Origin of the sequence: Streptomyces sp. NPDC007189 (assembly GCF_040703635.1) — a bacterium.
Lineage (GTDB): Bacteria > Actinomycetota > Actinomycetes > Streptomycetales > Streptomycetaceae > Streptomyces.
The window spans coordinates 1-57671 of the sequence record NZ_JBEYEY010000024.1 but is presented as its reverse complement, the minus strand read 5'-3'; the positions used below and the strand labels follow the sequence as shown (position 1 = coordinate 57671).

47 protein-coding genes and 9 pseudogenes are annotated in these 57671 nt (G+C 69.3%); 26 read left to right on the top strand and 30 right to left on the bottom strand.

Going from position 1 to position 57671, the window contains the following annotated elements; genetic code table 11:
- Positions 1-873: 873 nt before the first annotated feature.
- Both AB0950_RS35590 and AB0950_RS35585 read right to left on the bottom strand, forming a co-directional pair.
- A complete protein-coding gene (locus tag AB0950_RS35590; RefSeq protein ID WP_366780282.1) occupies positions 874-1173 on the bottom strand; it encodes a hypothetical protein in 300 nt (99 codons plus the stop codon).
- A gap of 186 nt (positions 1174-1359) precedes the next feature.
- On the bottom strand, positions 1360-1737 hold the full coding sequence (locus AB0950_RS35585) for a hypothetical protein (protein WP_366780281.1): 378 nt from the start codon (positions 1735-1737) through the stop codon (positions 1360-1362).
- Here AB0950_RS35585 and AB0950_RS35580 point away from each other — a divergent pair.
- Complete coding sequence (locus AB0950_RS35580) at positions 1718-1930, top strand: DUF3761 domain-containing protein (RefSeq protein ID WP_366780280.1); 213 nt, start codon at positions 1718-1720, stop codon at positions 1928-1930. The genes AB0950_RS35585 and AB0950_RS35580 overlap by 20 nt on opposite strands.
- A gap of 100 nt (positions 1931-2030) precedes the next feature.
- Here AB0950_RS35580 and AB0950_RS35575 read toward each other — a convergent pair whose 3' ends face one another.
- Positions 2031-2483, bottom strand: coding sequence for a lamin tail domain-containing protein (locus tag AB0950_RS35575; RefSeq protein ID WP_366780279.1), 453 nt, complete (start codon positions 2481-2483; stop codon positions 2031-2033).
- Positions 2484-3045: 562 nt separating this feature from the next.
- On the opposite strand from AB0950_RS35575, the gene AB0950_RS35570 reads away from it, so the two are divergent.
- Positions 3046-3645, top strand: coding sequence for a hypothetical protein (locus tag AB0950_RS35570; protein ID WP_366780278.1), 600 nt, complete (start codon positions 3046-3048; stop codon positions 3643-3645).
- 235 nt (positions 3646-3880) lie between these two features.
- On the opposite strand, the gene AB0950_RS35565 is transcribed toward AB0950_RS35570, so the two are convergent.
- A complete protein-coding gene (locus AB0950_RS35565) occupies positions 3881-4816 on the bottom strand; it encodes a hypothetical protein (RefSeq protein WP_366780277.1) in 936 nt (311 codons plus the stop codon).
- Positions 4817-5203: 387 nt separating this feature from the next.
- A pseudogene (locus AB0950_RS35560) lies at positions 5204-5921 on the bottom strand (transposase family protein); the annotation flags it as partial.
- A gap of 167 nt (positions 5922-6088) precedes the next feature.
- On the opposite strand from AB0950_RS35560, the gene AB0950_RS35555 reads away from it, so the two are divergent.
- A complete protein-coding gene (locus AB0950_RS35555; protein WP_366780276.1) occupies positions 6089-7108 on the top strand; it encodes an alpha/beta hydrolase in 1020 nt (339 codons plus the stop codon).
- 167 nt (positions 7109-7275) lie between these two features.
- On the opposite strand, the gene AB0950_RS35550 is transcribed toward AB0950_RS35555, so the two are convergent.
- Positions 7276-7866, bottom strand: a complete 591-nt coding sequence (locus AB0950_RS35550) for an SDR family oxidoreductase (RefSeq protein WP_360576517.1) — start codon at positions 7864-7866, stop codon at positions 7276-7278.
- Between AB0950_RS35550 and AB0950_RS35545 the strand changes: the two genes are divergently transcribed.
- Positions 7768-8223 carry a peptide-methionine (R)-S-oxide reductase gene (locus tag AB0950_RS35545; protein WP_360161498.1) on the top strand — a complete coding sequence of 152 codons (456 nt, stop codon included), beginning with the start codon at positions 7768-7770 and terminating at the stop codon, positions 8221-8223. The two genes, AB0950_RS35550 and AB0950_RS35545, sit on opposite strands and share 99 nt — an antisense overlap.
- Before the next feature lie 237 nt (positions 8224-8460).
- A complete protein-coding gene (locus tag AB0950_RS35540; protein WP_366780275.1) occupies positions 8461-8604 on the top strand; it encodes a hypothetical protein in 144 nt (47 codons plus the stop codon).
- A gap of 416 nt (positions 8605-9020) precedes the next feature.
- Here AB0950_RS35540 and AB0950_RS35535 read toward each other — a convergent pair whose 3' ends face one another.
- The 3 genes from AB0950_RS35535 to AB0950_RS35525 are packed head-to-tail and all read right to left on the bottom strand — an operon-like array spanning position 9021 to position 10658.
- Positions 9021-9332, bottom strand: coding sequence for a DUF6510 family protein (locus AB0950_RS35535; protein ID WP_360161494.1), 312 nt, complete (start codon positions 9330-9332; stop codon positions 9021-9023).
- Position 9333: 1 nt separating this feature from the next.
- Entirely contained in the window at positions 9334-10089 is a 756-nt protein-coding gene (locus AB0950_RS35530; RefSeq protein WP_360161492.1) for a ferredoxin reductase, read from the bottom strand.
- Positions 10059-10658 carry a sulfite oxidase-like oxidoreductase gene (locus AB0950_RS35525; protein ID WP_360161490.1) on the bottom strand — a complete coding sequence of 200 codons (600 nt, stop codon included), beginning with the start codon at positions 10656-10658 and terminating at the stop codon, positions 10059-10061. Before AB0950_RS35525 ends, AB0950_RS35530 begins: the two co-directional genes overlap by 31 nt.
- A gap of 776 nt (positions 10659-11434) precedes the next feature.
- Here AB0950_RS35525 and AB0950_RS35520 point away from each other — a divergent pair.
- Positions 11435-11566 (top strand): hypothetical protein, encoded by a 132-nt coding sequence (locus tag AB0950_RS35520; protein ID WP_366780274.1) that lies wholly within the window; start codon positions 11435-11437, stop codon positions 11564-11566.
- A 278-nt stretch (positions 11567-11844) separates the two neighbouring features.
- On the opposite strand, the gene AB0950_RS35515 is transcribed toward AB0950_RS35520, so the two are convergent.
- Entirely contained in the window at positions 11845-13308 is a 1464-nt protein-coding gene (locus AB0950_RS35515) for an NAD(P)/FAD-dependent oxidoreductase (protein WP_366780273.1), read from the bottom strand.
- A gap of 426 nt (positions 13309-13734) precedes the next feature.
- Positions 13735-14649 carry an NADP-dependent oxidoreductase gene (locus tag AB0950_RS35510; RefSeq protein ID WP_366780272.1) on the bottom strand — a complete coding sequence of 305 codons (915 nt, stop codon included), beginning with the start codon at positions 14647-14649 and terminating at the stop codon, positions 13735-13737.
- A 430-nt stretch (positions 14650-15079) separates the two neighbouring features.
- Between AB0950_RS35510 and AB0950_RS35505 the strand changes: the two genes are divergently transcribed.
- A complete protein-coding gene (locus AB0950_RS35505; protein ID WP_366780271.1) occupies positions 15080-15703 on the top strand; it encodes a site-specific integrase in 624 nt (207 codons plus the stop codon).
- 269 nt (positions 15704-15972) lie between these two features.
- Here AB0950_RS35505 and AB0950_RS35500 read toward each other — a convergent pair whose 3' ends face one another.
- Positions 15973-16266: a DUF1330 domain-containing protein gene (locus tag AB0950_RS35500; RefSeq protein ID WP_366780270.1), complete on the bottom strand. Its 294-nt coding sequence runs from the start codon at positions 16264-16266 to the stop codon at positions 15973-15975.
- Positions 16267-16454: 188 nt separating this feature from the next.
- Here AB0950_RS35500 and AB0950_RS35495 point away from each other — a divergent pair, with 188 nt between their 5' ends.
- The 5 genes and pseudogenes from AB0950_RS35495 to AB0950_RS35475 all read left to right on the top strand — a co-directional run bounded on the left by AB0950_RS35495 (position 16455) and on the right by AB0950_RS35475 (position 23590).
- A complete protein-coding gene (locus AB0950_RS35495; RefSeq protein ID WP_366780269.1) occupies positions 16455-17357 on the top strand; it encodes a LysR family transcriptional regulator in 903 nt (300 codons plus the stop codon).
- Between the two features lie 317 nt (positions 17358-17674).
- Positions 17675-19322, top strand: a pseudogene (locus tag AB0950_RS35490) (SpoIIE family protein phosphatase); the annotation flags it as partial.
- 417 nt (positions 19323-19739) lie between these two features.
- Positions 19740-20927 (top strand): DUF418 domain-containing protein, encoded by a 1188-nt coding sequence (locus AB0950_RS35485; RefSeq protein WP_366780268.1) that lies wholly within the window; start codon positions 19740-19742, stop codon positions 20925-20927.
- 1631 nt (positions 20928-22558) lie between these two features.
- Entirely contained in the window at positions 22559-22876 is a 318-nt protein-coding gene (locus AB0950_RS35480) for an STAS domain-containing protein (protein ID WP_360575669.1), read from the top strand.
- 234 nt (positions 22877-23110) lie between these two features.
- Positions 23111-23590 (top strand): hypothetical protein, encoded by a 480-nt coding sequence (locus AB0950_RS35475; protein ID WP_366780267.1) that lies wholly within the window; start codon positions 23111-23113, stop codon positions 23588-23590.
- A 1508-nt stretch (positions 23591-25098) separates the two neighbouring features.
- On the opposite strand, the gene AB0950_RS35470 is transcribed toward AB0950_RS35475, so the two are convergent.
- Positions 25099-26049, bottom strand: a complete 951-nt coding sequence (locus AB0950_RS35470) for a CorA family divalent cation transporter (RefSeq protein ID WP_366780266.1) — start codon at positions 26047-26049, stop codon at positions 25099-25101.
- 159 nt (positions 26050-26208) lie between these two features.
- Between AB0950_RS35470 and AB0950_RS35465 the strand changes: the two are divergent.
- Together AB0950_RS35465 and AB0950_RS35460 are read left to right on the top strand one after the other, a co-directional pair.
- Positions 26209-26544 (top strand): annotated as a pseudogene (locus AB0950_RS35465) (pyridoxamine 5'-phosphate oxidase family protein); the annotation flags it as partial.
- A gap of 451 nt (positions 26545-26995) precedes the next feature.
- On the top strand, positions 26996-27259 hold the full coding sequence (locus AB0950_RS35460; RefSeq protein WP_366780265.1) for a DUF6228 family protein: 264 nt from the start codon (positions 26996-26998) through the stop codon (positions 27257-27259).
- Here AB0950_RS35460 and AB0950_RS35455 read toward each other — a convergent pair.
- Positions 27244-27872, bottom strand: a pseudogene (locus AB0950_RS35455) (Ku protein); the annotation flags it as partial. The gene AB0950_RS35460 and the pseudogene AB0950_RS35455 sit on opposite strands and share 16 nt — an antisense overlap.
- A gap of 170 nt (positions 27873-28042) precedes the next feature.
- A pseudogene (locus tag AB0950_RS35450) lies at positions 28043-28384 on the bottom strand (SMI1/KNR4 family protein); the annotation flags it as partial.
- A gap of 98 nt (positions 28385-28482) precedes the next feature.
- On the opposite strand from AB0950_RS35450, the gene AB0950_RS35445 reads away from it, so the two are divergent.
- Positions 28483-28890, top strand: a complete 408-nt coding sequence (locus AB0950_RS35445; RefSeq protein WP_366780264.1) for a hypothetical protein — start codon at positions 28483-28485, stop codon at positions 28888-28890.
- A gap of 379 nt (positions 28891-29269) precedes the next feature.
- Here the strand turns inward: AB0950_RS35445 and AB0950_RS35440 are convergent, their stop codons facing one another.
- The 5 genes from AB0950_RS35440 to AB0950_RS35420 are packed head-to-tail and all read right to left on the bottom strand — an operon-like array spanning position 29270 to position 38247.
- Positions 29270-32248, bottom strand: coding sequence for a glycoside hydrolase family 2 TIM barrel-domain containing protein (locus AB0950_RS35440; RefSeq protein ID WP_360160755.1), 2979 nt, complete (start codon positions 32246-32248; stop codon positions 29270-29272).
- Between the two features lie 57 nt (positions 32249-32305).
- Complete coding sequence (locus AB0950_RS35435; protein WP_366780263.1) at positions 32306-35035, bottom strand: alpha-mannosidase; 2730 nt, start codon at positions 35033-35035, stop codon at positions 32306-32308.
- A gap of 60 nt (positions 35036-35095) precedes the next feature.
- The gene (locus AB0950_RS35430) at positions 35096-35953 is read right to left on the bottom strand and encodes a carbohydrate ABC transporter permease (protein ID WP_360160759.1); all 858 of its coding nucleotides are present in this window, start codon (positions 35951-35953) and stop codon (positions 35096-35098) included.
- Entirely contained in the window at positions 35950-36894 is a 945-nt protein-coding gene (locus AB0950_RS35425) for a sugar ABC transporter permease (protein WP_366780262.1), read from the bottom strand. Before AB0950_RS35425 ends, AB0950_RS35430 begins: the two co-directional genes overlap by 4 nt.
- Before the next feature lie 6 nt (positions 36895-36900).
- Positions 36901-38247, bottom strand: coding sequence for an ABC transporter substrate-binding protein (locus AB0950_RS35420; RefSeq protein WP_366780261.1), 1347 nt, complete (start codon positions 38245-38247; stop codon positions 36901-36903).
- Between the two features lie 297 nt (positions 38248-38544).
- Here AB0950_RS35420 and AB0950_RS35415 point away from each other — a divergent pair, with 297 nt between their 5' ends.
- Entirely contained in the window at positions 38545-39543 is a 999-nt protein-coding gene (locus tag AB0950_RS35415) for a LacI family DNA-binding transcriptional regulator (protein WP_360160765.1), read from the top strand.
- Positions 39544-40151: 608 nt separating this feature from the next.
- On the opposite strand, the pseudogene AB0950_RS35410 reads toward AB0950_RS35415, so the two are convergent.
- The 4 genes and pseudogenes from AB0950_RS35410 to AB0950_RS35395 form a co-directional block, all read right to left on the bottom strand.
- Positions 40152-40316, bottom strand: a pseudogene (locus AB0950_RS35410) (transposase); the annotation flags it as partial.
- 105 nt (positions 40317-40421) lie between these two features.
- Complete coding sequence (locus tag AB0950_RS35405; RefSeq protein ID WP_366780260.1) at positions 40422-41162, bottom strand: class I SAM-dependent methyltransferase; 741 nt, start codon at positions 41160-41162, stop codon at positions 40422-40424.
- Between the two features lie 569 nt (positions 41163-41731).
- Positions 41732-42250, bottom strand: a complete 519-nt coding sequence (locus tag AB0950_RS35400) for a hypothetical protein (RefSeq protein WP_366780259.1) — start codon at positions 42248-42250, stop codon at positions 41732-41734.
- A gap of 195 nt (positions 42251-42445) precedes the next feature.
- Positions 42446-43486, bottom strand: coding sequence for a LacI family DNA-binding transcriptional regulator (locus tag AB0950_RS35395; protein WP_360160771.1), 1041 nt, complete (start codon positions 43484-43486; stop codon positions 42446-42448).
- 113 nt (positions 43487-43599) lie between these two features.
- Between AB0950_RS35395 and AB0950_RS35390 the strand changes: the two genes are divergently transcribed.
- On the top strand, positions 43600-44451 hold the full coding sequence (locus AB0950_RS35390; protein WP_360160773.1) for a phytanoyl-CoA dioxygenase family protein: 852 nt from the start codon (positions 43600-43602) through the stop codon (positions 44449-44451).
- Positions 44452-44544: 93 nt separating this feature from the next.
- Positions 44545-44928, top strand: a pseudogene (locus tag AB0950_RS35385) (MFS transporter); the annotation flags it as partial.
- Between the two features lie 136 nt (positions 44929-45064).
- On the opposite strand, the gene AB0950_RS35380 reads toward AB0950_RS35385, so the two are convergent.
- On the bottom strand, positions 45065-45529 hold the full coding sequence (locus tag AB0950_RS35380) for a carboxymuconolactone decarboxylase family protein (protein WP_366780258.1): 465 nt from the start codon (positions 45527-45529) through the stop codon (positions 45065-45067).
- A 387-nt stretch (positions 45530-45916) separates the two neighbouring features.
- Positions 45917-46555: an HD domain-containing protein gene (locus AB0950_RS35375; RefSeq protein WP_360160779.1), complete on the bottom strand. Its 639-nt coding sequence runs from the start codon at positions 46553-46555 to the stop codon at positions 45917-45919.
- 307 nt (positions 46556-46862) lie between these two features.
- On the opposite strand from AB0950_RS35375, the gene AB0950_RS35370 reads away from it, so the two are divergent.
- The 6 genes and pseudogenes from AB0950_RS35370 to AB0950_RS35345 all read left to right on the top strand — a co-directional run bounded on the left by AB0950_RS35370 (position 46863) and on the right by AB0950_RS35345 (position 51405).
- The gene (locus tag AB0950_RS35370; protein WP_360160781.1) at positions 46863-47492 is read left to right on the top strand and encodes an isochorismatase family cysteine hydrolase; all 630 of its coding nucleotides are present in this window, start codon (positions 46863-46865) and stop codon (positions 47490-47492) included.
- Between the two features lie 37 nt (positions 47493-47529).
- Positions 47530-49878 (top strand): FUSC family protein, encoded by a 2349-nt coding sequence (locus tag AB0950_RS35365; protein ID WP_366780257.1) that lies wholly within the window; start codon positions 47530-47532, stop codon positions 49876-49878.
- A 216-nt stretch (positions 49879-50094) separates the two neighbouring features.
- Positions 50095-50346 (top strand): annotated as a pseudogene (locus tag AB0950_RS35360) (alpha/beta hydrolase); the annotation flags it as partial.
- Between the two features lie 65 nt (positions 50347-50411).
- Positions 50412-50663: a hypothetical protein gene (locus tag AB0950_RS35355; RefSeq protein WP_360575681.1), complete on the top strand. Its 252-nt coding sequence runs from the start codon at positions 50412-50414 to the stop codon at positions 50661-50663.
- Positions 50660-51255: pseudogene (locus tag AB0950_RS35350) on the top strand (alpha/beta hydrolase); the annotation flags it as partial. The gene AB0950_RS35355 and the pseudogene AB0950_RS35350, both read left to right, overlap by 4 nt.
- 12 nt (positions 51256-51267) lie before the next feature.
- The gene (locus AB0950_RS35345; protein ID WP_360160899.1) at positions 51268-51405 is read left to right on the top strand and encodes a hypothetical protein; all 138 of its coding nucleotides are present in this window, start codon (positions 51268-51270) and stop codon (positions 51403-51405) included.
- A gap of 328 nt (positions 51406-51733) precedes the next feature.
- Here AB0950_RS35345 and AB0950_RS35340 read toward each other — a convergent pair whose 3' ends face one another.
- Positions 51734-52267 carry a DUF4863 family protein gene (locus AB0950_RS35340; RefSeq protein WP_360160787.1) on the bottom strand — a complete coding sequence of 178 codons (534 nt, stop codon included), beginning with the start codon at positions 52265-52267 and terminating at the stop codon, positions 51734-51736.
- 127 nt (positions 52268-52394) lie between these two features.
- Positions 52395-53078, bottom strand: coding sequence for a TetR/AcrR family transcriptional regulator (locus AB0950_RS35335; RefSeq protein ID WP_360160789.1), 684 nt, complete (start codon positions 53076-53078; stop codon positions 52395-52397).
- Between the two features lie 383 nt (positions 53079-53461).
- On the opposite strand from AB0950_RS35335, the gene AB0950_RS35330 reads away from it, so the two are divergent.
- A complete protein-coding gene (locus AB0950_RS35330) occupies positions 53462-54271 on the top strand; it encodes a nitroreductase (protein WP_360575683.1) in 810 nt (269 codons plus the stop codon).
- Between the two features lie 532 nt (positions 54272-54803).
- On the opposite strand, the gene wrbA is transcribed toward AB0950_RS35330, so the two are convergent.
- A complete protein-coding gene (wrbA, locus tag AB0950_RS35325) occupies positions 54804-55421 on the bottom strand; it encodes an NAD(P)H:quinone oxidoreductase (RefSeq protein WP_360575684.1) in 618 nt (205 codons plus the stop codon).
- 239 nt (positions 55422-55660) lie between these two features.
- On the opposite strand from wrbA, the gene AB0950_RS35320 reads away from it, so the two are divergent.
- On the top strand, positions 55661-56530 hold the full coding sequence (locus AB0950_RS35320) for an AraC family transcriptional regulator (protein WP_366780256.1): 870 nt from the start codon (positions 55661-55663) through the stop codon (positions 56528-56530).
- Positions 56531-57142: 612 nt separating this feature from the next.
- Here the strand turns inward: AB0950_RS35320 and AB0950_RS35315 are convergent.
- Positions 57143-57658, bottom strand: a complete 516-nt coding sequence (locus AB0950_RS35315) for a transposase (protein ID WP_366780255.1) — start codon at positions 57656-57658, stop codon at positions 57143-57145.
- Positions 57659-57671: the final 13 nt, after the last annotated feature.

The following is a 57671-nucleotide window of genomic DNA, read 5'->3' as shown; positions in this document are numbered from 1 at the left end:
TCATCGTCTCCCTGGTGCGCTCATCGAGGTCCGGATGCTCACCGGCGAGCTGCTGCCTGTCTTGGACCTCCAGCCGCTATACCACCCAGTCGAAGTCCTCCCACACCTCCGTCCGCTTCACACCCTGCACCACTGCCCGCCCCTCCGCCTGCTCGTTGCTGGTCGAAGGCCAGTACGTCAGCGCAGAGAGCGGGCCGGGCCGTGTTCGCGCGCACCGGCCACGGATGAGCGAATCGTCCGGGAGCACCTTCTGCCCCCCTTCGTGCCGCGCCCGTGTCGCGGGGTCTGTGGCCCCGTCGTACACACGAAGCATCAGCGACGAGAACGAGTAGCTGGAGTGCGTGGTCCGCTCATGACCGGTAGTGGTAGGTGGCGGCGGTGACGTTCGTCCAGCCGGCCTGGCGGATGAGGCCGATGACGAGGTTACGGAGGGCCGCCATCGCTCGGGGTGCGGTGCCTGTACGGACACGAGAGGCGTCCCCGGCGAGGGTCACGTCTCTCACGTGATGCAGGTCCTCGACCTGCCAATGCCCGCGGATCAGTTGTGCGAGTTGGGTTGGGGTAATACGCCTCCGCGACGCGATGTCGGGTTACGTTGAGTGGTCATCTTTGCTTCGAACCAGAGGCTTTCGCCTTCTCGCAGCCCTAAGCCGAGCCCATACGGGAATCCGATCGCACGATCAACGAGGCGGCCCACTCCGCGTCCTCGCCAACCAGTTCAGCCGTGGGGCCAGCTGTACTCACCCATGATCTCGTTGAGACGGTCTGCGTGCTGTGCTTCTGATGACTCGCCGCCTGACCCCCACACCGACGGCCCAAAGGGCCGCAGGGCGGCGTTCGGGCACGATGGGTCAAGGCTGACAGGATGCCCCCTCACCTCCTACGACGCGACGGCCGCATCTGACCGACTCCGATGAGGACCAGCCCGGAGAAGAGGAGAGCGTTCGCGCCGAAGAAGCGCAGCTCCCACGACGGGATTGGCACGATTGCGAAGTAGAACAAGCCCTGCACTACACAGGATGCGCCCAGGAGCAGCGCCCCAAGTCCGTAGACCGAGGGCCGGGTGACGCGGCGGACCATAAAAGGCGGCGTCCATCCCGTGCGTATCGACGCCGCGCCCAGGGCGATCAGCAGCAGTCCGCCGAGCATGCCCATGCCCACGAGCCATTCCACAAACCCTCCCGCTGTCTCTCGGGCCATCCGTGTGCCGTACACGGGCAGGCCACACGGCTGATCATCCAAGCAAACCGAGACTATGACCAGTCCTTCAAAAACAAGCTGCTGGATTCCTCATTGGATGTACACGTATCGGCGTCGTAGTTGGCGGGTGGGTGGGGCTGGCCGGCCCCAGACCCACCCTCAGGCACGGGCGTTGAGCTGCTGGGTGGCCACGGCTGTCGCCTGGGTGATGTCGTCGGGGTTGGCGAAGGACCGCCCTGCCAGGGCGGTCTCGCGGAAGATCCGCCACCAGCCTTCCTGCAGGTTCAGCCAGCACGCGCCGACTGGGATGAACGCGTGGCGGATCCGGGGGACCGCACGGCCGGTGCCGTCCGGGCCGGCTGGGCTGAGCGTGGCCTGCCGGGCCATCGCGTATTCCAGGCGGCCCCGGAAGTGCTCCGCCCGCGCCTGGATGTCCTGAGCGTCCAAAGGCATCCCGGCGCCGGGGACTTCCTCCAGCGCATCGCGCACCCGCATCAGCAGATCGGCTTCGGCCTGGGTGGTGGTGCTTGCGCGCACGTCTTGCCGCCTCCGCTGCGGCCATCGCCCTCGCCGGCGTCTTCTTCAGCGCCCCGGCCGCGTCCGTGGTGGATGCAGTGGTGAGTGGTGTTGGTGGACGGCACCCAAGTGCAACGACGCTTCCCTGTCGTACTCGCGGCACTCCCAGGGCACCTGCTCCCACCACCACGGCGTGCGCTACTGGTTCAAGTAGCCCTCGTAGCACGCAGGGTGCTCCCTCCTCTCCGGAGGGAGCACCCTGCGTTGCTTTCCAGCGTCGATTCCGGGAGCGGTGTCCGTACCCGCTCAGCAGGTCAGTGACGGTGCCCGCCCCGGTGGTCGCGGTCGTCGCCGCGGTGGTCACGGTCGTGTCCCCATGAGACGGCGTCGACGAAGCGGCCGTGGTCGTTGCGTAGGGTCGCGGTGTCACCGCGGTCTTCCCACACCTCGCGCCGCCGGTCCTGGTACAGGTCGGTGCGCGTGTCATGGCCGTGGCCGGTGTGGACACGGACCGTGCCCCGGCCCTTCAGCCACACGTGGTCGAAGGTGTAGGTGCGGCCCTCGTCGTCCGAGAGGGTCCAGCCGTCCAGGTTCACCGCCCGCCGGGTGGCGTTGGTGACGTCCACCCACTCCTTGTTCAGCGCCCGGTTGGAGCGGTCGTCGCGGCCCGGGACGTCGTAACGGATCTGGCTGATGTAGACCGCGGCGTGCCGCGGGTAGCCGGAGTGGTGGTCGGCGGCCGAGGCCGGCAGCGCGACCGCGCCCACAGCAGCGCCTGCGACAGCGGCGACAGCGGTGAGACGACGGACGGAAGAAGAAACGGACACAGAGGTCCCCCTTCATGGTGCCCACACCCAGCTCAGCGGCGGCCGTAACCGCACGTCGGACAGGATGCGTTGTGCGGGTGTGCGACCGGTCGGCCGCACACCCGCACCCTGCACGCCACTCCCCCACACTGTGAGGGAAATGCGAACGGTATTACCGATCCAGCAGATTTCTGTAACTCACATCTGTAATGACCATCTAAGTCCTGAATGCACTGTATTGACAGTATCTCAGGTCGGCCAGCCCCGGAAACACGGGCTTGACGCAAACGTCCACCAACTCCCGCCACCCCATCGCCCCGAAGGCGTTCACCCGAAAGTGTCGTCATGCGTACTGCCCCTGCCGTGCCTTGCCTGGTGTTCGCCTGCCTGCTGGTAGCGGGCTGCCCGACGTCAGCGGGAAGCGATGCGAAGGTCCCCGAACCCGCCGACGGCGGGCGGGTCGCACTCAGGTGGGTCCGCAGGCGCGCTGCCCGTCGGGCCGGGCCCGCAGAAGGTGTACCGCGTGCAGCAGCAACTCGCGGCAGGCCGCTGCCACTACCGCACCGAGAGCGGGGAACCGCTGCCGGATCCCAACCGCACGCCGGGCGCGATCTCCCCCGCGGTCACACAGGCCGACCTCAGGCAGACGGTCTGCCGAAAAGGCGGCTACACCAAGAAGATCCGGCCGCCGGCCTCCATCACGAACCGGGAGAAGCGGCTCAACGCCGCATCGTACGGCTACACCGGCCGACTCGGCGACGCCGAGTACGACCACCTCATCAGCCTCGAACTGGGCGGCGACCCCAACGATCCCCGCGACCTGTGGATGGAAGAACCCGACCCGGGCCACCGACCCCACGGCGGCGTCAACAACAAAAAGGACCCCGTCGAAGCGCAACTGCACACCGCAGTACCTTCGGGTACCGCACAAACACGTGGAGACCATCGTGATCGGCGGCGACGGCCAGGAGCAGGAGGTCCGGCAACGCCGTCACCCTCTTCGGCCCTCGTACCACCGCCGCCCATCACGCCCGGCCCGCCTCAGCAGGCCGCCCCCTCCCCACACGACCGCCGTCGACGCTTCACCTGGCGCTCACTCCTGTCACGCCGCTGGCACCGCTGACCATCCCCGGCTTCGCCCCGCCATGGCGGGGCGAAGCATCCCCCGTCCGAGATGCAGACTACGGACCGAAATACCAAGGGCGGTCGCGCCAATATCCGCCAAGACCGCCCTTGGTAGCCCGCTCACCTCGCGGCCGCATGTCCTGTGCGGCGTGCCGTGGTGGGCATCAGGTATGTCTGCTGTGCTCGCAAGGAGCCGCGAGCTGTCGTTGGCTTGGCATCAGACGGATGGATGCTCAGGGTGCATTCACGCCGAAGTCCTGTGTCGTGTTGTTCGCGGCGCCGGGGCTGTCGATGTTGTGATTGATGCTGATGTTGTTGAACATCGGGAGGACGCCGCTGAGGTTGATGGGCAGGACCGACCCGCCGCCTCCTCCCCCGTTGTTCCCGCCAGTCTGGTCGTAGGTGATGGTCACCATGGCCGGTCCGGTTGCGGGTCCGGAGGTACCACCCGCCGGGACGTGGTTCGCTCCGCCGCCGCCACCACCGGGCCCCAACGAACCGTCGGAGCTGATGGAGTCGCAGCCCCCGCCGCCACCGCCGCCGAACCAGCCAGCTCCGCCACCGCCGCCGCCGATGCTGCCGCCGCCCGTGCCGCCGACACCGCCTGCGCCCGGGGTGCCCGGCGTACCGGAGAAGACGCATGCGGCTCCGCCGGCGCCGGCGGTTGTCTGGGTTCCGCCGCCTCCGCCTCCACCGCCGTCCGATCTGCTGCCGCCGGTCTGTCCGGTGCTGCCGGCATTTCCTCCGGTGGCCTCAGCGTTGGAAAATTCACTGCTCAGGCCGCTTCCCCCGCCGCCTCCGCCGCCCGCGACGATCAGGCGGGGGTCGGTGGCTGCGACACCGGTCAGGGTGCAGCCGGGGCTGGCCGCGCTGCAGGTGCGGACATCGCTGGAACCACCGCCGGCACCGCCCACCGCACTCCCCCCTCCGCCACCGGCGCCCCCGCCCGTGCCGACGTTGACATACAGCGTGGTGGTGCCCGACGGCACGGTGATGGTGCCGGTGACGGTGGCGCCGTTCCCGCCCACGCCTCCGTTAGGTCCGTTCTCGCCTGCGGCGCCGGTGGCGGTGACCGTCAGCTGGGTGACGCCGGACGGGACGGTGAACGGCTGGTTGGCGCCGGCATTGAAGGTGACGGTCACGGGCGCCGCCTCGGCGGGCGTGGCCATGGGGACCACCAGCGCCGCCGGCAGCGCCGCCGTGGCGAGCAGGAGAGCAGCACGCCGGGCCGGACACCGTAGCCTCTCAGCTGTGACTGCGGCTCCACGTCGTTGGGACACCGCATGTTTCACGCTCAGTCTCACGCTCGGACTCCTCGAGAAGGGATGCCGAAAGCCGGGGGCACGGCGGACAGGGTTTGATGTTCCGGTCCCTGCGCAGGACCGCCTCACGATCAAGCCACACCCGTTCATGTCAGCCCTCAGACACACCGTCACAGCGGTCCGCGATCCACCTTCGTGGAGGAAGTCGTCGGATCAGGTGATGAGCTGGACGGCGTGGGCGAAGCGGGCCCAGCCCTGCGTGATCTGCGGTTGCACAACCCCGAAGACGCCACCGGCGAGAGCGAGGTTGTGCATGCGGGCCACTGCCTGGACAGCGTGGTGGAGGCCGTCGCCCCGTTGCCGGCAGTCGCGAAGGATCTTGTAGTTCTTCATTCGGGAGAAGACGTGCTCGACGCGTGCGCGGACTTTACGGTGGGCGGCGTTGTCCTCTTCTTCGCCCCTCAGCAGGGACCGTCCGGGGCGATTGCGGTGCCGGACGAACAGGCCGGTGTTGATATAGGCGCCGTCGCCGAGTACCGCCACGCCCTTGCAGTGCCCGGCCAGACCGGAATCCCGCCAGGACTTTTGCATCCGCGGTCGTGCCCGGCACCGGGCGGGCCGCCACCACCAGGCGGGTCTCCGCGTCCACGATGACCTGCACATTCGCCGAGAACCGATAGTTTCGGGAAGAGGCACCCACCGTCCGGTCGCGGACCGGGATGAGGGTGCCGTCCACGATCCACAACCGCTCGACGGCCTCCCGGGAGGCCCGGGCCGGCTCGAGCGCGAGCAGCGGCCCGAGCCGCTGGATCACCCGGCACACGGTCGCGGGCGAGACACCGAACAACGGGGCGAGCCGCCGCATGGTGAGGTTCGTTCGGTAGTACACGGCCACCAGCAGCACCCGCTCAGCCAGCGGCAGCAGCCGCTCCAATATTGGACGGTCGCGGAGGCCGTGGGACATGCGAGACCGGATCGGCTGCACCACCTGCTGGTAGGAGGCCGGAAACAACTCGAATGGTCTAGCGCTACTTCGGGGTTGATTTGGTCTGGGATGTTCTGATCAGCTTGCTGTCCGGGTGAACTTGGAGGGAAATAGAGATGGCCTACCGGGGGAGTTCGCGTTGCACGCCGTGCCAGATCCGGCGCATGACGAGACACTGACTTCAGGAGGGACTCGTGGGTACCCGAATAGGAAAGACCAATAGGATCAACGCGCTCATTGCGGCGCTGGTAGCCGTCCTAATGGTCTCCGTCACGGCAAGCACCACAGCATGGAGCCAGAGCCGGGAGGATGGCCCCGGGGCTGAGCAGTCGACCTTCCCGCAAGCGGAAGCGCCCCCCGGTTTCCAGTCCAAGTACGCGGAAGTCAGCGGCTTTCGCATGCACTACATGCAAGGCGGCAAAGGTTCGCCGTTGGTGCTGATCCACGGCTTCCCTCAGACGTGGGCCGAGTGGCGCGATCAGATGGGCCCACTCTCTAAGAACCACACCGTGATTGCCGTCGACCTGCGCGGCATGGGCAACTCCGAGCTCACCAAGAGCGGCTACCAGACAGCGCAGATGGCCAGGGACGTACATGAGTTGCTGAAGCAGCTGAAGCTGAACATCGGAGTCCAGATCGTCGGCCACGACATCGGCTTGTGGGTCAGCTACGCCTACGCGGCCCAGTGGCCGTCGGAGGTGCGCCGCATGGCCGTGATGGAAGCTCCAATCCCGGACGAGAGCATCTACACCTACCCTGCTCTGGAGGCCGATCCGAACAAGCCCTCGGCGTGGCACTTCGGCATGTTCCAGCTGCCTCTCGCCGAGCAGCTCATCGCCGGCCACGAGCGCCCCTTTGTCGAGGGATTCATCGGCGAGTACTTGGGCAACGACAAGTCCGCGTTCACATCGTCCGACTACGACTTCTACGTCCACTACCTGAAGCGGCCGGGGCGCACCACGGCCTGGATGAACGTGTACCGCCAGCTCCGCGAAGACATCCGGCAGAACGCGAAGTTCGCGGCCAAAGGCAAACTGAAGATGCCCATCCTGGCGATCGGCGGCTCGGAATCGTTCGGTGACAGTATCGCCGTCCAATGGCGTAAGTACGCCATGAACGTCGACGGTCAGGTCCTGAAGAGTTCGGGTCACTGGGTGACCGAGGAGAAGCCGCAGGAAGTGACGGCCATGCTGCAGTCCTTCCTGCAGAAATAGGTTACTGTCGGCAGCCGCATCAACCCCGGCGCGGAGACCCGGGGAACAGGTGCCGTCCTGCGGCTTCCGGCGCGGATCGTGTGCCGTCTGTGCGTGGCGCTGGACTGGTTACTCCTGTCCAGCGCCTCGTGTTTTGCCGGCCCGGTTCCAGCGCTCAGGGTGGTGGGTTAGCGCTCCGCGAAAAGCGGCCAGCCGGACATGAGGCCGCCATCGAGGGTGAGCACCTGACTGGTGAGGTAGGAGGCCTGCTCGGAACCGAGGAAGAGGACCGCGTCGGCGACCTCCTCGGGGGTGCCGGGCGCGGAGTTGACGGCGTCGCGCGCGGCGTCATTGCCGGTGACGCGGTCGTACATGCCGGTTCTGATGAAACCGGGTGCGACCGCGTTGACCCTGATGCCGTGAGCGGCGCCCTCCAGAGCGGCGGCCTTGGTGATGCCAATCACCGCGTATTTGCTGCCCACGTACAGGGCGGCCTCGGGGTTGAAGGCCACGTCGATGCGTCCGTGGAGATGGACTGCTCGGTCCATGAGGTTCTTCATGTCTGCGTCGAAGCGCACGTCGGCTCGGACGAACGTGGCCCGGCCGCCGAGTGCTTCGAGTTCCTTGGCGAATTGCTCGCCGGGCTCCTGGTGGCGCCCGGAGATGACGAGGTTGGCGCCTTGGCGCGCGTATGCGAGCGCGGTGACGCGACCGATGCCGGTCAGCGCTCCGGTGATCACGACGGTGCCGAACCGCCAGGTGGACGGAGGCTCTGGCACACAGCATGCAGAAGGTCGGGCACACGCAGCCTTCACGCGGCTCTGGCCCAGCCGAGGTACCTGACGGCGCCCTGGCGGTACGCCGGACGGAGCCCCTCAGTCGACAAGTACGACAGCAGGACCGGCTGGCCCATCTTCACGAGGCCTCTGGAGTCCGGCCACATCGTCGAGAGGCTCGATACCAGCCACGGCATGGTCCGTGTCGAAGTACGGCCGGTTCAAGGGGACAGCCACCTCGGGCACCTGTTCCCCGACGGGCCCAGCGACCGCGGACGACTGCGGTACTGCATCACTCCGCCTCCCTGTGCTTCGTCCCCCTGGAGGATCTGGAGCAGGAGGGCTACGGCCAGTACCTGAGCGTCTTCGAGACGACGGAAGAAGACGCCGCCGAGAGCCGATGACCGGCAACCAGGGCAGGGCCCCGGAACTCGAACGGCATGGCGGCTCGGCGCCCCGTCTTGCGGCTCGGGGCCCAGCAGGGCCCCAGCCGATACCCGTGTACAGCAGTACGGAAAGCGCTCATTTGCTGCGGCGCCCAAGGGGTCGAGTCCCCTCCACGGATCGGAGGCGGCCAAGATAATCAGACCCCCTTCAATGGGATCATTCGCCGCGCTGAGCCAGAAGACGTCCGCTGAACCTCACGAGCAACGGAACCGTCAGGCCAACGAGAAGGACCGCACAGTGACCAGGAACATCGACAACCTGCGCCCAGAAAACGGCGCCATCGTGTTCGCCTGAGCAGATCCCCACCGCTGTCACCGCAGGCCGCCTGGCCTACGGCGATGGCACGACCCGGACCTTCCAACCCGACGGGAACACCTCCTACTTCGAGACAGGACGCCAGACGGAGGGCACCTGCTCCGTCGACGAGAAGGGCGCTTCTGCTCCTTCTGGCCGCCCTCCTACCAAGCGTCCTACGATCTGCGCTGGGTGGTGGAAGGGGGAGCAGTCGTCGGCCTTCGGTTCTCCGACCTGAGGAGCGGTACCTGCTTCGACGGCCGTTTCCAGTAGCCACAGGTTCCGCTTGAGGTGACAAACCCGAGCGGTGGCCCACCAGCTTCCAGCGGGCCCCGCCTTCCGGTCGTGGCGGGCACCACGGAGCTTGCCGCGCCGACGGCGACGGCGTGCCATCCGCAGGGGAGGCCATGGGTGGCTCAGTCGGCGCCGACGGGGATCGACAGTACTGTGATGCCGCTCATGTCGAGCCACACCGTCTCCGGCGCGCGCACCAGACGTAGCATGACTTGTCCACACTGCTGGCAGCGGGCCACCACTCCCGGTGCCTGGCGGTATACATGCAGCCGTGCGACGGGCCCTGTGCTGCTGCAGTGCGCGCACTGGCTGGTCGCTGCTGTCAGGTCGACCGCGAAGAGTTCGGCCAGAGGGCCGGCCAGCGCGTTGCCGTCGATGTAGCCGCCCTCTGCGTCGCGTGGGATACCGTTGTCTGCCGGTGTGCCTGCCGTCATCTCAGTCTTCTCCTCCGCCGAAACGCTCCGTGCGGACTCGCTCGGGGTCGTGTCCGAGGAGCACCAGGTAGGCAGCTGCCTTCTCGACGAATGCCGTGGGTCCGCAGACGTAGCAGGTGGGCGCGAAGTCCGGTGGCCATCCGTGGCGTGCCAGGTCGTCGGGTGTGATGCGGCCCGGGGGGCGCGCGGACTGCTGTGGCGCGTCCCGGGTGTAGATGTGTGTGACGTCGACCCCCGGTGTTCCTTGGCGGATTTCTGGCCCGTACAGCAGCTCGGTCGGCGATCGCAGGGAGTACAGCACCCGGAAGGGAACCCGGCTGCCGGCCGCACGCCGCGAGCGGATCATGCACATCAGCGGCACCAGCCCGGAGCCGCCAGCCACGAGCAGGACCGGTTCTTGCTGTTCCGGCTGCCAGACGAACCAGCCTCCGACCGGTCCCCGCAGCTCCAGCTGGTCGCCGGGCATGACCTCGTCGACCAGGTAGGGCGAGACCTCGCCATCAAAGACGCGTTGTACTGTCAGTTCCAGGCGCGTTCCGTCCGGGGCCGAGGCGATGGAGTAACTGCGTTGTGTGCTGTAACCGTCTTGCGCGGTCAGCCGGATGTCCACATGCTGGCCTGCGAGATGGCCGGGCCATTCCGGCACCTCCAGCACCAGTGTGACGGCCGTAGCGGACTCAGCGCGACGTTCTGTCACCTCGGCGATCCTCCATCGGAGCCGGTCGCCTAGTCTCCTCGATACCGCTGCTCTTGCCACGGGTCTCCGTAATTGTGGTAGCCGGCGCTCTCCCAGAACCCCGGGGTGTCGTTCTCCCGCAACTCAAGTCCATGCACCCACTTCGCGGACTTCCAGAGGTAGAGGTGCGGGACGAGCAGTCGGGCCGGACCGCCATGCTCGGGGGCGAGCGGCCGGCCGTCGTAGCCGTAGGCGATCCAGGCCTTGCCGTCCAGAAGATCTTCCAGCGGGAGGTTCGTGGTGTAGCCCCCGTAGGAGGAGACGAGGACGTACGCGGCAGCCGTCTCGACATCGGCAAGCAGGACGTCCAAAGACACTCCCTGCCACCGGGTGCCGAACTTCGACCACTTGGTCACGCAGTGGAGGTCTGCCGTCGGGGTTTCTGACGGCAGCTTCGTGAGGGCGGCCCAGTCCCAGTTGTGCCTCCTCCCGGTCTCCGTGGTGACGGACAGCTCCCACTTGTCTGTGCTTATCCAAGGCGTGGGCCCGGCCGAGAGGACCGGAAAGCCCGTGGTCTCGTACTGTCCGGGTGGCAGCTTCCTGCCTGCGGGCGGCCGTCGGCCGTGGAAACCGCGCGAGATGATCGGCATGCTTTCCGTCCAATCGGCTCGTCGTAAGCAGGGCTAGACGCCCCTAAAAAGTATCAGCGACGGGTAACACAGGCCTCTTATCTCCCTTCTCTCCCACAGCCCTCAGCGGCACCTCCGGCCTTCGGCGCGCTGGCGGTCCAGACATAGAGCAGTCAGTCGAAGTGCCCGGCGGCCGCCAAATGAGCGCGCAGCTTCCTGCGCGCGTCGAAGATGGATTTGTACAGCGCGTTCGAGCTCAGCGGCCAACGCCTCCGGAGGAACGCCGTGCATGACACCGCCGCGAAGACACGCCGCTGGCGCGCACAAAGGCCCGTGTCGACGGCCCCCGTGCGGCCTGGGCAAGCTCCTCGGCTTGCCAGTGGCTTGCCGGGTCGCTGCCCGGGCGGCGGTCGGGGATGCGTCCACACGCGACTACCTCGAAATGACGCTCGGGTTGCGCCACAAGTGATAACCCGGAGGGTGCGGCTGGTGCTGGAGTAGCCACACGGCCTGCCGGTTGCGGCAGGGAAAGGCCAGGACGCGGCCCTCGTCCGTCCATGCCGCCTACGGCTGCGGCAGCCGGCCGATGTGTGGGGGGCCGCAGCGACGGCATGCCAGCCGCGCGGGCGGGACAGCACCCAGACGGGTGCCACGTACTCGGCCGTGTCCGTGTGGGTGCGGCCGGTCAGCCAGTCCTCTGGTGTTCTCTCCGAGGGCGGGGAAGAAATTGCTGGCCTTGGTGCCAGATTTCGGCCCTGCCTGCGAGGGGTGGTGTCGGCTGTCCAGCGGCAAGGACGGTGGCGTCCCAGACGATCCGCACGACGGGCATCCCCAGCGCGGAGTCTTCGTCCCAGTCGGAGCGGTCCATGGCCATGGACCGCCAAGTGCGTGCCGAACTCGACGCCTGGATCCACCGGCTCGCGGACTGACGCCCGTGGCCTTGGCGTGGCTCAACCCATATGTGCCACCGCGTAGTCCGCGTCTGAGGACGCCGCGTCCTCAGGTGTCGCTTCCGGCCGCGAGGCCGTACTGCGCCAGAGCCGGCGGCAGGACGAAACGGTCGCCACCAGCAGCAGCCCGTGGCGGATCAGCTAGGCGTGCTCTCGTCCTTTCGTCAGGTCGGATCGCCCGGTGGCTGCCAGTCCTGTGTGTGCGGCCGCGTCGAGGGCCCCGGACTGGGAAGGTGATGGTGTCAGGTGGCGGTGGTCTACGGCGTCTCCTGATCGCGCTGGTAGGCGGCGAGGAGGAAGAGCCAGATCTCGCTGACGGTGGGGAAGGGGGCGATCGCGTGCCTGAGCCGTTTGAGCGGGACCTCGCCGGCGACCGCGATGGTCGCCGAGTGCAGGAGCTCGCTGACGCCGGGGCCGACGAATGTCACTCCGAGCAGGATCTCCCGGTCGAGGTCGACGACCAGCCGGGCGTGGCCGTGGTAGCCGTCGGCGTAAAGGTTGGCGCCCTGGGCGGCGTTGAAGTCGAGGTCGACGGTCTTGGTGCGGTACCCGGCGCGCTCCGCCTGTTCCGCACTAAGGCCCACTGCGGCCGCCTCGGGGTCGCTGAAGAAGACCTGGGGTACGGCGTGCTGGTCGGCGGTGGTGGCGTGGTCGCCCCAGGGCTCGTCGTCCAGCGGGCGGCCGACGGCACGGGCGCCGATGGCGTCGCCTGCGGTCCGGGCCTGGTATTTGCCCTGATGGGTGAGAAGGGCACGATGGTTGACGTCGCCGAGGGCGTACAGCCAGTCGCCGTCGGCATCCTGCACCAGGCAGGTGGTGTCCACGTCGAGCCAGGAGCCGGGGGTGAGGCCGACCGTCTCCAGGCCGATATCGTCGGTAGCGGGGGTGCGGCCGGTGGCGCACAGGACCTCGTCGGCCTCCAGCTCGCCGCCGTCGTCGAGGGTGAGAGTGACCGGCCCCTGCGGGTCCGGGCGGCGCAGGGCGGTCACCTGGACGCCGATCCGCACATCCGCGCCCGCCTCTCTCAATCCCTGAGCGACCAGTTCGCCGGCGAAGGGTTCCATGCGGGGGATCAGGCGGCGACGGGCGAGCAGCGTGACCTGGGAGCCGAGGCCCTGCCAGAGAGTGGCCATCTCGATGCCGACTCCGCCGCCGCCGATGATGGCGAGGCGGGTGGGCACGGTGCTGGAGTCGGTGCCCTGCCGGTTCGTCCAGGGACGGGCCTCGTCCATGCCCGGGATGTCGGGCAACGCCGGCAGGCTGCCGGTGGCGATGGCCACCGCGTGCCGGGCCGTGAGGGTCTGGCGGGCGCCGTCGTCACGGGTGACGGTGACGCGTCGGGGCCCGTGGAGACGGCCGTGGCCACGGAAGAGGTCGGCTCCGATGGACTTGAGGAACAGAGCCTGTCTGGTGTCGTCCCAGTCGGAGACAGAGCGGTTGCGACGAGCGAAGACGCCATCGGCGTCGAGCCGGCCGGTGACGGCCTGCCGGGCACCGTCCACGCGCCGGGCGTCGGCGACCGCGATGACCGGCCGCAGAAGCGCCTTACTGGGCACGCACGCCCAGTACGCGCAGTCACCGCCGACCAGTTCCCGTTCCACGACCGCTACGGAGAGGCCGGCGGCACGGGCGCGGTCGGCGACGTTCGCACCGGCCGGGCCTGCGCCGAGCACGACCACGTCGTAAGGCACGCCTGCCCTGGTTTCGTGCGGTTCGCTCATGTTCTTCCTCGCAGACCTCGGCGATCTCGGCGTCGGTGACGCCCACGGCCCGGGCAGTCTTGAGCTGCGTCTCGTCGTTTTGGCCGCGCCCGCGGGCAATGGCGTAGGACAGGGCCAGCAAAGCGGCGGCCTGCGGGTCGGCGGACTCCGCGTTGCGGGCACGCTCCAGCTCCCCGGCGTCGACCTTGGCGACGCCCGCCCCTATGTGGGTGTGGGCGGATGGGCAGTAGGTGCAATTGTTGTACTCCGCGGTGGCGGTCGCCAGCCGTTCCCGGACCGGGACCGGGATCATGGTCCCCGGTCCGCCCTTGGGCAGCTCCACCGGCTGCGGCTCGGTGAACCTTCCTATCTCAGCTTGACGACTTCTCGATCGCGCCTGGCCCGGCACAGTGGCCCAGGATCGGGATCGGGCGGTGACCGGTCGGGTCATGCTCGGGTGAGCACGATCTTCTTACCGCCGGCCCGTCCGGTAGCCACCCGGTCGAACGCAGCCGGTCCCTCGCTCAGCGGCAGGGATTCCGGTGCGAGTGTCAAGGTTCCCGCGGCGGCCTGCTCCGCCAGCTGGACTAGCTGCGCGGCGTTGGGCTCTACGTAGAGGTCCCAACTCGTGATCCCTCGTTCCTCCGCAGGCGCGTCCGAGGTCAGGGAGCACAGTCGGCCGCCGTCCCGCACCAAAGGCAGGGCGGCGTCGGCCGTGCCGGCGGCGATGGTGAGGGCGGCGTCGAACCCGCCGCGTACCGTGGCCGGCCAGTTCGGGTCGTGGTAGTCGACGACCTCCATCGCTCCCAGACCGAGCAGGCGCTCTGCGGCGGCAGGAGACGCGGTCGCGGTCACCTCGATGCCCTTGGCCGCGGCGAGCTGGATGGCCAGGGCTCCGGTGGCCCCGCCTCCGTTGGTGATCAGCAGCCGCTGTCCTCGGCTGAGGTCCAGCTTCTCCAGGGCCTGCAACGCGGTGAGTCCGTTGACCGGGAGTGCCGCCGCGTGCACGGCGTCCAGCCCGGGTGGGCAGGCTGCCGTGTGATCCGCGTTGATCAGAACGCGTTCGGCCCAAAAGCCGCTTCCCCCGGGCAGCGGGGCCTCGTGTGCGAGCACCCGGTCGCCGACGGCAAACCCGGTGACACCCGCGCCGACGGCCAGCACCTTACCCGCGCCCTCCACTCCCAGCGCCGCGGGAGGGCGCAGCCCCACGTCCCAGCCGGCGCCGTTGAGCAGTTGGTCCCACGGGCCGACCCCGGCCGCCTCAACCGCCACCAGGATCTGACCGGGCCCGGGAGATGACGGCTCGGGCAACTCCAGCAGGGCGACTTCCTTCTCGGCCCCGGAAACTCCGCACGCCTTCACAGCAGATCTTTGTCCTCTCACCCAGTCCGGCCGACCGGGAGGTACGGGCCGGAAACCCACAGCAGGCACCAGTGTCGACCCCGGGAGCCTCTACAGAGGTCGCTCGTGGCCTCAGCCGCATTGGTGTCGAACCTATGCAGCTAGTGGCCCGGTCATGTGGTCCATTTCAAGAGTGCCTAACTGGGCCAATCGCGGCGGGATGCCTCAGTCGATCCTGGCGGCATTCGGGTATCCGGGAGACACCACGACAGTCCAACGTTGGCCGCAGTGGGCCAGAGCTGCGAACACAACCAAGGCTCGTGTCTCCCCTAGGCGGCGATGCCACCATCTGGCACACCCCACCCCTGCCTCCCGGGACCCACGCGGTTGCGTCTGGAACCCACCGTCCCCGCTGCTGTTCCAGTGGGACCGCGGCGGCGAGAGATCCCGCATGTCGGGCGAGTTCATCCGTAGCGCGCTGGGAGAGGTCCTCGCCTTCATCGGCCTCACCGACTCAACCGGCCAGCCTCTGGTCTTCACGCCGCACGACTTCCGCCGCCTGTTCATCACCGGTGCCATCCGCTCCGGCCTCCCGCCTGACATCGCGCAGGTCATCGCCGGCCACGCCAACATCAACACCACGATGGGCTACAACGCGATCTACCCAGAAGAGACCATCGAAGCCCATCGCGCCTTCATCACCCGCCGCCGCGCCCTGCGGCCGGCAGAGGAATATCGCACCCCCACCGACGCCGAGTGGGAGGACTTCCTCGGCCACTTCGAACGCCGCAAGCTCTCCGTCGGCACCTGCGCCCGCGCCTACGGCACCGCCTGCATCCACGAACACGCCTGCGTCCGCTGTTCCCTTCTTCGCCCTGATCCCGCCCAGCGCGGCCGTCTGGTCGAGATCCGCGACAACCTCATCGACCGCATTGCTGAGGCGGAACAGGAAGGCTGGCTGGGCGAGATCGAAGGACTCCGCATCAGCCTGACCGGCGCTGAGTCCAAGATCAGCCAGATTGACACGGCGTCCGAAGGAGGGCCGGTACTCCTCGGCATGCCAGCACAGCGATAGTCCCTCGGCACCTGCTCTTCCGTTGCCGACGGCATTGTCTAGGGTGAATCGCCGTTGTAGCAGGTCAGAGCTTGATCGCCGTGTCAGGCAAGTCAGGCAAGTTGCTCAACGTTGGGTAGCGCAACGAGCCGCCGACAGGGATCAGGCCGTCGAGGACGTCGACGACGAACTGGGACGCGGGGCATGGCTTCGAACTCGTCTCGTGAGTCGTCGTTCAGCATCGTGTGCGTATCAGGTGACGGATGCTCAGCGATGGCTGGGCCCGCCGGTCAGTCGATGCCTTCGATGATGCGGAAGTCGCGCTCGACGCCGTCGGGGAGGGCCACCAGCGCCTTCTGGTATGCCTCACTCTCGTATGCCGCGACGGCCTGTTCAAAGCTGTCGAACTCGATCAGAACGACGCGTTGCATGATTCCGGCCTCGTGGGCGACGACTCGACCGTCACGGGACAGGAGGCGCCCGCCCCCAGCCTGGACAGCCGGACGGGCCAGCTTGTTGTAGGCAGTCAGCCTCTCAGGGTCCGAAATGGCGGCGTAGACACTGACCCAGTAGCCCTTAGCCATGGAAACCTCCTGTGTTGGGCCGGACACGTCCGACTTCGAATTGACACTCAGATCGATCGATCCCGGCGACGGGTACGGGAGTCAGTGGAACCGTCATATGCGCAGGCTAGGGCTTGATCTGCGGTCCAGGGAAAGACCGGTACGGGCTAGACTCAGAACGGATCGTTATCAATCGGCAGGGAGGGCACGTGGCGCCGGATACGGTGAGCCTGCGGTACTTCCTGGTACTGGCGCAGGAGTTGAACTTCACCCGCGCGGCCGCACGGATCGGTATCGCACAGCCCGCACTCAGCGCCCGGATGCGCCGATTGGAGGCGGAACTCGGTACGACCCTGCTGGTCCGCAACACGCGTAGCGTCGTATTGACCACGGCCGGTGCGGCTTTGGCGGAGTCCGCGCCGCCCGCGCTGGCGGCGCTGGACCGGGCATGGGACACCGCCCGGAGCGCGGCGGCCGGTGAACTGGGCACGCTACGCATCGGATACAGCCTCAGCGCCGGGGCCGAGACCGCACCGGCCCTGGTGGACAGGCTGACTCGCGGCAACAGCGGACTCGAGGTCGGCGCGGTCCCGATGGCAACACCGGAGATCTCCCCCGCGGTCGCCGACGGCCGCATCGACGCCGGAATCACCCGCGGTGAACAGCCGGCCCGTGGCGTGCGCCGGTTCCTGCTGCGGCGTATGTGCGTCGGGGTCCAGCTGGCGCAGCACCATCCGCTGGCCGAACACCCGGAGATCGAGATCGCCGACGCGGCCGCGTATCCGCTGCGACTCCCGGACCGTGCGGCCAACCCCGTGATCCACGATCAGCTGTCCGCACTGTTCCAAGACACCCGACCACACCCCCGATTCCACACGCCCGCAGTCTCTTTCGACATGTCTCAGCGCGACCTGCGCGACGGGGTCACCCTCGCCCCGGCCGGAGAAGCCGCAGTCACGGCACAACCGGCCGGTCTCACCTGGCGACCGCTGCGGGGCGCGCCCAGCCTGACGATCCACCTGGTCCTCCCACGCGAGCAGTCGCCACTACACCGCCGCATCCGTGCCGTCGCCAAAACCCTGGCGCACGAGCTGCACTGGCTGCCGGACTGACGCGCAAGAGGTCAAGCGAGACGGACGCCTGCGGTGGCGAGGCCGAAGACCCTGCGCCCGGCGGACTTCGCGGTGATGACGACGGCGGTCTTGCTGAATGTCCGACACGAACTCGCTACGCCGGCGGATCAGCATCCGATGATGGCCCCGGGTCCGGTCCGAGTCGTACACCGCGGCGACGTCCTCGCCCAGCCCGAGATCTCGGCGGATGTGGGCCACTGCATCCGGACACGCACGGCCTGGAGCTGGTCGCCGATCGGACACGACCGGCTCAGGGACCGCAGAGCACGCAGACGGAGCAGAAGTGATCCGCGGCGGTGCCCTGTCCTGACATCACCCCCGCGCTGGAGGCCATCGGTGCCGGAGCTCAGGTGGTGGACGAGCAGGGCCGCATCGTGGCCGTCAACAGCTGTGCCGAGCGGCTGCTGGCCCGTCCCGCCGCCGGACTGGTCGGGCAGGACGCCCACGATGTGCTGCACCGCGGAGCGCAGGGCCAGCCGCTGGCCACGACGCAGCGCAGCATGCGGCAGGCGTTCCACGCCGGGCACCCGGCACAGGGCGGCGACGAGCACTTCCAACGCGGCGACGGCCCTCTCCTGACCGTCTCCTGGACGATCACGCCGTACGACACCGGCCAGGCGCGCCCCGGCACACTTGTCGTCTTCCACGTCCCCGAGCGGACAGCCGGCACCGGGCCGTATCCGGAGCAGGCCGGCGGAACACTGACCGACTTCCAGCGACTCGCCCTGCTCGCCGAGACCACCACCCAGCTGGCCTCCACCCTGGACGTCGACGAGGCGCTGCGCCGCCTGGTGGGCCTGGTCCTGCCGCGTCTGGCGGACTGGGCCGTCATTGACCTGATCACCGAGCATGACGAGGTGTGGCGCACCACCGTGGCCCAGGTCGAGGGCGACACGCTGGTCCGCCACGAGGACCTCGAAGGGCCCATGCCGCCGGTCCCGGAGGAATCCCAGATGCCTCTGTCCCGGGCGCTGCGGGGCGCCGCCTCCGCCCTGGCCGACCCCGACACCTACCGGGGTGCCCCGGACTCCGGTATCACGGCCGAGCAGCGCCGCCTGTTCGAGACCACCGGCATCCGCTCCGCGGCCATGGTTCCCCTGCGCAGCACCCGCGACGTGCTGGGTGTCCTCACCCTGGGCCGGGCTCAGAAGCCGGGGAACTTCACCGCCGCCGACCTGCCTCTGGTGGAGACATCGCGCGGCGCGCGGGGCTCGCGCTGGACAACGCCAGCCTCTGCCAGCGTCAGCGGGCGGTCGCCGAGACCATGCAGAAGCACCTGCTGCCGCAGATGCCGCGCGTGCCCGGCCTGCGGATGGCCGTGCGCTACCTGCCCGCCCCGAAGCCTCACACGTCGGCGGCGACTGGTGCGACGCCTTTTGCCTGGCCGACGGCGCCGCCGCGCTCGCCATCGGCGACGTCGTGGGACACGACCTGGAAGCCGCCACCGGCGTAGCCCAGCTGCACAACATGCTCCGCGCTACGCCTGGGCCCAGCGGGAACCACCCAGCCGGATCGTCGACCGCCTCGACGAGGCCATCATGCCCATCACCGACGTCACCATGGCCACCCTCATCTTCGCCCGGGCCACCCACACGAGTGGCGGCCACCGGCAGCTGTCCTGGACCAACGCCGGCCCCCCTGCTCGTCACTCACGACGGCCTGGCCCACTACCTCACCGACGGCCACGGCATCCTGCTCGGCACCGGCATCCGCGCGCCCCGCCCCAACTCCACAATCCTGCTGCCACCGGGCAGCACCCTCGTGCTCTACACCTACGGCCTCATCGAAGAACCCGGCCACACCCTCGACGACGGCCTGAACCGACTGCGCCAACACACCGCCGCCCTCGCCCACCGCCCCCTGCCGTCCTTCACCGACCAACGCCTGCACCGGGTCCACCCACCCGGCCTCGACGATGTCGCCCTCCTCACCCTGCGCACCCCTGTTCCACAGCGCGCCCAGCCAGCCCGCCTGCAGGAGCAGGCCACGCTCGGCCTCATGACGACGGGTGAAGCCCAGGAGGTACACGGACACCGTCCGGCTCCGGCTGCTGGCAGCCCGCCGGCCTGAGTTCCAGCCGCGGGTGAGGGTCCAGCGGCCTCTTTCCTACTCAGATCAGAGCAGTTTCGGTCCTTCGGCATCCGGCTGTCGGTGAGAAATCGTCCTGGTGATCAACGAGAAGGCGGCCGGCAAGCACACCAACAACAACGCCGCCAAGTTGGGCCGCCACCGTCGCAAACCGACAACCGTTGGATCCCTCGGCGTTCTGGCGTGCCTCGAGGGATGGTGGTGGTAGGCCCACCACCGAAGACACCTCCTATGCCCAGGGACTTCACCGCGCTCGCGGACCAGCCTGGACTCATGACCGACACCACAGATGCTGTGCCCATTCCCACTGCCGGGGCGGGGCCGGTACCCCGCTGCGAACGGGCACTCGCCCCCGACCTGGCTCGCGGCGCGATGCTGCTGTTCATCGCCCTGGCCAACGCGGCGAACTTCGCTTTCGCCGGCCAGCCCGGTATCGACGGCACGCCACACGGCCTGGAGCGAGTGGTCAACTTCTTCATGATCACTTTTGTGGACAGCCGGGCCTACCCGGTGTTCGCGGTGATGTTCGGCTACGGGCTGGCGCAACTGGCGCGCCGGGCCGCCGCGGCCGGCGCCGACCCGCGGCGCATCCTGCTGCGCCGCAACGCATGGCTCGTCGTCTTCGGCGCTCTTCACGCCACGCTGTTGTATTTCGGGGACTTTCTCGGCGCATACGGGATCGTCGGGATCATCGCCACGCTTGTCCTGCTCCGCCGCGGCGACCGGTTCCACCGCCTCGTCCTGTGGCTGTGGGCACTCCTGCTCGGCTACACCTTCCTCCTCGCCGCCATGCTGATCGTCAACGCCAAGAGCGGTCACGCGATCCTCACCAACACCCCCAACCCGTCGCTGGCGGCAACCTCCTACGGCCACGGCGTCCTGGACCGGCTTGCGGAATGGCCGGTGCACACCGCGACGGTGGTGCCGTTCATCTTCATCGTCTGGCTCGGCATATGGGCAGCGCGCCGCCACATCTTGGAAAACCCGACGGCACATCAGGTCCTGCTGCGCCGCACCGCCCTAGGCTGCCTGGCGGTCACCGTGCTCGGTGCCCTGCCGTACGCGCTGGTGGCTGCCGGTGCGCTCCAGGTCGACTCCGCTACGCGCGATGCCATGGCCTATCTGCACGCGGTCAGCGGCGAGTTCGGTGGTCCGGGCTACGTCGCTCTGTTCGGTCTGCTGGCGCTGAAGTTCTCCACCGGACTGCGCCGGCCGGCGACCGTCCGCGCGGTCGCCGCCCTGGGCCAGCGGTCGCTGAGCGCGTACCTGTTCCAATCGGTGGCGTGGACCATCGTTTTCGCCCCGTTCGCCTTGGACCTAGGGGCTACCACGTACCGCACGGCACTGGCCGCGGTCGCGGTGTGGACGGTGTCGGTGCTGGCTGCACAGGCCATGGACAGGCGGCGGTACCGGGGTCCAGCCGAGCGCCTGCTGCGCAGCCTGACCTACGGCCGGTCCTGAGCGTCCTGTCGTGGGGCCGATCCGGACCGCCACCGGTGGCGGAGAGCAAACAGCCGGTGCCGGCTTCAGTGAGAATGCCGAGTTCCCCCAGTCGCTTCAGCCTGACCCGGGGCACTTCCATGTTCTTCGGCAGCAGTTCGTGGCCCCGGGGCCTTGCAGACCTCCTTGGCTCGCAGGGTGGACGGCATGCCCCCTCCGCCGTCTCCGCCCGTTCGGCGAGGCGCGTGACCAGCACGGTCGAGGGCCGTTGAGTACGGCATCGCGCCATGAACATCCGACCCCCTGCCGATGCGCGAATCGTGAGGGCCCGGACTTGCCAACGCCTGGCCCCCGGGCGCTCACCCCCTGTTCCAAGGGCGAGACAAGGCGCGGTAAGGCGATTGGGCATGTGAAGACCTTGTAGCACCATCCACCGAACCTGGCGCGCCAGTTGAAGACGGGGCAGACGTTGCAGGGAGCACTTCCCCGCGCCCCCGCAAACCCGACGCTTCTTCCTGGGAGCGGCACCGCGTGCTCGCCGCTTCCGTCGGTTCTGCGGGGGAAGGCGCGTCCTGCCCGTGCCAGGCTGGGGCGGGCAGGACGCACCGTGTGCGTCAGGGTCTGCTCGGCGCCGCTTCGCCCTGACGGACAGGCCCCGTGTCTAGTGACGATCAGCCCGACGATCCTCCTGGCACAGAGCCGGACGGAACCGTGCTGGGGATGTTCTCGCCGGATCCGAGGCGCAGATGGGCGCTGATCTGCTTTCCCGCCGCGCATGCTGCTACGACGACGCTGTCGCTCAGCGCGTGCACCAGATGCAGACAGACCGTGGCCACCGACACGGTGCGGGTCGGCCTCGCGCACCGTCGGGGTTTCAGCGGAGCTGTCGCACACGCTGATCGACAGCTCGTCTCTGGACAGCCTCAACGACATCCCGCAAGGCCCGGGGGCGTGCCGGATAGCGTTGGTGACCAGCTCGCTCACCACCAGTTCCGCGTCCACACCCAGGCGGGACGGCACGGGTCGGGGGCCAGTGTGCAGGGCGCGGGCGAGAAAGTCCCGCAGTGCCTGACGCGCGTCCGCAGCGCAGGCCGCACCATCGACCCAGACCACGCTGTAACGCAACGTGACCTGCTCACCAGCGCCCTGCTCATCTGCCGCCTGATTCCGAAGCGGGACGACCATGCGACGCTCTTTCGCTGTATTCGCCCGGGGCGGGCTTTCCCGCCCTGCGTGCGCCCGGACACCACCGGCGCACACTGTGACCGGCATCCCCGCTGCTGTCTCAGATGCGGCATCCCGCAAAGGCAGACATCTCTGGGCACCGAGCCGGGAACCGGCGGAGGCGCATGCGCTGGTCGAGCCCGGCGCGGACGCACAACTGCCGGGCCTCACCGGCTGAGGAACGACGGCCTTCGCCTGACTGCCAAGCAAGCCCCGCGAAAGGACGCCCACACGGATTGGCCGGACAGCTGGGCTCCCGCCTTCCTTCACGCCTCTCACCATCTTCCTGCCCCGTACAGCGCCTGCTGGCCGCGCTGTGAATTTCTCGGCCGCCTTTGACACGCGAGCCGTGCAGCACGGAAGCTTGCCGCGTGGAAAGTAACGCTGGCCCCCAGCCCGGCGAACGGCTGCGGATATCCAGCACCACCGTGGACAGCCGCACTGTGGTGGCGGTAGCGGGCGAGGTGGACCACCTGACCGCAGCCGGTCTGGACGACGCGCTGCAGGCCGCCGTCATCAGCGGGGCCACTCACATCGAGGCCGACTTCAGCCGGGTCGCTTTCTGTGACTGTGCCGGGCTGAACGTCCTGCTGGCAGCGCACAATCGCTGCCGGCAGGCAGGTGTGCGGTTTGCGGTGTCCGGACCGCTGAGCCCCGTCGTCGAGCGGCTCCTGCAGGTGGGCGGGACAGGTCCTGTGCTACTGCGGGAACCTGACCCGGTGGACGGATCAGCGCGATCGGTGTGACACTCGCGGCCACTGGTGCGCTCTCACCGGTGAACCGCCATCACGGCTGTGCAATGACACGCTCCCCCCGTGCGGGTCATTGCCCTCGGGGCGGGTAGGTGCAATCCCCCGTCACCTGCCCGCCCCGCCCCGACAGTAGAAACCGCAGGTCAGGCCGGTCCTCTTCGTTCTACTGCGCCGTCACGTCCTGGTAGCGCAGCAGCACGCCGACCCCATCGGCCAGGGGCGTCTCGTTTGGCGGCAGCACGATCAGTCACACTCGACGAGGCCGAGCACGGCATCCTCCTCACCCACGAACGCGCCCGCCACTACGCCTTCGTCGCCCTCGGCCAGCTCGGCGCCGCCGCCAACCCCCTGCTGTGGCCCCTCTCCACCGCCGTGACCTACACCATCGAACGCTGGGCCGACGAGAACGCCGCCAAGGCCACCGGTGACCGCATGCGGGTGGCCCGCACCGTCGGCAAGGCCGCCCTGGCCACCCGGCACACACCCGCCCGCACCCCAGACGCTGGTCTGGGCATCCTCGGCCGCCGCGCGAACCCGCTGCGCAGCGCCGGCCCCGTCCCCCGCCGCGTCGCCGCCCTGCTCATGCCCCCGACCTGGCCGCCGCCCCGCGCTCGTTCTGGCCACCGTGGCCGTCCTGGCCGCCGCCTGCTCCACCGCCGAAGCGTCCCACGGCCTCCACCTCCTGCTGCGGGGGGCGGCGCCGGGTAGCAGCACATCCCGCCAGCACACGAACCTGTTCAGCGCGGCCAGGCCGACGGCCACGACGTCAGGCGCAGCCTGACCGCGCATCCGCCATCAACTACGTCACTGACATCGCCGGGTCAGAACGCAAGGCGAGCACCCGCCGTTTCTCACCGAGCGTGACACCCGAAGACGCCACCAAGCCCCCGATTGCGCATCAACCGCGATAGCCCCACGTCACCGCACCGCGCACGTCGGCAACACCGCAGGTCCAAGGACGGCTTTTGTGAACCACCCGAGCCCGGTGGATGTCGACGCCGCCAGTCCAAGAGCGTGTGGGCGCGGAACGTCTCGCCGCTGTGCATATGGAGGGATGGGCGCCCGTGCCGCTTGTGAGGCTGACCGGTGGCCGCATCGGCGCAATCGGTGCGGTGTGACACTTGCGGTTTCCGGCGCGCTGTAACCGGTGAGCCGTGATCACGGCCGCGTAATGCCCCGCTCCCCCGTGCGGGGCGTTGCCTCCGGGGCGGGCAGGTGCACTCCCCCGTCGCCTGCCCGCCCCCTTTGCGTAAACGGAGGAGAACCGACTATCAGCTTGGTCTGGGACGTCCGGCTCACACCCTCGGGAGCCATGTCGCGCAGCTTGACGTTGCTGTCCTCGTAGGCAAGAACGGGAGGCATGGTGCGGCGCAAGACAATGTCGGAAGGAGCCTGGGCGGTCCCAGTGCTCGCGGCGGTCGGCACGCTGGTGGGCGCCGCGGTGCTGGGACCGATATGGGGTGGGCATGCGGGCGGCTCGGCAGCAAGCCGATCGGACGGCCAAGGGCAGGCGAGCGCTTCACCCACGTCGTCGTTGCTCTACGACTCCGAGCAGCCACCGGCGGAGCAGAAGACCGCACCCGGTCCGCACCTTCCCGCCCCGGTGGTGAGCATGGACATCGCCCACGCCTCGGACCAGGGAGCGAGCCGGCAGCTCCAGCACGCGGGTTTGCACCGTGGGTCGTCGGGTCCGGCCTCCGCCGCGTCGGCCGCCGACCGCGCCCCCCTCAGAGACACGGACATGCGGCCACCGGCGGCGCGGTTTTCACAAACGACCAATTGCGAGAGCCCTGCGAGAGGCCGGTTCACGTGAGCCACCACGGGCCTGAGACCCTCCTACAGGTCGCATAACTCCGTCCAGCACCACGCCGGGCGGCAGCACCTCGAAAGCCGCGAGGGCCAGGTCCATCCACACCGCGATGACGTCACGCCGAGGGCGGCGAGCGCGACATCAACGGGGAAGTCCACAGCATCAGGCTCCGGCCGCCGCGGTACACGTGCACGCGGAGGAGCCTTACCGAAGCAGGGGCATCACCGCCTTCACGATCGGCGTGAGCGGCGTGTCCTGGGCGGCGAGCACGGTGCCGTAGACGATCGCGACGTGGTCGACGACCTTCAACGCGGCGCACAGGACACGGTCCCGGGGCTCGGTGAGCTCGTCGCCGGCGTCAACGCCAGCGAGGTGAGGGCGATCACCGTGAGGACGACCAACGCCGCTAATCGTCCAGCAGCCGGCGCCAGATGCGGGTGCGGTGCAGCACGTAGAGGGAGCCGAGCAGGACGATCGCCTGCAGCCCCACGGCCAGCAGCCAGAACTCGTCCCTGGTCTCCAGCCTGTTCGTCAGGAACGTGAAGTTCATGCCGAAGAACCCGGTGATGAACGACAGCGGCAGGAAGATCACCGACACGATGGCCAGCCGGTTGATCACGCCGTTCTGCTCGCCCGCCACCAGCGAGGAGTAACTTGCGAAGGCCCGGCGGGTGGCGTCCTGCAGGGACTCGACGTCGGCGAGCATCAGCCTGCCGGCGGTCTGGAACCCCTGGGCACGCCGTTGCCGGTCCTCAGGGAAGGTGGGGCTCATCATCCGGCGGATGAGGATCTCGTCGATCGCCTGGAGGTAGGGCCGCAGGGAGTGGTGCAGCAGCGCGGAGCGCCGCCGCAGCTGCGCCAACCGGTAGACCTGCTCGGGGCGCCGGTTCTCGAACATGTCGTCCTCGAGCTCCTCGGACTCCAGCAGGGCCTGTACGGCGGCCCGGCGGAAAGTGTCCAGGGCCTCCTGGAGCAGGAGGAAGAGCACGGCCACGGTGTCGTCGGGCCGCTCGTGCCGCAGCGCCGCGGTGATGCTCTGCGCCAGTCCGGCCTGCCCCCGGTGCACGGTGGCCAGGAACCGCTCGGTCACCACCACGTGGAGGTGGGCGATCACGTCGCCGTGCACCACCGGCACGACGAAGGCGGCCCGGTCCCCCAGGAACTCCGCCCGCGCGGCCTCACCCTCCCTGCCGAACCAGTCCAGTTCCTCGTCGTGCAGGCCCAGCTGGTCGGCGATCGGCGTCCGCGGTGCCGGCTCGTCCTGAGGGAGCTCGACGTCGACGAGCAGGAAGGACTCGGCGGCCAGCCGCTCACGCGCCGCCGAGACATCCGTACGGGTGATGGTCATCTCGGGCATCGACACCACCGTTACGATCATCGCCCCTCACCGTCATTTCCCGAAGCCCGTGTGGTTCCGAGCGTCCCCGGCTTCCGATGCTCCCGCACGCGGAAGCACTCGTGTGCGTCGCGGGACGGCTGCCGAACGGATGACGGGGCCGGTGGCGATGCTCGGGGCATGGAAACGGATCTCCAGGCAACTCTCAGGTCGCTGCGGGTATGGGACCCGGACGTCACGGACCTGCGCCCCTTCGCCCCGGACACCGCCCCGCCGACCCCGCTGCCCCTGTTCACCAGCTGGCTGGCGGAGGCGGTGGCGGCCGGGCAGCCGGAGCCGCACACGATGTCGCTGACCACGGTGGACGCGGAGGGCAGGCCGGACGTACGGATCGTGATGCTGCACGGTGCCGACGTGAACGGCTGTTCCTTCGCCACGCACGCCACGAGCCGCAAGGGCCGGGCCCTGAGCGCACACCCCCACGCCGCCCTGGACTTCTACCGGCCCGTGCTGGGCGCGATGCTCGGCTGGCAGCGCGCCCGGCTTTCCCGTCAGCTGCCCCGCATGGCCGACCGGCACCTCCTGGAGCGCGAGGCGGGGGCGGCCAGCCGGCGCGTTTCGTCACTGCCGGATCTTCGGTCGCGCAGACGACGTTGATCGGCACGGTGACCAGGCCGAAGCTGATCGCGCCGCGCCGCCATGAGACGTCGCTGCTCAGGAGCTGGTGTGCGATGCGGCTTTCAGTTCCAGCCGCTGCCGCTGCACGCCTCGTGCAGAGGCGGGAACCGGTGCCGCTTCACGTCAGTGCCGTACTTGGATGCGTAGATCAGAACGAAGAGCACTTGTCGGTCGGAGCTGGGAACAGTTGGTTGCTGCTGGGCCTCCGAATGTTGATGAGAAGCTGCAGCGGTCCCGTGCCACGCAAACGTGATGTCGTCGACGTGTTGACGTCCGTATCCTTCGGCGGGTGAGTCTGACCGAGGTGGGTCCCGGGCAGGTCGAGCTCGTCGTGCGGGGGCCGGGGGCGCTGGCGACTTCTGTCCGGTTGTTCGACTGGTCGCGTGCGGATGAGTACGAGACCGTGTTCGCGGTGCAGGCCGTTGCTGATGGTGTGCGTGCACGGCTCGAGAACGTGACCGTCACCGTCTGGGATGACATGAGCGAGTTCTTCGACGGCCTCACGCGCGACTTCCGTGGTTGGGAGAGGGTCCGGGCGACGGCTTCGGTGTAGCGGTCCTGGAGGTCAGGGCCGTCCAGCCTGTCCACGGTCATGCTGTCCAAGGCGCTGTCGATCTCTTCGTCGCTCACCTCGATCGGTGGCGGGAGCAGCTCGGTGGGATCGCGGATCTCGTCCGGCCAGCGCATGGCGTGCAGGACCAGGACGTCGTCGCGGACCCGGAGCAGGCCCAGGCGTTCCCGGCCGGACCAGGCGTACTTCGCGACAGCCACCTTGCTGGACCTGCCGAGGGCCTGGACCAAGAGCTTGTACGGCTTGGCCGCGACCTGACCGGCCGGCTGCAGGTAGTAGCCCTCGGCGATCCGGATCGGGTCGATGGACTCCAGAGGCACGAAGGCGTCGATCTCGATTGCCTTCGCCGTCGGCAGCGGCAGGTTGCTCAGCTCCTCGTCCGTGATCGGGATGACCTGGGTCTTGGTCAGCTCATACCCCTTGCCGAACTCGGACTGGTCGACTCATCGTCCTCCAGCTCGCACACCTTCCGGTAGCGCACCCGTCCCATGTCCTGAAGGTGGTACTGGTGAAAGTGGATCGAGTGGTCCTCCGTCGCGCTGACCACGTTGATCGGCACCGTCACGTTGACTGAATAGTGACCGTAAACCCGCAGGTCAGGCGGCTCCGTGTCAGCCTGGCCGGAGCGGAAGACAAACTCGCGCAGATCACCAGACGAGCCGCCCGTGCGTTGGTCGCCCTCCCGATGCCGACGCTTCGAAGGGAGCCGTGAGCATGCCCGGGATCACGGTGCCTGCGCCAACGGGACGGAGCGTTGGTGTTTGGCTATGCACCGGAGGGCAGTCGGCCTGCGGCCTGGGCCCATGGCTGAGGCTCGACCAGGTCGTCCCTGCCGAAGGCGTCCTCCTCGAACCAACCCGTCCCCGCGAGCCATGTCTCCAGCCACGCTGCGAGGCTGGCGGAGTCGAGGAACCAACACTGCTCCCACGATCCGCCGCTATACGGGTTCGGCTCGAAGAGCAGGACCTGACCGTCTTCACTGAGACAATCAACGCCTGCGTACATGGCACAGCCCCACGTCAGGATCGGTACGACGCCGTCGGGCCACTCCGGGTGCTCCACTCCGACGGACGCCTCACGTCGCGTCAGGTATGCGCCATCGACGCTGGAGTACAAAGGAGCGGTACGGAGCTAAGTCAGGCTTCGTACCGCCCCGTTGTTACAGTGGCTGCGTGCCTCGAACCGCTCTGAGAACACTCGCCGCCTTGGCGCCATTTCTGCTGCTCACCGCGTGTGCGGGCAGCCAGCCGACGACCAAGGTCACGGCCGACCGCATTACCGGGAACTGGGCGGGCCCGCACGGTGAGAAGTTCTCTTTTGCAGCCGACCGGACATTTACCGCCAGCGGCCTCGATTCGAAGAACCTCACCTCGGCAATGTGCACGGTAAAGCCCACCGAAGGTGGCTGGGCATTCTATGTCGCGGAGGGCAAGCAAACTGAGATATCGGATGAGAGCGCCAAGTCCGGTTCCTGGATCGGTCTTTCGTTCCACGGCGCGGCCGAGAACTGCCGTATCGACCTGGCGGTGGTGGACGGCGGCAAGGCGCTGTGCGCGACGGATGACCGGGATGCGCCGTGCGGGCTGGACGTGAAGTTCACCAGGGAGTCGTAGCGGTATGGCTCACTTCTTGAGCGTCGCCATGGCCCGAGTGCGAGGGGCAGCGTCAGCGCTGCCGCCGGGGCCGGCGTGCACGGCGAGCGTGGTCGGCGCGTCCGGGGGCGGGGGTACGTGCATCGCCCGGGCTTGGGCGCTGCGGGCGAGCGCCGCAGCGGCCGCTGCCCCGGTCCACGCCCTCCTGGCCAGCCGATGCGCCCACAAGCACGGGCGGAACCAGGCGCTGGGCGAAGAAGAGCCGGGGCGAGCCGTTTCGTTCCCGGGAAACCGGCCTTGTCGTTCCACACGGCCGGGAGACCCTCGCGAAGGACTGCCGAGGAGCCACCCTTCGCTTCTGATCGCTGGCCCGCGACCGGCGGCGGTATGGGGCACGCGATCAGCCTGCTGCCATGCGAAGTCTGATCGTGCGCGCTTCGGGGCGAAGCGCGAACTCCGGCCTCACATCCGGACCGCAGGCCCGCGAGCCGAGCCCGTGCTGGCCCGCATCGATGATCAGATGACTCGTCGTCGAGTCAGGAAGCTCCCATGGGTGTGCGGCTTGTGCGATCTGCTGGGGGGTATGGCGGCTGAGCGTGAAGCCGGGGCGACGTCCGCGCGTGTCGGGGATCGCCACGACACGCAGCACCTCGGTGTCGCCACTCGTCAGCGTCAGCCGGCGCAGTCCGGAGCGGTGCCCGGTCTCCTGGGGGCGCGCGTAGTCGACCGAGAGGTCGCGGATGGTGGATGAGAACCGGCCCGTGCGAGCCGCACGCAGACTGTCGGGGTAGGACTCGAAGGGGCCGAGGCCGAACCAGTCGGTGCCGTCCACAGGAGCCGGGCCGTCGACCAGATCGAAACGAATCCCGATCCGCGGCCACACCGTCCGCCAGCCACTCGAAGGCTGGATCTCCACGCGCAGTTCCAGTTCATCGCCTTCGAGTGACCAGACGGACTCCACTTTCACCGACAAGGCGGAGTGCGCCGCGGAGACCCTGTCGACCGTGCGCAGGGCCTGCGCGCTGCGCTCCACGGAGAGGCGTCGCGTGGTCAGCCGGTCGAGACCGTCGCGCCGCCACAGTTCGGCGTGGGAGACCCCGGCGATGCTGGCGTCGCTGTCGCCGACTCCGTCGGACGCGCTCTCGTCGTTGTCGGTCGGCGCGCGGAACAACTCCAGCCGCGGGCCGGTCACGGCGCGGCCGGCGAGGCGGGTGAGGGATCCGCCGATGAAGTCGGCGATTCCCAGGGTCAGCGTTCCCTCGGTCGGCCGCCAGTCGGTCCGGGGACGGACGGCAGGGAGCGGGCGAGGTATCGAGTAGTCCTGTTGGGCAGTTGCGATCGCGTGCCCTTCGTGCGCCCAAGCGGTCCCGGCCGCCAGCACCGCGTCGATCGTGAGCCAGGTTTCCGCGTCCGGCGACACCGGGATCCGTGGCAGCGCCACCCGCTCCGACTCGCCCGCTGCGACGGCAGGGACCTCCAAGTCACCGCACTCCACCGGCGTCCCGTCGTGCTCGACGCGCCATCGGAAGTGAAGGTCGGACGTGTCGGCGGAGTGCCGTAGGTTCGTGATCGCGACTTTGTCACCGTCGAAGGTGAAGCGGACCGGCTGTGTGACTGCCTTGTACTCGTGGAGGCTGGGCGTCGGGACGTCGTTGCTCAGCAGCATTCCGTCCATGACGAAGTTGCCGTCGTGCACGACCTCTCCGAAGTCGCCGCCGTAGGCGTGGTACGGCGTCCCGTCCGGGGCTGCGGTCAGGATGCCGTGATCGCGCCACTCCCAGACGAAGCCGCCGTGCAGCCGCGGGTGTTCGTGCACCAGCGCCTCGTACTGGTCGAGCGCTCCCGGCCCGTTGCCCATCGCGTGGGCGTACTCGCACAGCAGGAACGGCTTGGTGCGCTGCCGGGCGCTCTGTGCGGGAGTGCAGTTCATCAGTGTCGAGCGTGCGCCGTCGATTCCGATCTGCTCGGTCTCCGGTACCGATGCGTACATGCGTGAGTAGATGTCGGTGTACTCGCCGGTGTGGTCACCTTCGTAGTGCACGGGGCGTTCGGCGTCGCGGGCGTGGACCCACGCCGACATGGCGGCGAGGTTGCCGCCGGTTCCTGATTCGTTGCCGAGCGACCAGATCACGATGCTGGGATGGTTCTTGTCCCGTTCGACGGTGCGCTCGATGCGGTCGAGATAGGCCTCCCGCCATGCCGGATCGTCGCTCGGGTTGCCGACCCAGTCGACCTTGTCGAAGCCGTGCGTCTCCAGATCGCATTCGAGGACGACCCAGAATCCGAGTTCGTCGGCGAGGTCGAGCAGTCGCGGATGCGGTGGGTAGTGGCTGGTGCGGATGGCGTTCACGTTGAACCGCTTCATGCGGGCCAGGTCCTCGCGGGCGTGCTCCTCGTCGAAGACACGGCCGCGCTCGGGATGGGCCTCGTGGCGGTTCACCCCGTGGAAGACCACGCGGCGGCCGTTGACAAGGAACTGGTCGCCGTGGATCTCGACCGTGCGGAAACCCACCCGAAGGGTGATGCTTTCTGCGGCAGTTGCCACTGTAGCGTCGTACAGGCGGGGCTGTTCGGCCGACCACGGCGTCACGACGCCGGGGACGTCGAGGGGCGCCACGTCGGCCTTCGTGGCCCAGACCTGCTCGACGCCGAGTTCGGGGATGCGCAGGGTGATGGGGAACGCCGCCGCGTCGGCGGTGACCTCCGGGGCGATACGGCCCTGCCCGTTGTCGAAACCGGCCCGCAGCCAGACGTCCTCGATGCCCCCCGCCGGGCGGGCGAGCAGGGTCACGTCCCGGAAGATGCCCGGCAGCCACCACTGGTCCTGGTCCTCCAGGTAACTGGCCGCCGACCACTGGTGCACCCGCACGGCGACGACGTTGTCGCCGGGGCGCACCGCGGACGTCACGTCGAATTCGTGGGCCAGCCGGCTGCCGCTGGCGCTGCCGATCCCGACGCCGTTCACCCACACCTTGAAGAGCGACTCGACCCCGTCGAACCGCAGCACGACCCGGTCGGCGTCCGACCAGTCGGCGGGGAGGTCGAAGTGGCGGCGATAGTCGCCGGTGGGGTTCTCGTCCGGAACGTGCGGCGGGTCGATCGGGAACGGGAACTGGATGTTCGTGTAGATCGGCCGGCCGTAGGCTCCGTCGCCCTGGAGCACCCAGTGGGAGGGCACCGGGATGCTGTCCCAGCCGTGGTCGTCGAAGCCTTCGGCCGCGAAATCCTCCGCCACCGACGCCGTGGGCGACAGGCGGAAACGCCAAGGCCCGTTCAGCGAGCGGGAGGGGGCGTCGGAGTGCAGGTACGAGCGCGCCGGGCGCAGTGCGCCACGCCCTGGTGTGGTGTCCGAAACATATGCGGAAAGCTGCGAGGGCAAGAGGTCACACCTCTTTCTTGGTAGCAGGTGGGGGATGCGAACACCGGTTGCGGAGGGTCAGCGGACCACGACGGTGCGGATCTCCCAGGGGCCGAGCGCGAGTTCGAGCCCGTCTTCCACCGGTGTCTCGGCGAGGGGCCGGCCGAGCAGGTCGACCGTGGTGGCTTCGGTGAACGCGCCGGTCACGTGGACGGTCGAGTCCGTGTCGCTCATCGCGGCCAGCCGGATCTCGGTGCCGGCCCCGCGATCGGCGTCGGTGACGCGGCGGATACTCGAGACGAAGACGTCCCTGCCGTCGACCCGCACACCGGTGGCATCCGGGGGCAGGTTGCCTCCGGCGGGCGCGGTACCGCGGGCGACGAGTACGTGGTTGCGGAACTCCTCGGCGAGAGCGACCGCGTGCGTACCCTGCCAGCCCGTTGCCGAGGGCACGACGGCGAGACGGTTCTCGATCCGCATGCCTAGATCCTGCGCACCGGGTACGGGGATCTCGCTCGCCGCGGGTTCGTCACGGAGGGGATGGATGTTGACGCTGATCGAGCCGATCGCGCGCAGCAGGGTGATGGCGAGTTCGGAACCGTCGTCGACGATTTCGTACTCACTGGAGTGGTCGAGCAGAACGTTGGCGGCGCCGGCCCACACGAACGAACTCGCGGGGAAGGTCGGGATCGGGTACTCGCCCCAGCCGCCCTCGGCGGTGAGCCCCCGTTCGGTGACGGCGAACTGTCCGGCGGATGCGGACGTGGCCACCCGCTCGGGCAGCGGCACGTGGAAGCGCAGCCGGTGATCTGCGGACTGGTTCAGGAATGATGTGGAGACGCGGACGAACGGCTCGCCCACGCGCACTTCCACGAGCGTCTCCACCGGCGTCGGCACGGTCCGGCCGCTGCGCAGATCGCGGTCGGAGGAGAGCGCGGCGGGCCACTCGTAGAGGCGGGTGACACGCAACCGCGACCGCAGCGGGCCGCTCTCGAGGTGTTCGACTGTGATCTCCGCCGGCGAGGACACGAACATGTCCCGAGCCGGAGGAGCGTAGTTGTAGCTGTCGCCCCGGTCACCGCCGTCGACGAGGCGGCCGACTCCGTACAGCACGGTGCCGTCGGCCCCGGTCACGTCCAGGGTGCCGTCGGCTGCGACCGTGACCTCGACCAGCCCGTTCGAGAGCACGCGGTCCGTCGCGGTCGCGGGTGCGAGTGTCATCGCGGGGGCGGCAGGCCGGTCGCTCGGTTCGACCCGGAAGCTGGTCAGCCCGCAGGCGGGGACGTGTACGGGCACCAGGGCGGTGGCGCGGGCCTCCTCCAGTGTCAGCACCCGCCACTCCCCCGGATGCGCGGCGGCCGCGGCGGCGACCTCGCGGCGCAGGTTCAGCAGGTCGAACGGTCCGCTGGCCGGCACCTCGGCGAGGTGGAAGACGAGCGAGCCCGGGGTGAGTTCGTAGTGGTCGATCAGCCGGCCGAAGAGCTCGCGGCGGTGGATACGGCGCAGCACGCGTTCCAGCTGCGAGGCGTCCATGTGCTCGTCGCTGAGCACGGTCGGGGCCTTGGAGATCAGTTGCACGGGATGCTCCGAGCCGTCCGCGGCGGTTGCGACCAGCGCGGTCGACTCGGGCGGGGCCACGACGTCCACCTCGACCAACGCCGTGCGGGGGAACGGCAGCGGATTGGCGACCAGATGGCCGTCGCTCGGCACCAGGGCGGCGGGCTCGGCGAGGGCCGCGTCCCGAACGGCCCGCGCGATCTGCGCGGCTTCGGCGAGCCGTGTCTCGACCTGGTCGCAGGTCTCGTCGGTCCCGGAGCCGACCACCGAATCGTGCGCGCTCGACTCGATGACCTTGTGCCAGGCAAGCGAGAGGAACGGCGAGTCGTCCCGCCGGGACCACAGGGCGTTCATCCGCTCGGCATGGTCGATGGTGCGCTCGGCGACGGCCATCCGCTGCTTGAGCCCGAGCCGGACGGACAGGACGCCCGGGAGGATGTTGCCGCGCACATGACTGCGCAGTTCACCGGCGACGACGGTGGCCACCTCGTCGCGCACGTGCCTGCGGATGTACTCGTCGAGCGTCGCGATGGTGATGGCGCGTTCCTCGCTGGACGCGCACCGCAGCCAGGCCGCGAGCTGCGGGTCGGGCGCATTGTGGTCGGTGCCGGCCATCGCCAGCACCGGGTCGCCGCCCCATCGCTGGGCCGTCGTCTCCGCGTACTCGCCGAGCGCGTGGCCGATCCGGTCGGGCACCAGCAGGACGTCGAGACCGTTGTCGTAGCCGTCGAAGAGGAACTCGGTGCGCACTTCGGAACCGTCCGGAGCGCGCCAGCGAAAGGCGTGACCGTCGGCGGACCCGGGCACGCCGCGCCACAATGCCGCATGCTCGATGCCGGCGCGGGCCAGGATCTGCGGCATCTGCGCGATGTGGCCGAACATGTCCGGCAGATAGCCGATGGGCATCGCGCCGCCGAGTTCCGCCGCGGCCGCCCATCCCAGCTGCAGGTTGCGCACGATGGTCTCGCCGGAGCAGAGGAACTCGTCGAGGAGGATGAGCCACGGCCCGATGGCGAGTTGCCCGCCCCTGACCAGGGCCGCGACCCGTGCGCGGTTCTCCGGGCGCATCTCCAGGTAGTCCTCGATCGCGGCCATCTGCCCGTCGACGGTGAACCGGAAGTCCGGGTCGGCCTCGGCCGTCTCCAGCACGGTGTCGAGGGCGGAGACGAGCCGGTGCCGGAACACCTGGAACGGCTCGTACCACTCGCGGTCCCAGTGGAAATGGGGCACGAAGACGGCGTATTTCTGCATGGCGGGAGGGACCTTCTGTGCTGGTCTCGGCGTGGGAGAACGCAAGGCGTGGGCGAGCGGTCACTTGAGGGAGCCGGCGGCAAGCCCCGTGCGCCAGAACCGCTGGAGGAGGATGAACACGATGATCACAGGCACGATCGACACCAGCGAACCGGTGATCACGGACTCCTGCAGGAGCGGGGCACGGGCGGTCTGGCCGTTCCACTCGTACAGGCCGAGCGTGACCGGGAAGAGCGACTCCTTCTGCAACATCACCATCGGCAGGAAGAAGTTGTTCCAGATGGCGACGAACTGGAAGAGGAAGATGGTCACCAACGCCGGCGTCATCAGCTTGAACGACACCGAGAAGAACGTGCGGAACTCGCCGGCACCGTCCAGTCGCGCCGACTCGATGAGTTCTTGGGGGACGGCGGCGTTGGCGAAGATGCGCGCGAGATAGACACCGAACGGGCTGACGACGCTGGGCAGGAACACCGCCAGATAGGTGTTGACGATCCCGGTCGCGGAGAACAGCAGGAACAGCGGCAGCGCCAGGGCGGTGGTGGGAACCAGAACGCCGCCGAGGATGACGGAGAACAGGAACTCCCGACCCCGGAACCGGAACTTGGCGAGCGCGTAGCCGCACAGAGCCGAGATGAGGGTGCCCACGGCCGCGCCCAGCACCGCGTAGACGACGGTGTTGAAGGCCCATCGGCCGAAGATCCCGTCGCTGCGGGTGAACAGGACGCGCAGGTTCTCGAAGAGGTTGAAGTGCGAGAACGTCAGTCCGTTGGTGGCTGCGAGGTCGCCTTGCGGCTTCGTCGCCGCGACGACGAGGAAGTAGATCGGCAACAGGAAGTAGACGGCCAGCAGGAGCATCAGAGCCATGACGGCCGTACGGCTCACGCGGCCTTCACGCATCGTGGTTTGCTTGCTCACAGTCCGGCCTTCTTCGATGTCAGGCGCATGAAGCCGAAGCTCAGGACGAAGGTGATGACGGCGATGACCACGGAGATCGCCGCGGCCTGCTGGTAGTTGTTCCCGGAGGCCACCGCGTACGCGAGCATGTTCGGGGTGAACGTGCTCGAGATGTTGGAGGAGATCTGGCGCAGCACGGCCGGCTCGGCGTAGAGCTGCAGGGTGCCGATGATCGAGAACACGGTGGTCAGGACGATCGACGGGGCGATGATCGGAACCTTGATCCGCCAGGCGATCGTCCAGTTGCCGGCACCGTCGATCCGCGCGGCCTCGTAGAGCTCCTGCGGGATCGACTGCAGGGCCGAGAACATGATCAGCATGTTGTACCCGGTCCACAGCCAGGTGGAGACGTTCGCCGCCGACCACAGCACGGCGTTGGGGCCCAGGAAGTCGGGGTGTAGGCCGAGGCCGTTGAACAGGTCGACGACGGGGCTGAGCTGCGGCGAGTAGAGGTACGACCACATGATCGCGGCGATGACACCGGGCACGGCGTACGGCATGAACGCCGTGATACGGAAGAACGCCTTGAGCCTGAGCAGGGGGCTGTCCAGCAGCAGCGCCATGATCAGTGCGGCGAACAGCATGACCGGCACCTGCACGATGCCGAACAGTCCGATGCGCTCGATACTGGCCCAGAACTCGCCGTTCCGGAACACCTGTACGTACTGTTCGAGGCCGCCGAAGGTCGTGTACGACGTCCCGTACTGGCCGCCGGTGCGGCGCACGACGCGGAGGCTCTGCCAGAGCGCGTAGCCGACCGGTACCAGATAGAACAGCACGAACGGGAGGAAGAAGGGGGTCAGGAACGCCACGACGGTGCCCGTCCGGGGTCCGCCGCCGTCGAGACGGCGACGGCCCCTAGACGCCACCACAGGGGTCGCGCGGGTTGTGAAGTCGGTCATGCCTGGTCACTTGCCCGCCGTGGCCGGGATCGCCTGATCCTTCATCGACTTCAGTGCGGATGTCTGGGCAGCCGACAGCGCGTCGGAGAGCGTGCCGCTGCCGGCCGCCGCCTTGGCCATCGCGTCCTGAAGCGCCAGGTTCACCGTCTTCTGCGTGGGCCCCCAGGCGAAGTTGGTGTCGATCTTCCTGGATGATTCGGCGAACACATCGAAGATCTTCTCGTTGTTGTAGTAGGGAACGCCCTTCGAGAGCGCGGGAAGCGCCAGACCCGCGTTGGCCGCAGGGTAGAGGCCGCCCAGCTTGTTCTCCAGCGCGAGGGCTTCCGGGTCGGTGTTCAGCCAGGTGTTGAACTTGACCGACTCGTACAGGTGCTTGTTGCCCTTCATGAACGCGACGGTCGATCCGCCCCAGTCACCGGACGCGCCGCCCGATCCCCACGTCGGCATCGGGACGATGGTCCACTTGCCGGCCTGCTTGGGCAGGTTGTCGCGGAACATGCTGTAGCCCCAGGCGGCGCCGACGTACGTGGCGATCTGGTTCTTCTGGTACGCCGCGTACATCTGGGTCGAACCGTTGGCGAGATCGGTGCGCACGAGCTTGCCGGAGATCAGCTTCTGCCAGTAGTCGGCGACCTGCTTGCTCTGGTCGGAGGCGACGGTGACGTGCCACTTGTCACCGGAGTAGCTGTACATCTCGGCGTTGTTCTGCCAGAGGAGTCCGTTGAACCACTCGGCGTTGTTCGGGTCGAAGAACGTCATGCTGAGATTGGGGTCCGCCTTGTGCAGCTTCTGCGCATCCGCGGCGTACTCGTCCCAGGTCTTCGGGATCGTCAGGCCGTGCTTCTGGAAGATGTCGCTGCGCACGTAGAGGGCCATCGGGCCGGTGTCCTGGGGCAGGGCGAAGACGCCGGTGCCGCCGAAGGTGGTCTGCGACCAGGTCCATGGCACGAACTTCGGCTTGGCCGCGACGGCGTCCGAGCAGCCCGAGGCGTCCACGAAGGCGCTCTGGCTTCGCAGACTGGGCAACTCGTCGTATCCGACCTGGGCCAGCTCCGGCGCCTTGCCTGCCTTGAGGGCGTTGCCGAGGGTGCCGTACTGGTCGTTGGAGATGTTCTTGGTCTGAACCTGGATGTTCGGGTTCTTCTTGTTCCACAGGGCGACGACCTGGTCCATGCCCGGAACGGTGTTCCAGTACTGAAGAGTGACCTTGCCCTTCGCCGGCGTGCAGGAGGCCGCGGTTGCCTTGTCCGAGGGAGCGGAGGACGAGCATCCGGTGAGTACGACGAGACCGGCTGCCGCGGCGACGGCGGCGAGGCGGGTGCGGGTGCGGGTGCGGGTGGCAGTGTTGCTCATATCTTCCGTTCCAGAGAACGACTAGCTAGGGCGCTAGGCGGGTCGACGTTGACACCTCGGGCGGCGGTCGCCGACCGCCGTTTCGGAAAGCAGCAAAACGATGTACTTTACGGCTGTGAGCGCTCACGTGAACGTTCACGGGAACGTTCACGGCTTGTGAATTGTTGGGAAGTGTGCGCTCCGGCGCGGTTGAGTGTCAAGGTTCCTGCAGGCGCCCCGCCGCACCGCGAGACCGCGGCATACTTTCGGACCCTGCGAGCGGCAGCGGTGTCGGCTTTTGTGTGGAGGTGAGCGATAGTGCCGTCTGGGACCGAGTCCCGCAGGGTGACGATCCATGACGTCGCCCGGGCTGCCGGGGTCTCCCGGCAGACCGTGTCACGCGCGCTGAACGACAAGGGGGAGATCGACGACTCCACCAAGCAACGCGTGCTCGACGCGGCCCTGGCGCTGGGATACCGTCCGAGCCGGTTCGCCAGGGGGCTGGTGCGCCAGGACACGGTCAGCGTCGGTCTCGTCATCCCCGACCTGCTCAACCCGTTCTTCACCGAGGTCGCGGCCGCGGCACTGGAGGCGGCGCGCGCCCGCGGCTGGCACGTCCTCGTCTACGACACCGCGGACAGCGCACCGGAGGAACTCGGGACCCTCCAGGTGATCGCCTCACAAGTGGACGCCGTGGTCGGCTACTTCAGCCGGCCCGAGGGCGAGATCGAGCAATTGACCCGGGGGCTCCCGGTGGTTCTCATCGACCGTGAGGACGATGCCGAACGGTTCAGCTCCATCCGGATCGACGGGAGGGACGGTGTCAAGGCGGCCATGTCACACCTGGTCGAGGCGGGCCATCGGCGTATCGGCATGCTCGACCACGCGACTCGCGCCGAGCCGAGCGTGCGCCACGCATGGTTCGCCGACGCGCTGGCAGCCTGTGGACTCGCCGCAGGACCGGTGTGCCGCGCGGATCAGAGCGTGGAGGGCGGCGAAAGCGCGCTGGAAAGCCTGCTCGCCGACCATCCCGACGTGACCGCTGTCTTCACCTTCAACGACATCATCGCCATCGGCGCGTTGCATGGCGCGCGCCGGATCGGACGCCGAGTTCCCCAGGACCTGGCCGTGATCGGCTTCGACGGAGTGCGACTCGGCACGCTGGTCGAGCCTCAACTGTCCACCGTGGCTCTCGACATCCGTGGCCTCGGGGCACTTGCCGTCGAACAGGCCGCCCGCCTGCTGACCGGCAGTGGCCCGCTCGGCCCCGACGACCTTGTGGCACGTGCGGAACTCCGGCTCCGCGGGACCACGTAGGGCCGCGCCACGGGCGTTGTCGCGGGCGTGCCGGGAATCGGCGGCGTCGGCCCGCCACAGATCGTTCGAGTCGTTCGGCGCCGGCCGGGGCGCTGCAGTCTTGGGGAAGCCCGGTGTGGGCGCAGCGATTACCGGAGTTGCTGGTGCCGAAGCTGACGCTTCCGGAGCTGCTTGTGGAGGCTGTTCCGGTCTGGTTGTAGTGGACCTTTCCGCAGTGGCCGTGGTGGCAGCTGCCGGAGCTGGGGTTCTGCGGGTCGATCGGAGCGTCGGTGATGATGTCGCCGGAGCCGTCGCCCTTGGGCGTTCCGACACCGCACTCGTCCGCCCAGCACAGGCCGGTCGGGTCGGACTGGGTGACCGGTGTGTTGCCCGCGTAGCTGTACCCGTTGAGCGACTGGTGCTGGTCCAGGCTCAGGATCGGGTCTCCTGCAGACAGGCCCGCACCTGCAGGCGGCCGGCCGACACCGTCATCACCGTGCCGTCGACCGGCGCCCCGACGCGCCCTGCCACGGAGTCCACCCGTGCGGGGAACCCTGAAGGAAGACGACCTCACCGGCGGGCGGCCGCGGTCCCGCCGTGGCCTTCGCCGCGGTCGGATCCGCCTGCATGTTCCCGTCCGGCAACCGCTCGGCCATCGGCTGGATCGACTTGCGCCGGCCGTCCAGCATCAGCCCCCGCAGATAACACTCGCCCCACCGCCGCTGATCTCGCCGCGGCACCGAAGCGAACACATCGCCAACGAACTTCGATAACTCACTGCGGAGCCGTGCCACTTCCCCCCAGCCTCACGCGAAGACCAGGCGAGATCACTCGACGTAACGAAGCACTACTAGCCCTGCCCGGCACGGGGATGCCTTCACGTCTCGGCGCGGCGGAACTTACGGTTTGTGGGTTACCCAGAGCAGTTCCGCCGGCCAGCGGTGTGCCCAGTCGGGTGGGTCGGTTTCGTTGTAGCCGTTGGGTATTCCGAGTTCGGGCCGCGGCTCGATGAGGTCGTCGATGATGAGACCCGCGCCGCGCAGGACCCTGACCCAGTCGCCGTAGGTGAGCTGATAGCTAATCGCGCCATCGTCTTCGGCGATGGTGTTCAGCCCGAAGTAGTCCTGCTGCAGCGTCGTGGTCACGCGGCTGGCGGCTTCGTCGTAGCAAGCTTCGAACCACGGGCTGGCGACGTTGAACACCAGGCGCCCGCCTCGGCCCAAGACGCGTGCGGCCTGCGGGACGGCCAGGTGCGGGGGCGCCCAGCTGAGCCCACCGAAGTCGCAGAACACCAGGTCGAAGCTGTCGGCGGCGAAGGGGAGTTGTTCGGCGGCGCCTTGCACCAGCGGGTAGCGGGCCGCTCCCATCGCGCGGGCCGCTGCGGCGAGTTGGGCTTCGGACAGGTCGAGCCCGACCACGGTGGCGCCCTCGGCGGCGAGCGCCCTGGACCACTGGCCGGCGCCGCAGCCGAGTTCGAGGACGCGCTTGCCGGTGACGTCGCCCAGGGCGTGCAGGTGGGCGTCGGGGATGGAGTACATGCCCCACAGCCGGGGTGTGGCGCCGATGTGCGGGTCGTGCTCGTGCTGGTAGGCGCTGCTGATCTGGTTCCAGAGCCGCCGGTTGGCGGGGATGCTGTCCACGTGCCGACTCCAGCACTGCCTGCCGGGGGCGGTCAACACGATTAGGGCACTGGCCGGCCCTCGCCTCGTCCGGCCCTGGCTCGGCCCGTGATCCGCCGGACGAGCCCTGGTGGGCGCCAGGAGGCAGCAGGTGCGGGGCGCGTGCACCGAGGATGCCGACGACCTCCTCCTTCGCCACGCTGCGCAGTTCTGCCTGGAAGGCTGGGTCCACCCGGCCCTGCCTGGCCCAGATCCCGGCGAGGGACTCGGCGCAGCGCTGCGCCAAGTCGCTGCTGAAGTCCCCCGTCCGGATGGCCCGGATCAGGACCGCCTCGACGAGCGGACCGGAGAGGTACTCCAGATCCGCTGCCGCGTCGTCCTGCTCGTCCTCGCGCGCCGTGGGGTCTTCGAGGAGACGTACGAGCGCAACCGCCCGCTCCTCGTCCGGGATCTGCGGATCAGCCCACACCGGGCCCGGCGACGAGACCGACGCCGGGTTCTCACCCGCACTACGGGGCCGCTCCTTCCCGAACAGCCTCGCCAGCCAGCTCTTCATCTAGAACAGATCCTCGATCCCGTCCGCAATACCCTCACCGATACCGCTGCCGACCACACACGCACAACGCCACCGACGACACCACCGACAGCCGTTCCGGCGCCGGGGAATGGTAGATGTCGTAGGCGACAGCCCCGGCCGGCAGCAGCTGGCCGCCGACCTTGGCGGTCGACCTGGCCAGGTCGATGGTTCCCTTCGGAGCCCACGGATCATCGAGCGGGATATGACCGAGGTTGGCGCCCGGCACGCTCGACTGCGGCAGCAGGTCCGCCTTGGGGCCCTTCTGCCCGGTCAACGGGTTTGTGTACTCGCCCAGTTTATTCGGACGCGCATCAAACCGCGGCACGTTGCTGCCCGCTTGCAGCCCGGGCCGGTGGCTGCCCTGGAACGTCAGCGCCAGCATCCACTTGACGTTGCCGTCGGAGTCGATGTAGCCCCGCTTCTGGACGTTGCTGTTCGGCTTCAACCACCAGCCCCGGCTGCCGGCCCAGTTGCGCAGCCACTTGGCGTTGCGCTGCGCGAGGAAGACCCCGCGGGAGGAGCCAAGACCCACCCGCCTGCCACGCACTGTCTGTGCGGGCTGTTCAGCAGGCGGCGCTCGGCCGGTGTGAACTGGGGGCGGTCCCGTGGCAGGCGGAGGGGACCGGGAAGGGCCGTCAGCAGCACGCTGGGTCCGACGAGCTCGGCGGACCGGCTCCGGGACGACGCCTTCGGCGAGCAAGTCCCGTAGGGCGAAGGCCGTTGCGTTTCAGCGCGTCGCCTCGGCGCCTTCCGCCCCGTGCCCCACCGTGCTGGCCCGGACCTCCAGGTGATGGGGGACGACGATGTCCTGCGGCGGCACCGCAGAGGAGGGGCTGTAGATGCGGTCGGCGAGACACTGAAGGACGCGCTCGGCGATCTGTCGCTTGTCCGGTACGACCGTCGTCAGGGCCGGGTTGGCGAAGCGGGCGTCGTCGATGCCGTCGAAACCCATGACCGCCAGGTCCTCCGGAACGCGCAGACCTCGGTTGTGGGCGCAGTGCAGCGCACCGAGAGCGAGTTCGTCGGTGAACGCGAAGACGGCGTCGGCCTCGACGCCCTCGTCGAGCAGCGCCGACATCGCCGCGTAGCCGTCCGCGCGGTGCAAGGCGTCGACGGTCCGTTCGAGGGCGGGATCGGGGGTGCGACCGGCGCGTTTCAGCGCCGCGCGGTAGCCCTCGTGGCGCTGGCGGGCGGTGCCGTTGTGGAGGTGGGGCTGCAGGCCGAGGGCGGCGATGCGCCGGCGGCCCAGGCCGAGGAGATGAGTGGTGGCCTCGTCGGCCGCCAGGACGTTGTCCACGGCCACCCGGTCGGCGAGGCCGCCGGGACTGCGCTCCCCCAGGAAGACGAGGGGCACCCGCTGGGCGCGCGCGGCGAGTTCCTCGGGACTGAGGGCCCAGGGGCTGATGATCAGCCCGTCGACGAGCCGTCCGCCAGTGCCCTCCAGCAGCCGGCGCTCGGCGTCGGCGTCGCCGAAGGTCTGGTCGATGACGACGGTCCAGGACCGCTGTTGCGCCGCCTGCACGACGAGCCCCGCCAGCTCGCTGAAGTACGGGGAGTGCAGTTCCGGGATGGCCAGACCGATCAGTCCCGTCCTGCCGGCCCGCAGATTGCGGGCGGCGACGTTAGGGCGGTAACCCAGCTCCTCCAGGGCGGCCTGCACCTTGGCACGGGTGTGCTCGGCGACGGCGCCGGAGCCGCTGACGACGTTGGAGACGGTCCTGATCGACACCCCGGCGAGGGCGGCGACGTCCTTGAGGCGGCTGGTCACGCCGGTCATTTTGGCACGCGGTCGGAGGTTGCTGGAACTGGACGCCGTGCGAGTATTGCAGCGTGGAATGCAACGTTGCAACATGGGGCCGTCCCCACTCGAGGAGCCGCTTCGTGAGTGCACATCTCTTCCCCGGAATCGATTCCTCCGCCCTTGACACCGAGGTGACGGCCGACGTGGAGGCCCTCTACTCGGACGGCATCACCGCCCGCAAGGGCGCGTTCAGCGTGGACTGGGCCGACACGCTGCGCGAGGACATCGACCTCGCGTTCGAGGAAGCGCTGTCGCGGCCGGGCGGCGCGGTCGGCCGCGGCCCGAACCGCTACTACGTCGAGATCCACCCCGAACAGATCAGGGGCTTCGTGGACCTCGTCGACCACCCCTGGGTGCGTTCCCTGTGCACCGCCGTGCTCGGCCCGGACTACCGCATCGTCGAGGTCGGTTTCGACGTACCGCTGGAGGGCGCCGTGAGCCAGCCGTGGCACCGGGACTTCCCGATGCCGGAGGAGACCCGCAGGGAACGCCGTCTGACCTCACTCGCGTTCAACGTCACCACCGTCGACACCACGGAGGACATGGGGCCCTTCGAGATCGCCCCCGGTACCCAGTGGGACGACGGCCCCGGGTTCGAGCACGGCATGTTCCCGCCCAAGTCGCAGTACGACCGCTACGTCGAGCGTGCCGTGCGCAAGTACCCGCAGCGCGGTGACATCTCCGCTCGGACCGCTCTGACGATCCACCGCGGCACAACCAACCGCTCCGCGCAGCCCCGCCCCGTCCTCGTCCTGGGCGTCGACGGTCCCGAGGCGCACAACGGCGAACGGCACGACCTCGCCGTCACGCGCGGCTTCTGGGCGCGGCTGCCGGAGCGGGTGCGCCGGCATCTCGACTGCCCGGTCGTGGACCAGTTGGTCCCCGTCACGCAGAAGCACACCATCGAGGGTCTCATCATGGGTGATGCCTGAGCTCACCGCGCAGCGCCGGCGCGACACACACACCGGGCCGACAGCCCCGGCAGTTGTACGCGGTGTCCGCGCTGGGCGGCCTGCTGTTCGGTTACGACACGGGCATCGGCCCCGAAGCCGCTGGTGATCGTGGCGTTGTTCGCGTACGTCCTGTGCAGCGGCATCGGTATCCAGTCCGTCGTGTGGTTGATCGCTCCCGAGATCCTTCCGCTGTCGGTGCGGGGGTCGGCCACCAGTCTGGCGACGCTCGCGGTCTGGGGGTTCGACCTGCTGATCGCCCTGACGGCGCTCAGCGCGATCGAGGCGATCGGACGGCCGGGGACGTTCTTCGTGTACGCGGCGATGAACGTGCTGCGCCTGGTGTTCGTGGCGCTGAAGGTGCCGGAGACGCGGAGCCGGTCCCTGGAGGACATCGAAAAGGCGCTGCGCGCTCCGGGGTCCTTCCGCCGCAACCTGACATCCGTCGCACGGGACTGACGATTGAGCGTCGGCGAGGGTTGGCCGCGGCCGGCTCGGGGGGCACGGACCACGGCGCCCTCTCCGGTGGTACCCGGCCGGCCCGGACGGCGCCGAGGCGGTGTCCGGGCCGGCCGGGGAAGGCCGCCGAGCCTGGTCAGTTGCCGACGGGGTAACGGCTGGTGATCGCGACACGGTTGAAGGCGTTCATCACGGTCGCCAGCCAGGCGACGGCCGAGATCTGGTCAGCGGTGAGACCGGCCGCGGCGGCGGTGTAGTCCGCGTCGCCGACGTGTCCGTCCGCCACGCCGGCGATCGCCTCGGTCAGGCGCAGCGCAGCGCGGTCGGTCGGGGTGAAGTAGTCGGTCTCCGCCCACGCGGGCAGCACGGCGATACGGTCGGGGTTCTCGCCCTTGGCCAGTGCGTCGCGGGTGTGCATGCGCAGGCAGAACGAGCAGCCGTTGATCTGGGAGGTGCGGATCCTCAACAGCTCGACCAGGAGCGGGTCCAGGCCTGCGGCCGCGGCGGCCGCGTCCACCTCCGACGACAGGGCGATGAGCGTCTTGTAGGCGGCCGGGTGCTGCTTGCCGATGTTGACGCGCTGGGTGTCGGTGTCAGTCATGGTTCCTCGGGTTCGTTGGTTTCGTGCGGTGTGCGGTGTGCGGTGTGCGCTCTGCGGTTCGGGCGCGTTGCGGTGACGGATGGACGGGGTGGTCCGGCAGGCGCTGGCTCGCAGGCGTGCGGGCGTCTGCCGCGTGCTTCGGGCCGTGACTTCGCGTCCTCGGCCTTGAGCGTGTCTCCCGTGTCGGAGACGAAGACGACGAGGAACTCGGCCCGTTCGGTGGCATGCACCGGGGTCCGGGGCCACTCCCCCACCTCAGGCACGGCCGTTCCAAGTCCTGGCAGCTCGCCTGCCATGAATCCGACCTGCCCGGACCGGGCGCACGCCTCACCGCCACCGCCGCCGGCCGGGACGCCGCGTGTCGTCTTCCGTGGTGGCGGGCCGGGGTCAGCTCGGCCAGGGAGCGCCGGTGATGCGCTCCACCGTGGTGGTGCGACGGAAGCCGGGGACGAAGTGCTCCAGGACATCCGAGTTCACGGTTCCGTTCGTGGTCTCCGGACGGTGCTTGAGCCCGTCGACGAAGGCCTGCAGGAACTCCTTCTTGAAGTCGCCGCGCGGATGGGCGGCGATGACCTCGTCCACCTGACCACGGTCCAGCTCGTCCAGGCCCCACCCCAGCACGTCGGTCAGGACACCGAAGTTCGTGACGGCGATCTCCGGGCCCATCCGCCCGGGAATCCCGGGGGTCGTGTGCAGCGCGATCGCCGTCCACACCACGTCGGCGGCCGCGGCGGAGAAGCCGTGTCCGAGCATGAACTCGCGTGCGTGGTCGGCTCCGTCGACCTCGAAGCGCTGCTCCTCGCCGGAGAACGGCGTCATGAGTCCGGTGTCGTGGAACATGGCGGACAGGTACAGCAGCTCCGGGTCGGGTTCCAGGCCGAGCCTGCGGGCGTGGATGGCGCCGAAGACGAAAACGCGCCGCGAGTGGTGGTAGATGAGGGGACTGGTCATCTTCTGCATCGCTCGGGTGGCTTCGGCGACCGCCGCTGTTTCGGGAATCTCGACGCCCGCGATGATCTCACTCATGACCTCTTGGCCTTCCGGTACTGGGTTTGCCGCGAACGGACGGGTGCGTCCGCCAGCCCACACTGCGCCCCACCCGGCGTCCGGCGCCGCCTCGGTCCGGCCACGAGTCACCCGGATCGGGACAGGCAGGCCGACGGGGTCCGCCGTCGCACCGCCTCCCCCAGGTGCGCGTCGTCCGGTCGTCGGAGCGGTCCCGCGCCGCGGAGGGAATGACAGGCGACCCGAGTTTCATTACAATCATTGCTTGTAATGAAACTGTCGGAGCCGGCGAACCGGTCCGACGACTTCCCGAGCGGAGGACAAGGTCATGGCGAGTGACTACGAGCGCGGCCGAGTCGGACTACTTCTCGTGGACCTGGTCAACGAGAACTTCTCCGAGGACGGCAAGGGGTACGCCGTCTACGCCCCGGAGTACGAGCGCCTGGGCACGATCGACGCCCTGAAGAGGCTGATCGCCGGAGCACGGCAGCGTGGGGACATTCCCCTCTTCTACTCGACGACGGCCTTCACGGACGCGGACTACACGTCGTGGAAACATGTCTCCGGAATCCACCGCCAGATGTTCGACAAGCGCATGTTCGAGGCCGGGACCTGGAGCACCCGGTTCCACCACGACCTCGCTCCCGAGCCGGGCGACGTCGTGCTCCCGCCGCACCAGGGCATCGACGTCTTCCCCCACGCGGGCCTCGACTTCCAGCTGCGGAGACGCGGCATCGAGTACCTGGCCATCGCCGGCGTCTCCGGGATCATGGGCGTGGAGTCGACGGCCCGTACCGCCATGGAGCGTGGCTACCACGTCACGACCTTCACGGACGCGATCGCCGCTCCCGGCGGCCTGGTGACGTACCAGGCCATGATGCGCGGGCTGAACATGGTCTCCCACAGCGTCATCGGCGTGGACGACTTCCTGGCCTCCCTCGACCGGTCGGCTGCATAGCCGCTCCCCATCGCCCGGGTGAGAGGAGCAGGCGGGCATGCAAGAGCTCTGGCGGAAGGCGGCGGGCGTCCGGGACCGGTTCCTGGCTTCCGATCCCGGACTGATCCGGCTGCTGTCGGCCATCGGCACGGTGTGCGCGGTGCTGACGGCCCTCGGTGTCTTGGCCGCCCTGCACGCGCCGGTGCCCGTCCTCGTGACGGGCGCCCTCACAGCAATGGTGAGCACGGTCGCGGTGACCGAGCCGCGCCCCCGCGACCAGGCGCTCACGCTCGCGGCCGGGGTGCCCGTCACACTGGCGATCACGGCGCTGGGCAGCGCGCTGGCACCGTACCGGGTCGTCGCGGACGTGGTGTTCGTGCTGCTGATCTTCGCCGCCCTCCATGTGCGGCGGCTGGGTCCACGCGCCACCACCCTGGGCGTCTTCGCCTTCCAGCTCTTCTTCGTGACCCAGTTCGTCCAGGCCCGCGTGGCGCAGCTGCCGCAGCTGTTCCTCGCCGTGACGGTGGCCTTCGGCAGCTCGGCGCTCGTGCGGTTCGCCGTCCTGCGTTCGAACGAGGAGCGGACGTCGGCACGGTTGCACCGGGCCTTCCGGGTGCGGCTGGCGTACGTGCTCGACGCACTGATCGAGGTGACCGACGGCGGCCCGCGGGCGCCGCGGGCCGCGCGGGCGGTCGACGGCCTGCGCAGGCGCGTGGTCCGCCTGCACACGGCCGCCTCGATGGTCCAGGACCGGCAGCCGGGCGGCGGCGCGTCCGGCCTGAGCGCCGTCACCCCGCTGCACGGCCGGGGCCGGGCGGCCGAGGCGGTGACGGCGGTGGAGCGGCTGGCCATCACCGTGCTGCGATTCGTGTGGCCGGAAACCGACATCGACACGCTGACCCGGCATCGGAGCGCGCCCCGCCTCGTGGGGCCGGTTGTGCAGGCGCGTGACGCGGCGGCGCTGACCGTCCTGACCGCTGGACTGCGCGCGCTGCGCGGCGCGCTGGGCAGCGGTCGGATGCTTCCGGTCGGTGACGGGGCCGGCCAGTGGTTGTCGCGCGACTGCGGCGACGAGGAGTGCCTGCCCGACGTGTCGCCGGCGCTCCAGGACGTCTTCCGAACGGCCGGTGAGTTCGCGTGCGCCGTGTGCGACCTGGACGCAGCGGCCGACGAGGGCGACGCGGACGTGGCGGGAAATGCTGCGACGGCTGTCGGGAGTACCGCGGCCGTGGTCGGGAGTACACCGGGGTCCGGGGAGCAGTCGCGTGAGGAACACCTCCCGGGAGACGCCGTGCGGGCGGCGGACGCCACCGGCCGCAAGGCGGGCGTCCCGGATGTCGAGGCGGACTCCCGGCGTGTTGAGGCGGGCGCCCGGGTCCGTCCCACCACGAGGACCGCGCTCCAGGTGGCCACCGGTTCGGCGCTGGCCGTCGTGGGCGGTGAGCTGCTGTCTCCGCAGCGCTGGTACTGGGCGGTGTTCACTTCCTGGGTGGTCTACATCGGCACCGCATCGACCGGTGACCTGCTGGTCAGAGGGTTCCGGCGGCTCGTCGGCACGGTGGCGGGGGTGTTCGCCGGCCTGGCCCTCGCCGCGCTGATCGGCGACGACCCCCGGTGGGCCTTCGCCCTGGCGATCCTCAGCGTGTTCGGGATGTACTACACGACCGCGGTGTCCTACACCCTGATGTCCCTGTTCGTCACCACGATGATCGGCATGCTGTACACGCTGCTCCACACGCTCACGCCGGCCGTGCTGGTGGTGCGGATCGAGGAGACCGCGCTGGGTGTGGGCAGCGGGCTGGTCGCCGCGGTCCTCGTCCTGCCGGTGGGGACCCGGCAGCGTACGGACGAGTTGCTCCGCCAGGTGCTGGAGCACCTGCGGGAGGCGCTCGCCGAGTCGTCTGTCCGGTGGGGCGGCGGGCCCGGCAAAGACCTGTTCGGTCCGTCCCGTGCGCTGGGTTCGGCGTTGGATTCGCTGCGCGTGTCGATGCAGCCGCTGATCATCCCGGTCAGCCCGCTGCGGTCGCGGCGGCGCACCGCCATCGCCGTGCTGGGGCTGCTGGAGACGGCCGCCTTCCACGCTCGCGGCGTGGCCGACGGCATGGCGCGGGCACGGGCCGGGGGCCGCTTGGGCGCCGAGGCGGACCTGGTGGACGAAACCCTGGCGGAGGAGGTGTGCCGCATCGACCGCAACCTCGCGTCGCTGATCGGCCGAGTGGCGGGCACGGGCGGCACCGCGCTGGAACGCGGTTGCGGGATCGCCGCCCGCCTCGCCGCCGTAGGAACCGCGGCGGGTGACGGGAGCGTCCGGGCGAAGCGGCGGGTGCTGCGGCATCTGCACCGCGTCGACATGAGCGTCCAGGAGCTGGGCCAGACGCTCGGCATGCCGGTCCGCGACGGCGCGTGAGGCCTGCGCCGCGTGTATTCGGTGGAAGCCCGCCACCTGCACGACCGTGGCGACGGACTCGACGGCTCACTTTGGGCTGCCGACCCCATGACCCGCCTCCGCCCCGCTCGCCGCCCGGGTGCGGGGCTGCGGCCACCCATCCAAATCTGAGGGGTGCCCGGCCGGACGCAGGTGCGAACTCCCCGCCGCGTCCGCCGCACCGAGGAGCGGAACTCCGTGCCTTACCTCACCGTCGGCGCAGAGGAATCCACCACCATCGGCCTCTACCGCGAGGACCAGGGCAACGGACAACCCGTCGCCGCATCCACGGCTTCCCTCGACGGACACTCGAGGGAGAAGCAGACCGTCGCACTCCTGAGCGCCGACTACCGCGTCATCGCCCACGACCGCCGCGGCTTCGGCCAGTCCAGCCGGACCACCACCGGCTGCGACCACGACATCTTCGCCGCCGGCATCGACAAGGTCCTAGGACACTGCGACCGCGTCGCCGAGGCCGCCTTCCCCGCCTGCCTCGAGGGCCCTCAGGAGCGGACGTGAGCGCGACCGCCGGGTCGGGCAGCATGCCTAATGCGCCCCGCACGGTGGAGATGTCGGCCGAGGACTACACCGTGTCGACGATGAAGGCCCTGGCGGTCGTAGCCGCTCAAGGGCAGCACGGTCAGCGGCCGGCAAACGCGCAGCAGGTCCGGGCCGACTCCGGCCTGGCGGCGCTGATCGGTCCGCCTGCGCCGACGGCCTCGGTGACGTCCGCCGTGACGCCCGGCCCGGCCGGGCCGCTGCGCTGACCGTTTACCGGCCCTTCGGCGAGCGCCCGTCGCGGCCGGGCATGGTCTACCTGCACGGCGGCGGGTTCGTGCTGGGCGGGCCGGACAGCCACAGCGGTTTCCTGCGGGCCCTGGCGGCGGCGACACAGCACGTCGTCGTCGCCGTGGACTACCGCCTCGCGACGGAGGACCCGTTCCTGGCGGCGGTGCTCGACGCCTGGGCCGCGACACAGCATGTGGCCGCGCAAGCGGCGGAGTTCGGCATCGACCCGGCCCGGCCGGCCGTCGCCGGGGACAGCGCCGGGGCCACGCCGGCCGCCGTCGTCGCACAGCAGTCCCGCGGGCGAGGCGGGCCGGACCTCGTCCATCAGGTGCTGATCACGCCGCTGACGCGGTACCCGCCACAGCCCGACACACCCAGCCGGCGGGAACTGGGCGAGGGGTACGTCCTCACCACCGACGTCCTCGACTGGTACGCCGAGTGCTACGTACCGGACGTCGCCGACCGCACCGACCCGCGCGCCGCGCCGGGCTGGCCACCGACCTGAGCGGTCTGCCGCCCGCCACCGTCATCACCGCGGGGTTGGACCCGCTGCGTGACGAAGGCGAGCAGTACGCCGTAGCCATGAGCGCTGCCGGCGTCGACGTGCGCGTGCGCCGCCTGCGCGGCGCCTTCCCTCTGCTGTGGCCGGCCACCGGGCTCACACCCGCCGTGCAGAGCGAGGTACTTGACCTGGTGAGTGAGCGCCTCGCCGGTGCCTGAGCCGCAGCGCCGTGAGCAGGGGTCCGGGGTGCCGTACCGGGCCGCGCCCGGTCTCGTGTCCGCCCTGGGCGGCTACTGTGCCGCGACGGCGAAGAAGGCGGAATCGGAGCCGGCTGTAGACCCGCGGGGTCGGTCCATCGAGACGCTCGTGACTTCCGGGACGCCGTCGGCGAGCGCTGCGGGCTGTCGGCCGGGTCCGGCCGGACCATCGATGTGGCGGGACGCCATGTGGAGACGAGGCGTCTGCGATGTCATCGAGTGATCGCAGCGGACGGTTTCTCCGCTTTCGGCGGCCGCCCGGATGACCAGCCCGCCGAAGAGACGCGCTCTAGGCGACGGCGTCGGCGCGCCGGGGAGGGCGGATGTCGTAGGAGATGCGCCCGGCGGGGAGGTAGAAGAGGGCGATCAGCGCGCCACCGCGCACCTCGGGGTAGTGGTGGCTGCCGGGCGCGGGGGCGGTCCAGCCCGGTCCCTGCCAGCCGTTCGGTCCGACCAGCTCGGCGCCGGGGTCGAGGGGGACGACCAGGTTGAGTTCGCCGTAGGGGTGGGCGTGGTACTGGCCGCGGTAGCGTTCGACGCTGTTCATGTAGACGGCGGTGATGCTGAAGTAGTGCGTCTCCTCCGTCGGTTCGGCGATGCGGCTGCGGCGGTAGCGGGGGCCGTCGACCTCGATGTTCGCCGCCCAGCCCTCTTCCAGCACGCCGATCTTGATCAGCCGCGCCAGGTCCTGGTAGAGGGCGCTGTCGGGGCCGTAGGTCGTGTTCAGCCAGCTCTCCAGGTCCTTGCCTGCCGTGCGGTTCCTCACCTCGGCCAGGAAGGGGATGCTGCGCTCGATCAGTGCCTTGCGGCTGTCCTCGCTCATGCGCGGTTCCTCTCTTCGCAACGGGGTCCTGATGCGAAAACCATGCATCAGTAATTCGTTACAGTCAATATCTGTAACGAAACAAGCCCGGCCGACGCCGCTCACGAGCGGCAACGACAAGCCGTTCTCAGGCGCCGCGGTCGACGCCGTCGGCAGTGAGCATGGGCCAGATCGTCGCGACGACTCGCTCGGCGAAGTCGGCCGGCACCTCCTGGCCGGTACGGAGGTAATCGGCGAAATAGCCGCCGAAGCAGAGGGTGACGACCATGTCGAGGTCCACGTCTTCGCGCACCGCGCCACGGCGCTGGAGCGAGACGAGCGTCATGAGCAGCTCCTCGCAGCGAGGCCGCACACCGTGTTCCCGCAGCTGCTCCAGCAGCCCCGGCGCCCGCTCGACCTCGGCCATGAAATTGCCGTGCAGGGCCATGGCCCGCGGGTTGTGGTAGCGGGGGTCGAGGCGGCGGACCGCCTCGACGAGCGCCTCACGCGGGGGGAGCTGCTCCAGGTTCAGCGGGGGGTAGGCCTCCCGCTGCTTCCGCAGCCCGTACTCCAGGGCATCGATGACGAGGTCGTACTTGTTCGCCCAACGCCGGTACAGCGTGGGCCGGGTGACCCCGGCGTCGGCGACGATGTCCCCGATCGTCATGGAGGAGTAGCCGTCGGTGGCCAGCCGCTTGCGCGTGGCCTGGATGATCGCCTCCTCGATCGCGGGATCCCGGGGCCGACCGCCCGCCGGGGCCGCCGGTTCCGAACTCGAACGATCCCGCTCTCCGGCTCCCCCACCCGAACGCGTCGTCTTCACCTTGGCCATCTCTTCCCTTCCCGACACAGGTCCAGTCGGAGCCGGGGCACGCATCTGCCTCCCCGCCGCAGCAGCACCCTACGCGAAGCGGGCAGCCCCGGAGGGCGACCCGAGCGCGCCTGACCGAGGGCACATCACCGACTTCCTTTACACATCTTGACTGTAACGGAACCACGCTTTAGCGTGACGCGAACCACAGAGCGTGGTGACGTGATCGAACACAAGGAGTTCACGATGGTGACTGCTCACAGGCTGATCAGCCGCCGTACCCGCGGGACGGCACCGCGGTCCCGCGCCCATCACCGTCCGGCGGCGAGCGCGCCGCTCGCCCCAGCGGCCGGGCGCGCTTCCGCCGGCCCCGCCCTCCCCGGAGCCTGACCATGGAAGCGACCATGAACCGCCCCTCGACCCCGGCCCCGGCGTCGGCCCTTGCGCCGGTTGCGGGCGCCTCGGAGCCGGCCGCCGCCCCTGCGCCGAGCCCCGTCCCCCCGACGGCCTCGGTGACCGTGGAGGACGCCCTGCGCAGCCGGCGCAGCGTGCGCGCGTTCCTTCCGACGCCGGTTCCCCGGTCCACGGTCGAACGGCTGCTGGCGCTGGCCTCCCGGTCGGCCAGCAACTCCAACTGCCAACCGTGGCACGTCCACGTGGTGACCGGGGCGGCGAAACGTGCGCTCACCGCCGCCCTGCTCCAGGCTCACTCCGGCGACGACGAGGGGCGGGGACAGGAACGGGGAAGGGACTACGCCTACCAGCCCCCGCAGGACGGATGGCAGGAGCCGTTCCGGTCCCGCCGCCGCAGGTTCGGCGAGAGCCTGTACCGCGACACACTCGGAATCCGTGCCGACGACGCCGACGCGCGTCTCGGCCATCACCGGCGCAACTATGACTTCTTCGGTGCGCCCGTCGGTATCGTCCTCACGACCAGCCGCCATCCGCTGCAAGGCGCCCTCGTCGACGCGGGTCTGTTCCTGCAGGCCCTGATGCTGGCCGCTCGCGGCGAGGGCCTGGACAGCTGTCCCCAGGCATCGCTCATCGACTTCTCACCGGTGCTGCGCCGGCATCTGCTGATCCCGGACGACCAGCTGATCGTCTGCGGACTCGCCCTCGGCCACGCCGATCAGGCGCATCCTCTGAACCAGTTGCGCACCCCGCGCGAACCGGTCGCATCCTTCGCCACCTTCCACGAAGACGCCGCGGAGTAAGCCCCCTCCCGCATGCGCCACACCTTTCCCCCAGCCGTCCCCGTCTCAGGAGAACGGCGCACATCGCCCGGCCCCTGCGCCGCCGCGGTGCCTGTGTGGGCAAGGTCCCACCGCCCGCCCCTGCCGTGACCGGCTCGGTGACGGCCCTCGACGGACCGCATACCCTGGCGATGAGTCACGCCGTCCCGGTCGACAATCAGACAGCCCCGCAACGTAGTTGCTCGTCCTGGCAGGACCTCCCGTACGAGCCGGTGTGCCGACGCCGTCGCCACACAGGGCAGCTGGACGACGACCCGCCTCCCGCCTGCGCGGCGAACTGAAGGCCGGTTCCCGCGTCACCGCTCGCCCGGCCGTTCCACGCGTTGCTTTCCGAACTGCCGTGGTCGACGGCGCCGCGATCACGAACAACGGACGACGAGGCAACCGAGTGGGTCACATGACGCCGCACGGGCGTTCCTTCCTCACATCTTCGGGAGGAAGGAACGCCCCGTGACACACGGTCCCCGCGGTGCGCAACCGCGCGCCGGACGGGTCAGGAGGCGAGGCCGGCCTTGAGGGCGGCGGCGACCTGGACGACGCGCTCGGCCTGGTGGCGGGCGGCGTTGCGGGTCTGCTCGCCGACCGGGTTGCTGCCCTGGGCGTCGACGTGTGAGGTGCCGTAGGGGTTGCCGTCGACGAACTTGACGGGGTCGGTGTAGCCGGGGGACACGATGATGCCGCCGAAGTGGTGGATGGAGTTGTACAGCGCGAGCAGCGTGGACTCCTGGCCGCCGTGCGCGGTGGCGGTGGTCACGAAGCCGCTGTAGACCTTGTTGGCCAGCTTGCCCTGCGCCCACAGGCCCCCGAGGGTGTCGATGAACTGCTTCAGCTGGGAAGAGATGTTGCCGAAACGGGTGGGCGTGCCGAAGACGATCGCGTCCGCCCACTCGACGTCGGCGGTCGTGGCCACCGGGATGCCCGCGCTGGCCGCGGCGTGGGCGGCCCAGGCCTCGTTGGAGGCGATGGCGGCCTCAGGAGCCAGCTCGGCGGCCTTCAGCAGGCGCACCTCGGCGCCCGCCTTCTCGGCCGCCTCGGAGATCTCCCTGGCGATCTCGGCCGAGAAGCCGGTGGAGGAGTAGTAGATGACCGCAAGGCGGACAGGACTGGTCATGGACGTGATCTCCGATCCTCAGGATGCGTTTGGCACACACGACGGAAGAGGGCCACCGGGGCACGACACCCTGCGACGCGGTGGCGATCACCGACGTGGTAGATGAATATTAAACCATTTGGTTCAATGGTCAACCATACTGTAGGTGAGCCCGCACAGTCCGCATGCAGAGCGCGACTTGAGGGTGAGCCGCATCGGATTACGCTTCAACCACCTGGGTGCCACAAGGAGGTCGCACCATGGCGGAACTGGGTCCGGCCGACACGATCGGCATCCTGCGGCAGCCCGGCGTGCGCGAACGCCACACCAGCGCCGGCCTCGGGTGGGAGCGGCTGTACCTCTCCACGCAGGAGGAGCAGCCCTACCGGGCCACTTTCGACCCCGCCCCCACCCACGCCCTCATCCTCCACACGAGCGGACCCGTCACCGTCCGGCGAGGACTCGGCGCGAGCACGCACTCGCGCACCATTCCGGCGGGCGGGCTCTTTCTGCAGCCCGCTGGCCGCCCGCTCGCCGTCGAACTCGGCGGCAGGCTGGACACCGTGCACGCCTACCTCGCCGACGCGGCCCTGCGCGAGGCCAACGACGGCCGGCCGGTGGAACTGTCCGAGCAACTCGGCGCCGCGGATCCTCTGGCCGAGCAACTTCTGCTGGCGCTGGCGGGCGCGATGGGCGCGTGGGAGCCGTCGGCGCGCACCTACACCGACCACCTGACGGTCATGCTCGCCGCACAGCTCGTGCGCCGGTACGGCGTTCGGACCGCAGCGTGTGAGGGCAGCAGGTCGGGACTGTCGGCACATCGGCTTGCCATCGTCCGGGAACTCATGGAGGAACGGCTCGCCGAGCCGCTGCCGATCACGGACCTCGCCGCAGCGGTCTCCTTGAGCTGCAGTCAGTTCACCCGGCAGTTCCGGGTGAGCACCGGTCGAACGCCGCATCAGTTCCTGCTCGCGCTCCGCCTGGAGCGGGCGTGCCGGATGCTGCGCAGCGGTTCCGCGCCGATCGCCGAGGTGGCCGTCGCCTGCGGGTTCTCCCACCAGGAGCATCTCACCCGGGTGATGCGCGCCCGGCTGGGCACCACGCCCGCGGCCCTGCGCCGGTCGGGCTGACGTCGGCGGTCCGCGCCCGCTCCCCTGGGGGCGTGTCGGCCGCACGGCCGCCTGCGCCGCCAGGCCGGACGTTGCCCCGCCGACGGCGAGCGGCGTGACGTGCAGCCACGCGACTACGCGGCATCCGTCGACCCGCCTGCACATCTCGACGCGCTCCGCCGGATACTCCACGATGCCCAGCCCCCGCCCGTGCTCGTCGGCCGTGACGTCGGGCTTCACCGGGGCGGCGGGCGCTCCAGAGTCGGTCAGGGTCATGTCCGAGCGGCCGTGCTGGACGGCGTTGGAAGCCAGTTCGTCGACGACCAGGACGGCCGAGTCCTGCACCTCGGGCCCGATCCCCCAGCATCGGAGCGCCGCGGCCGTGAAGGCGCGGACCGATCCGGCGAGCACAGCCCGGGGACGGCAGCGTCAGGACCGCACGGCGCCGCACCGCAGTGAGGCGTTCGCTCCCGCCGGGCACACCCGCGGCCGCCTGCGCGACGCCGAGGCGCGGTCGTCTTCGCGCTCCTTTCATGAGAGTGAGGCGGTCCCCCCACACCGTTGAGTGTTGAACCAGGCCGTCACATTCCCATTTGACATCCTCCCGGCCCTGAGGGGCCGGGATTCCCTTTTTCAGGTGGCTTGGCCGGTCGCCCAGCTGCCGGGTTCCTGCTTCGCGGACCGGCCAATGCCGAGGTCTCCGCAGGCTGACACGGGCTGTCCGCCCGCGTTTCGGATGTTCTTCGCCGCGTTCACGTCCGCGTTTTCCGCGTGAGCGCACCCGTCGGCCTTGCATCGGAAGACCGCTTGGCTCTCGCGGTTGCTTTCCGTGACAAAGCCGCAGGCGGAGCATCGCTGCGACGTGCATGCGGGGTTGACCTTCGCCAGTGCCGTGCCCGTGTGCCGGGCGGCACTGGTGAGGGCGAGTTCGAGGCGGTGCCAACCCTTGTCGAGGATGGCCCGGTTCAGGCCGCGCTTGTGCGCGACGTTCCGGCCCGGCTCGGCCACGGTGCCGGACGCCGAGGCGGACATGTTCTTCGTCTTGAGGTCTTCGAGGACGACCAGGGCGTTCTTCTGCACCAGGTATGCGGCCGTCTTCGCGCAGAAGTCGCCGCGCCGGTCCGATACCCGGGACATGATCCGGCCCATGGCGTGGATCGTC

Coding starts and splice junctions, on each gene's coding strand:
- AB0950_RS35565 (WP_366780277.1), bottom strand. CDS start 4,816: ATGGCCACGCCCGCCGAGGCGGCGCCCGTGACCGTCACCTTCAATGCC.
- AB0950_RS35540 (WP_366780275.1), top strand. CDS start 8,461: ATGGGATCATTCGCCGCGCTGAGCCAGAAGACGTCCGCTGAACCTCAC.
- AB0950_RS35535 (WP_360161494.1), bottom strand. CDS start 9,332: ATGACGGCAGGCACACCGGCAGACAACGGTATCCCACGCGACGCAGAG.
- AB0950_RS35525 (WP_360161490.1), bottom strand. CDS start 10,658: ATGCCGATCATCTCGCGCGGTTTCCACGGCCGACGGCCGCCCGCAGGC.
- AB0950_RS35515 (WP_366780273.1), bottom strand. CDS start 13,308: ATGAGCGAACCGCACGAAACCAGGGCAGGCGTGCCTTACGACGTGGTC.
- AB0950_RS35505 (WP_366780271.1), top strand. CDS start 15,080: ATGTCGGGCGAGTTCATCCGTAGCGCGCTGGGAGAGGTCCTCGCCTTC.
- AB0950_RS35500 (WP_366780270.1), bottom strand. CDS start 16,266: ATGGCTAAGGGCTACTGGGTCAGTGTCTACGCCGCCATTTCGGACCCT.
- AB0950_RS35485 (WP_366780268.1), top strand. CDS start 19,740: ATGACCGACACCACAGATGCTGTGCCCATTCCCACTGCCGGGGCGGGG.
- AB0950_RS35470 (WP_366780266.1), bottom strand. CDS start 26,049: ATGCCCGAGATGACCATCACCCGTACGGATGTCTCGGCGGCGCGTGAG.
- AB0950_RS35435 (WP_366780263.1), bottom strand. CDS start 35,035: ATGCAGAAATACGCCGTCTTCGTGCCCCATTTCCACTGGGACCGCGAG.
- AB0950_RS35425 (WP_366780262.1), bottom strand. CDS start 36,894: ATGACCGACTTCACAACCCGCGCGACCCCTGTGGTGGCGTCTAGGGGC.
- AB0950_RS35420 (WP_366780261.1), bottom strand. CDS start 38,247: ATGAGCAACACTGCCACCCGCACCCGCACCCGCACCCGCCTCGCCGCC.
- AB0950_RS35380 (WP_366780258.1), bottom strand. CDS start 45,529: ATGACTGACACCGACACCCAGCGCGTCAACATCGGCAAGCAGCACCCG.
- AB0950_RS35375 (WP_360160779.1), bottom strand. CDS start 46,555: ATGAGTGAGATCATCGCGGGCGTCGAGATTCCCGAAACAGCGGCGGTC.
- AB0950_RS35370 (WP_360160781.1), top strand. CDS start 46,863: ATGGCGAGTGACTACGAGCGCGGCCGAGTCGGACTACTTCTCGTGGAC.
- AB0950_RS35365 (WP_366780257.1), top strand. CDS start 47,530: ATGCAAGAGCTCTGGCGGAAGGCGGCGGGCGTCCGGGACCGGTTCCTG.
- AB0950_RS35345 (WP_360160899.1), top strand. CDS start 51,268: ATGAGCGCTGCCGGCGTCGACGTGCGCGTGCGCCGCCTGCGCGGCGCC.
- AB0950_RS35340 (WP_360160787.1), bottom strand. CDS start 52,267: ATGAGCGAGGACAGCCGCAAGGCACTGATCGAGCGCAGCATCCCCTTC.
- AB0950_RS35335 (WP_360160789.1), bottom strand. CDS start 53,078: ATGGCCAAGGTGAAGACGACGCGTTCGGGTGGGGGAGCCGGAGAGCGG.
- AB0950_RS35330 (WP_360575683.1), top strand. CDS start 53,462: ATGAACCGCCCCTCGACCCCGGCCCCGGCGTCGGCCCTTGCGCCGGTT.
- wrbA (WP_360575684.1), bottom strand. CDS start 55,421: ATGACCAGTCCTGTCCGCCTTGCGGTCATCTACTACTCCTCCACCGGC.
- AB0950_RS35320 (WP_366780256.1), top strand. CDS start 55,661: ATGGCGGAACTGGGTCCGGCCGACACGATCGGCATCCTGCGGCAGCCC.
- AB0950_RS35315 (WP_366780255.1), bottom strand. CDS start 57,658: ATGGGCCGGATCATGTCCCGGGTATCGGACCGGCGCGGCGACTTCTGC.